The 57671-nt window shown below is 37.1% G+C and carries 50 protein-coding genes (1 of these 50 only partly in view); 28 read left to right on the top strand and 22 right to left on the bottom strand.

All coding sequences use genetic code 11. From position 1 onward, the window contains the following. Positions 1–2086, bottom strand: partial view of an outer membrane beta-barrel protein gene (locus DU508_RS21920; RefSeq protein WP_115404807.1) — the 5' portion only. 356 nt of this gene lie to the left of the window's left edge; only the first 2086 of its 2442 coding nucleotides appear in the window; it begins with the start codon at positions 2084–2086; the stop codon falls past the left edge of the window. Between the two features lie 401 nt (positions 2087–2487). Beyond that, positions 2488–4167 (bottom strand): dipeptidyl-peptidase 3 family protein, encoded by a 1680-nt coding sequence (locus tag DU508_RS21925; RefSeq protein ID WP_115404808.1) that lies wholly within the window; start codon positions 4165–4167, stop codon positions 2488–2490. Between the two features lie 114 nt (positions 4168–4281). Between DU508_RS21925 and DU508_RS21930 the strand changes: the two genes are divergently transcribed. Next, a complete protein-coding gene (locus DU508_RS21930; protein WP_115404809.1) occupies positions 4282–5118 on the top strand; it encodes an N-acetylmuramoyl-L-alanine amidase in 837 nt (278 codons plus the stop codon). 428 nt (positions 5119–5546) lie between these two features. Here the strand turns inward: DU508_RS21930 and DU508_RS21940 are convergent, their stop codons facing one another. Next, positions 5547–7202, bottom strand: a complete 1656-nt coding sequence (locus DU508_RS21940) for a glutamine--tRNA ligase/YqeY domain fusion protein (RefSeq protein WP_115404811.1) — start codon at positions 7200–7202, stop codon at positions 5547–5549. 115 nt (positions 7203–7317) lie between these two features. Between DU508_RS21940 and DU508_RS21945 the strand changes: the two genes are divergently transcribed. The 7 genes from DU508_RS21945 (at position 7318) to DU508_RS21975 (ending at position 12398) form a co-directional block, all read left to right on the top strand. Next, complete coding sequence (locus DU508_RS21945; protein WP_233509703.1) at positions 7318–7740, top strand: cobalamin B12-binding domain-containing protein; 423 nt, start codon at positions 7318–7320, stop codon at positions 7738–7740. Between the two features lie 3 nt (positions 7741–7743). Further along, on the top strand, positions 7744–8523 hold the full coding sequence (locus DU508_RS21950; protein ID WP_115404813.1) for an enoyl-CoA hydratase/isomerase family protein: 780 nt from the start codon (positions 7744–7746) through the stop codon (positions 8521–8523). A 158-nt stretch (positions 8524–8681) separates the two neighbouring features. Further along, entirely contained in the window at positions 8682–10094 is a 1413-nt protein-coding gene (locus tag DU508_RS21955; protein ID WP_115404814.1) for a sigma-54-dependent transcriptional regulator, read from the top strand. Between the two features lie 62 nt (positions 10095–10156). Beyond that, the gene (locus tag DU508_RS21960) at positions 10157–11206 is read left to right on the top strand and encodes an AI-2E family transporter (protein WP_115404815.1); all 1050 of its coding nucleotides are present in this window, start codon (positions 10157–10159) and stop codon (positions 11204–11206) included. 71 nt (positions 11207–11277) lie between these two features. Continuing rightward, the gene (locus DU508_RS21965) at positions 11278–11544 is read left to right on the top strand and encodes a YtxH domain-containing protein (protein WP_039474732.1); all 267 of its coding nucleotides are present in this window, start codon (positions 11278–11280) and stop codon (positions 11542–11544) included. Between the two features lie 52 nt (positions 11545–11596). Then, on the top strand, positions 11597–11977 hold the full coding sequence (locus DU508_RS21970) for a phage holin family protein (RefSeq protein WP_115404816.1): 381 nt from the start codon (positions 11597–11599) through the stop codon (positions 11975–11977). Then, positions 11964–12398 (top strand): hypothetical protein, encoded by a 435-nt coding sequence (locus tag DU508_RS21975; protein WP_115404817.1) that lies wholly within the window; start codon positions 11964–11966, stop codon positions 12396–12398. The genes DU508_RS21970 and DU508_RS21975 overlap by 14 nt, the downstream gene beginning before the upstream one ends. A gap of 276 nt (positions 12399–12674) precedes the next feature. Here the strand turns inward: DU508_RS21975 and DU508_RS21980 are convergent, their stop codons facing one another. Next, entirely contained in the window at positions 12675–13544 is an 870-nt protein-coding gene (locus DU508_RS21980; RefSeq protein ID WP_115404818.1) for a hypothetical protein, read from the bottom strand. 238 nt (positions 13545–13782) lie between these two features. Here DU508_RS21980 and DU508_RS21985 point away from each other — a divergent pair, with 238 nt between their 5' ends. The 3 genes from DU508_RS21985 (at position 13783) to DU508_RS21995 (ending at position 16068) form a co-directional block, all read left to right on the top strand. Further along, positions 13783–14217 carry a low molecular weight protein-tyrosine-phosphatase gene (locus tag DU508_RS21985; protein WP_115404819.1) on the top strand — a complete coding sequence of 145 codons (435 nt, stop codon included), beginning with the start codon at positions 13783–13785 and terminating at the stop codon, positions 14215–14217. Positions 14218–14261: 44 nt separating this feature from the next. Beyond that, positions 14262–15029, top strand: a complete 768-nt coding sequence (locus DU508_RS21990) for a ThuA domain-containing protein (protein WP_115404820.1) — start codon at positions 14262–14264, stop codon at positions 15027–15029. Positions 15030–15267: 238 nt separating this feature from the next. Next, a complete protein-coding gene (locus DU508_RS21995) occupies positions 15268–16068 on the top strand; it encodes a murein L,D-transpeptidase catalytic domain family protein (RefSeq protein ID WP_115404821.1) in 801 nt (266 codons plus the stop codon). Here DU508_RS21995 and DU508_RS22000 read toward each other — a convergent pair. Next, on the bottom strand, positions 16065–17600 hold the full coding sequence (locus tag DU508_RS22000) for a L,D-transpeptidase family protein (protein WP_115404822.1): 1536 nt from the start codon (positions 17598–17600) through the stop codon (positions 16065–16067). The two genes, DU508_RS21995 and DU508_RS22000, sit on opposite strands and share 4 nt — an antisense overlap. 76 nt (positions 17601–17676) lie before the next feature. Further along, positions 17677–18948 (bottom strand): ATP-binding protein, encoded by a 1272-nt coding sequence (locus DU508_RS22005; protein ID WP_115404823.1) that lies wholly within the window; start codon positions 18946–18948, stop codon positions 17677–17679. On the opposite strand from DU508_RS22005, the gene DU508_RS24395 reads away from it, so the two are divergent. After that, the gene (locus tag DU508_RS24395) at positions 18929–18982 is read left to right on the top strand and encodes a hypothetical protein (RefSeq protein WP_394341382.1); all 54 of its coding nucleotides are present in this window, start codon (positions 18929–18931) and stop codon (positions 18980–18982) included. The two genes, DU508_RS22005 and DU508_RS24395, sit on opposite strands and share 20 nt — an antisense overlap. A 77-nt stretch (positions 18983–19059) precedes the next feature. Here DU508_RS24395 and DU508_RS22015 read toward each other — a convergent pair whose 3' ends face one another. From DU508_RS22015 to DU508_RS22045, 7 genes are all read right to left on the bottom strand, one after another. Then, the gene (locus tag DU508_RS22015) at positions 19060–20181 is read right to left on the bottom strand and encodes a DUF2235 domain-containing protein (protein ID WP_115404824.1); all 1122 of its coding nucleotides are present in this window, start codon (positions 20179–20181) and stop codon (positions 19060–19062) included. Positions 20182–20226: 45 nt separating this feature from the next. Further along, positions 20227–21048 (bottom strand): N-acetylmuramoyl-L-alanine amidase, encoded by an 822-nt coding sequence (locus tag DU508_RS22020; protein WP_115404825.1) that lies wholly within the window; start codon positions 21046–21048, stop codon positions 20227–20229. Between the two features lie 354 nt (positions 21049–21402). After that, positions 21403–22431 carry an adenylate/guanylate cyclase domain-containing protein gene (locus tag DU508_RS22025; RefSeq protein ID WP_115404826.1) on the bottom strand — a complete coding sequence of 343 codons (1029 nt, stop codon included), beginning with the start codon at positions 22429–22431 and terminating at the stop codon, positions 21403–21405. A gap of 244 nt (positions 22432–22675) precedes the next feature. Next, positions 22676–23281 (bottom strand): hypothetical protein, encoded by a 606-nt coding sequence (locus DU508_RS22030; RefSeq protein ID WP_115404827.1) that lies wholly within the window; start codon positions 23279–23281, stop codon positions 22676–22678. A 38-nt stretch (positions 23282–23319) separates the two neighbouring features. Next, positions 23320–24405, bottom strand: coding sequence for an acyltransferase family protein (locus DU508_RS22035; RefSeq protein WP_115404828.1), 1086 nt, complete (start codon positions 24403–24405; stop codon positions 23320–23322). 158 nt (positions 24406–24563) lie between these two features. Continuing rightward, a complete protein-coding gene (locus DU508_RS22040) occupies positions 24564–24986 on the bottom strand; it encodes a VOC family protein (protein WP_115404829.1) in 423 nt (140 codons plus the stop codon). 243 nt (positions 24987–25229) lie between these two features. Next, positions 25230–25664, bottom strand: a complete 435-nt coding sequence (locus tag DU508_RS22045; protein WP_115404830.1) for an ester cyclase — start codon at positions 25662–25664, stop codon at positions 25230–25232. 204 nt (positions 25665–25868) lie between these two features. Here DU508_RS22045 and DU508_RS22050 point away from each other — a divergent pair, with 204 nt between their 5' ends. Then, positions 25869–26684, top strand: a complete 816-nt coding sequence (locus DU508_RS22050) for an endonuclease/exonuclease/phosphatase family protein (protein WP_115404831.1) — start codon at positions 25869–25871, stop codon at positions 26682–26684. A gap of 33 nt (positions 26685–26717) precedes the next feature. Next, a complete protein-coding gene (locus tag DU508_RS22055; protein WP_115404832.1) occupies positions 26718–28106 on the top strand; it encodes a Gfo/Idh/MocA family protein in 1389 nt (462 codons plus the stop codon). 720 nt (positions 28107–28826) lie between these two features. On the opposite strand, the gene DU508_RS22060 is transcribed toward DU508_RS22055, so the two are convergent. Both DU508_RS22060 and pepT read right to left on the bottom strand, forming a co-directional pair. Continuing rightward, a complete protein-coding gene (locus DU508_RS22060) occupies positions 28827–29693 on the bottom strand; it encodes an aldose 1-epimerase family protein (protein ID WP_115404833.1) in 867 nt (288 codons plus the stop codon). A 154-nt stretch (positions 29694–29847) separates the two neighbouring features. Beyond that, positions 29848–31101 (bottom strand): peptidase T, encoded by a 1254-nt coding sequence (pepT, locus tag DU508_RS22065; protein WP_115404834.1) that lies wholly within the window; start codon positions 31099–31101, stop codon positions 29848–29850. A 59-nt stretch (positions 31102–31160) separates the two neighbouring features. On the opposite strand from pepT, the gene DU508_RS22070 reads away from it, so the two are divergent. The 3 genes from DU508_RS22070 to DU508_RS22080 all read left to right on the top strand — a co-directional run bounded on the left by DU508_RS22070 (position 31161) and on the right by DU508_RS22080 (position 34286). Further along, positions 31161–31892, top strand: coding sequence for a hypothetical protein (locus tag DU508_RS22070; protein WP_115404835.1), 732 nt, complete (start codon positions 31161–31163; stop codon positions 31890–31892). Positions 31893–31975: 83 nt separating this feature from the next. Then, positions 31976–33667, top strand: a complete 1692-nt coding sequence (locus tag DU508_RS22075) for a M14 family metallopeptidase (RefSeq protein WP_115404836.1) — start codon at positions 31976–31978, stop codon at positions 33665–33667. Between the two features lie 4 nt (positions 33668–33671). After that, positions 33672–34286 (top strand): rhomboid family intramembrane serine protease, encoded by a 615-nt coding sequence (locus DU508_RS22080; RefSeq protein ID WP_115404837.1) that lies wholly within the window; start codon positions 33672–33674, stop codon positions 34284–34286. Here the strand turns inward: DU508_RS22080 and DU508_RS22085 are convergent. Both DU508_RS22085 and DU508_RS22090 read right to left on the bottom strand, forming a co-directional pair. Then, positions 34269–35234 carry a hypothetical protein gene (locus DU508_RS22085; RefSeq protein WP_199562766.1) on the bottom strand — a complete coding sequence of 322 codons (966 nt, stop codon included), beginning with the start codon at positions 35232–35234 and terminating at the stop codon, positions 34269–34271. The two genes, DU508_RS22080 and DU508_RS22085, sit on opposite strands and share 18 nt — an antisense overlap. A gap of 194 nt (positions 35235–35428) precedes the next feature. After that, a complete protein-coding gene (locus DU508_RS22090; RefSeq protein WP_115404876.1) occupies positions 35429–36565 on the bottom strand; it encodes a hypothetical protein in 1137 nt (378 codons plus the stop codon). Between the two features lie 156 nt (positions 36566–36721). Here DU508_RS22090 and DU508_RS22095 point away from each other — a divergent pair, with 156 nt between their 5' ends. Continuing rightward, positions 36722–37753, top strand: a complete 1032-nt coding sequence (locus DU508_RS22095) for a dipeptide epimerase (RefSeq protein WP_115404839.1) — start codon at positions 36722–36724, stop codon at positions 37751–37753. Here DU508_RS22095 and DU508_RS24170 read toward each other — a convergent pair. Both DU508_RS24170 and DU508_RS22105 read right to left on the bottom strand, forming a co-directional pair. Continuing rightward, complete coding sequence (locus DU508_RS24170) at positions 37731–37928, bottom strand: DUF6358 family protein (protein ID WP_115404840.1); 198 nt, start codon at positions 37926–37928, stop codon at positions 37731–37733. The two genes, DU508_RS22095 and DU508_RS24170, sit on opposite strands and share 23 nt — an antisense overlap. A gap of 132 nt (positions 37929–38060) precedes the next feature. Continuing rightward, positions 38061–38378, bottom strand: coding sequence for a rhodanese-like domain-containing protein (locus DU508_RS22105; protein WP_115404841.1), 318 nt, complete (start codon positions 38376–38378; stop codon positions 38061–38063). Between the two features lie 230 nt (positions 38379–38608). Here DU508_RS22105 and DU508_RS22110 point away from each other — a divergent pair, with 230 nt between their 5' ends. The 3 genes from DU508_RS22110 to DU508_RS22120 all read left to right on the top strand — a co-directional run bounded on the left by DU508_RS22110 (position 38609) and on the right by DU508_RS22120 (position 43105). After that, complete coding sequence (locus DU508_RS22110; protein ID WP_115404842.1) at positions 38609–39733, top strand: DUF4407 domain-containing protein; 1125 nt, start codon at positions 38609–38611, stop codon at positions 39731–39733. 130 nt (positions 39734–39863) lie between these two features. Beyond that, entirely contained in the window at positions 39864–41696 is a 1833-nt protein-coding gene (locus tag DU508_RS22115; RefSeq protein WP_115404843.1) for a M61 family metallopeptidase, read from the top strand. A 101-nt stretch (positions 41697–41797) separates the two neighbouring features. Continuing rightward, entirely contained in the window at positions 41798–43105 is a 1308-nt protein-coding gene (locus tag DU508_RS22120; protein ID WP_115404877.1) for a M20/M25/M40 family metallo-hydrolase, read from the top strand. A 907-nt stretch (positions 43106–44012) separates the two neighbouring features. On the opposite strand, the gene DU508_RS22125 is transcribed toward DU508_RS22120, so the two are convergent. After that, positions 44013–44714, bottom strand: coding sequence for a hypothetical protein (locus DU508_RS22125; protein WP_115404844.1), 702 nt, complete (start codon positions 44712–44714; stop codon positions 44013–44015). A 243-nt stretch (positions 44715–44957) separates the two neighbouring features. Between DU508_RS22125 and DU508_RS22130 the strand changes: the two genes are divergently transcribed. Continuing rightward, the gene (locus tag DU508_RS22130; RefSeq protein ID WP_115404845.1) at positions 44958–45413 is read left to right on the top strand and encodes a ferritin-like domain-containing protein; all 456 of its coding nucleotides are present in this window, start codon (positions 44958–44960) and stop codon (positions 45411–45413) included. A gap of 86 nt (positions 45414–45499) precedes the next feature. Here the strand turns inward: DU508_RS22130 and cphA are convergent, their stop codons facing one another. Further along, positions 45500–48115: a cyanophycin synthetase gene (gene cphA, locus DU508_RS22135; protein WP_115404846.1), complete on the bottom strand. Its 2616-nt coding sequence runs from the start codon at positions 48113–48115 to the stop codon at positions 45500–45502. A 297-nt stretch (positions 48116–48412) separates the two neighbouring features. On the opposite strand from cphA, the gene DU508_RS22140 reads away from it, so the two are divergent. The 4 genes from DU508_RS22140 (at position 48413) to DU508_RS22155 (ending at position 53354) form a co-directional block, all read left to right on the top strand. Next, entirely contained in the window at positions 48413–49288 is an 876-nt protein-coding gene (locus DU508_RS22140; protein WP_115404847.1) for a cyanophycinase, read from the top strand. Between the two features lie 62 nt (positions 49289–49350). Then, positions 49351–50193, top strand: coding sequence for an isoaspartyl peptidase/L-asparaginase (locus tag DU508_RS22145; protein WP_115404848.1), 843 nt, complete (start codon positions 49351–49353; stop codon positions 50191–50193). A 29-nt stretch (positions 50194–50222) separates the two neighbouring features. Beyond that, positions 50223–50906 carry a hypothetical protein gene (locus tag DU508_RS22150; RefSeq protein ID WP_115404849.1) on the top strand — a complete coding sequence of 228 codons (684 nt, stop codon included), beginning with the start codon at positions 50223–50225 and terminating at the stop codon, positions 50904–50906. Between the two features lie 279 nt (positions 50907–51185). Continuing rightward, positions 51186–53354, top strand: coding sequence for a carboxy terminal-processing peptidase (locus DU508_RS22155; RefSeq protein WP_233509704.1), 2169 nt, complete (start codon positions 51186–51188; stop codon positions 53352–53354). Positions 53355–53637: 283 nt separating this feature from the next. Here DU508_RS22155 and DU508_RS22160 read toward each other — a convergent pair whose 3' ends face one another. Next, complete coding sequence (locus DU508_RS22160; RefSeq protein ID WP_115404878.1) at positions 53638–54570, bottom strand: SPFH domain-containing protein; 933 nt, start codon at positions 54568–54570, stop codon at positions 53638–53640. A 299-nt stretch (positions 54571–54869) separates the two neighbouring features. On the opposite strand from DU508_RS22160, the gene DU508_RS22165 reads away from it, so the two are divergent. Next, the gene (locus tag DU508_RS22165) at positions 54870–56912 is read left to right on the top strand and encodes a M13 family metallopeptidase (RefSeq protein ID WP_233509705.1); all 2043 of its coding nucleotides are present in this window, start codon (positions 54870–54872) and stop codon (positions 56910–56912) included. A gap of 228 nt (positions 56913–57140) precedes the next feature. Further along, entirely contained in the window at positions 57141–57326 is a 186-nt protein-coding gene (locus DU508_RS22170; protein ID WP_115404851.1) for a hypothetical protein, read from the top strand. The last annotated feature ends 345 nt before the right edge of the window (positions 57327–57671 follow it).

Genomic DNA, 57671 nt, shown 5'->3' on the forward strand with positions numbered 1-57671 from the left:
ATTTAAACTGAAATGAAGTGCTCTTATTATCAAGTTTTTGACCCGCAATATCAGGCGCTTTAAAACCTATATAAAACACATTTACACTGTTGTTGCTATTCCACCATTTCGCAAAGCTTACTGGCGCATTTATTACCAGTGAATAGGCATTTTGAGTAGCGATATTTTGGTTAGTTTGGAATAAGGCCTGCTTCTCATTATCAGGCAATAATACTTCTGTAATCACATCAGTGGTTTTGCTGTAATTTAAGGTTAATGAATATTTCTTTTTGAGCAAATAAGTAAATTCGAAATTATTAGTGTATTGAGGGTTTAAAAACGGATTACCCTGATTGTAGGTATATTGATCCAGAAAATACACAAAGGGATTCAAAGCATCATAACTTGGCCTGTCAATCCGGCGACTGTAAGACAGGTTAATGTCATTGTTTTTATCAAGTTTTTGATTAATGAATACACTTGGGAAAAAATCAAGATATTCCCTGTCGATTACCTTATTGGTTGTTATGGAATTACCTTTAGAGTTTGTTTGTTCGGCTCGTAAACCTAATTGAATACCGGTGGTTTTAAACTGTTTATTGAAATTTACGTAAGCTGCATTTACATTTTCATCATATACAAACTGATTACTGAGCAACTGATTGTTTTGCCAATTGTTGCTAATAAATTGCTCTGCAATTAAATTATTATCAGTAGTAACCCAACTGCTTTTTAAACCGGCCTCTAATTTCATCTGCTTTTTTAAGGGAAGCGCATAATCAATTTTGAAAGCTTTTATATTAATCACTGATGGTGTGATATTCCTCGTAATAACGGTAGGCCTTATTAAACTCCCATTATTGAAAAAGTAATCACTAACGTAGTCTGCATTATCATTGCCTTTATATCTGCCATAATCCAAATCAATGGTAATTTCCTGTCCGGCGCTATCCAAAACCGATTTATAGTTTAAATTATATGATAAATTATTGTATTTGTTACGAATAATATTATTGGCTAAAACAGAAGAATCACCTTGTGAAAAAGATGGGCCTATTTGAGTTTTATTTACCGAGCCTTCATTACTGTTGCCCGTATAACCACTCAATAAAATTCCAATGGTATTATTTTTATTCAGAAAGAAATCGGCACCCGCTTTAAAGTTTTGTCCGTCATTTTTACGCCCGAAATTACTTGTCTGCGAAAAATATCTATTGCTGGGCGAAACATTTGCAATCCTGTCAAGTTCTAAAAAAGTTTCCCGCTTTCTTTGATAGTAATTGTAATTACCAAACAGGTTTAAAGATTTAGTGCGATGGTTTAAGCTTCCTCCTGCACTCGACCTAAAATTTGTACCACGCCCGAAAGCTGCTGTTAAACTTCCATTTGTACCGCCACCTTTATTCTTTTTTGTTTTGATGTTAATAATGCCCGAGTTGCCCGCAGCATCATATTTAGCTGATGGATTAGTAATTAATTCGATGGTTTCTATTTCCGAACTTTGCATGCCCCGAAGTAAGTTGGCCACATCTGCATTACTCATATAAGTTTGTTTCCCATCTATCTGTATCAATACGCCTTGTTTCCCCTGCATGGAAATATTATCATTTTGATCTACATTTACACCCGGTGCTTTTTGTAATAATTCCAATGCGGTTGATCCCGAAGCAATTGAGCTATTGGCAACATTCATTACAGTTCTGTCCATTTTACGCTCAACTAAAGGAACGTTTGCAGCAACTGTAACTTCTTTTAAATTTTGAGTTGTAGAAATCAGTTGAGCCGAACCAAAATCAATTTGTTGATCATCGCCCAGTGTTTCTGTTTTGCTTTTAAGAGTTTTGTAACCCATGCTACTGGCTTTATAAAAATAATCGCCTTTTGTAGCAATCGAAAACCCAAAAACACCTGATTGATCTGTAAACGCCGTTTTAACGATGCTGGAATCAGCGGCTTTATAAAGCACAACGGTTACATAGTCAGCAGGTTTTTTATTTTCATCAAGAATTTTTCCTGAAATATTTGGTTTAGATGTGGTTTGGCCAAAAACATGTAAAGAAGTAAATGCAGCGACTATAATGAATGATAATTTGTAAAATGTTTTCATGTTTCTTTCCGTGTATTGTTTAAAAATTCAGGCAAAACAATTCCATAGCGCCTGTTAAGCACTTATCTCAATTTTGCACCCTTATTTTAAAGTTTAGTTTCGGAAACGAACGGTTTCCATTGTTTAGTTAAAAGTAAGACGATGGTTTTTTGAAAAGGTTACAGGGAAAGATAAAAAAGTAAGATCAGGTTGTTTTGGAAAGGCAAATGATGCGCACAAATCTCTTAATAATGCTGTCATACTGAGTCACGAAGGATCTTTAAGCCATGAAACAGATTCTTCATTGCGTTTTGAATGACAAAGTAAATCATCGCCATTTCAGGAAAATCAGCACAAAAAAACCGCAGATGAGCAGGTGAAAAAATCTGTAAATCTGCGGCTATTCTTCTAAAAAAGAAAATCTATTTTACACCTAATACATCAACACCCTGTTCGAAAATAACATCAACAGGAATATTTTTTCTGGTTAATCTATCTAAATCCTGCTGTAGTTCGGCTGAGATTATGGCCTTTTCTTTTTGAGCTTTTTCCACTGCAACTTTATCTCCATTACCTTGTAGTGTAATAATGAAAGCACTTAAATCGTTCATGGCCGTAGCGAACTTGTCGAAATTCACTTTATATGTTCCTTTACTGGTGCGTTCAAATGCACCTTTCTCCTGAAAATAATTAAAACATTGCATGTTTGCTTTACCGTGAGCTTCAGAAACCCCAAAGCGTACCGATCTTAAAATGCCTGCCATAAAGGTGGTATAATAATCCTTAATGTCGCCTTGTAATTCACCCTTTTTAAGCAAGCCTGTTACCATGTACAAACCTAAAACATCAGCCTTCCCTTCTTCTAACCAACTGTATTGTTCCTTTAATGCTTCGCGAACAAAACCTTTTCTGGTGATTGTTTTCTTAATGCCCAAACCATGAGCAACTTCATGAAACATCACATTGGTAAAAAAAGCATCAAATTTGATATATTTTTGTTGATCGGCATCAATCAATTCTTTCGAAATCGGAACAAGGATTTTATCAAACTTCGCCTGCATGGCATTTTTTAACTGCGATCGACGGGTGCCTTTTTCCTGCTGGATTTTTTCGTCGTTTGGTAGGTTAACCGCAATGGTTTTAGAACCCGCATTACAATCTCCTGCATAATAAACCACATCGTAAGCATTCAATTCAGAATCTGTTCCAGGTGTTTCAGCTTTGTATTTTGCTGCAACAGGTAAATTTTTCTGCAATTCTGGAAGCATTTTCACATATTTCGCCAAACGTTTACTCCATTCTTTATCCTTAATTAAAACATAGGCTTCATAACTTGTACGGGCATTAAAAAGCTTATCTTCATAATTTTCAATCGGTCCGATAATGATATCCAAACCATTGGTTTTCATATCCATCCAGGCATAATCACTTGCTGTAAAATGATCAGTAACCAAAGCATCAGCTCTTAAATTAAGGTATTTTTTTAATCCTGCATCCTCTGCAATCAATGCGGCCTGCTTCAAAAGGGAACTTGCTCTTTGCAATTCTGCGGCAAATAATACGTGATATGGAACCGTACTTAATTTCCCTGTGCTATCTTTTTGAACCACTGAATAGGCGCCAAATTTATCAGCCAGATCAGATTTTTCAATCTCTTCTTTTGTAATTCCATAGGGATAAAAAGATGCACCTTCAGGCTTTGCTCCGACACCAGCAACAAATGGTTTCTCATTATTTAATCTATCCCATGGGCCATAATTAATGTTAATGAAATCGCGTGTTTTCTCGTCTTTTACTGTAGCTAATAAACTATCACGTTGAGGATAAGCTTGTTTCCAATATAATTCGTCCATTATTTCTGCGGCCTGAATCAACAGCGGTAAAATTTTACGATCATTAACACTTAGTTGATTAATATTGGTTGTTAGCTTTACTTTCTCATAAATGGGCAATCGTCGTGCAACATAATCAATCAGGCTATCTCTTTGAACACTGCTTGTGGTATCGCTGCCCGTATTGTTACTGTTGGTACAGGCCGAAAATATACTTGCAGAAATAGCCAATGCTGATAGGTATAAAGTGGATTTGTATAGTTTCTTCATTATTAAAATATATCGCCACTAAATTAGTAAAATTTGAAGGCTTTGTATAAAGTTTGATGCAATGAATGAAGTTTCGCATAACTTTGTAACTTCATCTATTATTAAAATAAAACCATGTTTTCAGTTAAATCTTTATGCTTTAAAGCTACACTTTTGTTAGGATCGGCAATTATAATTTCTTCTTGTAGCACAAACAAATATGCCGCTACAGAGAAAATCTATAAACAAAAAGCTAAAGAATTCTCCAAAGTAATTAGCAGCACCCCACCAGAGGGTCAGCTTTACGATAGTTTAAATGCAACAAATCAACAATGGATTGGTTCTGTAAATTTTGGGATACGGAAACCAAACTTCGTCATTATTCATCATACCGCTCAGGACAGCCTCGCCCAAACGGTTAAAACATTCCATTCAACAAGAGCAGGCACCAGTGCACACTATGTGGTAAGCAGAGATGGAAAAGTGGTGCAAATGGTAAACGATTATTTGAGAGCCAACCATGCCGGAGTGAGCAAATGGGGTAAAGATACTGATCTGAACTCTTCATCTATTGGAATTGAACTGGATAATAACGGCACTACAGATCTCTGGACTGATGCACAAATTAACAGTTTGATTAAATTACTTTCCACACTAAAAAAGAAATATAACATTCCAACAGGGAATTTTATCGGCCATTCGGATATTGCACCAAAGCGTAAACCTGATCCCAATAATTTCCCCTGGAAAAAGCTGGCCTTAAAAGGTTTTGGATTTTGGTACGATGATGTTTTAAAAAATCCTCCCGCAAATTTTGATACTACAAATGCACTTAGACTAATGGGATATGACACCAGTGATTTAGGCGCAACAATTACCGCTTTTAAACGTCATTTCATACAAACCGATATTACACCAAAATTAACGCCTGTTGATATTCTGGTGTTGTATAATGTTTATTCGAAGTACTAGGAAGGTAAAGCCAGAGCATCTAAAATGTTTTGCCACGGAAGTACCGAAAGCACAGATTACTCAGAATGTTTTCTGTGATTTCTGTGTTTCCGTGGCAATTTTTTATAATTTTTTTGAAGCTCCTTTCCGCGGGGAGAGAATGAGAGAGGCTTTTAAGGCTTCTTAAAGGTATCCTTTAAAGTAACCGTTCTTGTCAAGATAACAAGGATTTCAGTTTCCAATAATCATCGCTATGCTTCTCTCTATAACGGTTGTTCTAAAAAGCTTAACTAATATTATTGGGTTCGAAAGTAGAAGGTAAAACCCAAGCATCTAAAATGTTTTGCCACGGAAGCACAGATTACTCAGAATGTTTTCTGTGATTTCTGTGTTTCCGTGGCAATTTCTTATCTGAAGCTCCTTTCCGCGAGGAGAAAATGAGAGAGGCTCTAAGGCTTCTTAAAGGTATCCTTTAAAGTAACCGTTCTATTGAAAACCAATTTATCTTTTGTAGAATCTTTATCTAAACAGAAATAACCTTTACGGATAAACTGATAGCGGCTATCTAAATCTGCATCGGCCAAAGCAGGCTCAATATATGCGTTGGGCAGAATTGTTAGGCTTTCAGGATTTAAATAATCTTTGAAATCACCTTCTTCAGCATCTGGTGTTTCTGATGTAAATAAACGATCATACAAACGAATTTCGGCTGTTTTTGCATGTGGTGCACTAACCCAGTGAATAGTTCCCTTCACATGAATGCCGCTGGTGTCATTTCCACTTTTCGATTCTGGAATATAGGTACAGTGAATTTCAGTAACATTACCGTTTTCATCTTTCACAAAATCTTCGCATTTAACAATGTAAGCGAATTTTAATCGAACCATTGCTCCTGGCGCCAAACGGAACCATTTTTTAGCAGGAACTTCCATGAAATCTTCACGCTCAATCCAAAGCTCATTGCTGAATGGAATTACCCGTGTACCACCACCATCTTCAGCTTCAGGATTGTTTTCGCCAATTAAATCTTCTGTTTTGCCTTCCGGATAATTGGTAATGATTAGTTTGATCGGATCTAAAACCGCCATCACACGATTGGCTGTTTTATTCAAATCCTCACGGATACAGAATTCCAACAAGCTTAATTCAATTAAATTTTCACGTTTTGCAATACCAATACGCTCACAAAACTCACGAATACTTTTTGGCGTGAAACCTCTTCTGCGCAAGCCTGAAATTGTAGGCATACGTGGGTCATCCCAACCGCTTACTAAATTCTCATTTACCAGTTGAAGCAGTTTACGTTTACTCATAACCGTACTGGTTAGATTTAAACGGGCAAACTCATATTGTTTTGACGGAAAAATCTCTAATTTTTCAATGAACCAATCATATAATTCGCGGTGCGAAACATATTCCAAAGTACAAATAGAGTGGGTAATGTTTTCAATGCTATCGCTTTGCCCATGAGCAAAATCATACATTGGATAAATACACCATTTGTTGCCTGTACGATGATGTTCAGCATGTTTAATCCGATAAATAATCGGATCACGCATTAACATATTCGGACTAGCCATGTCAATTTTAGCCCTCAAAATATAAGCGCCGTCCGGGAATTCGCCATTTTTCATTTTAGTGAAAATGTTTAAATTCTCTTCAACACTACGATTACGATAAGGGCTGTCTTGTCCCGGTTCTGTTGGGGTACCTTTTAAAGCGGCAATTTCATCTGCTGAGCTTTCATCAACATATGCCAGGCCTTTTTCTATTAGTTTTATGGCAAAAGAATATAATTCATCAAAATAATCAGATGCATATAATTCATTTTTCCAGTTAAAACCTAACCATTTAATATCCTCTTGCTGACTATTTACATACTCTGTTTTTTCTGTTACCGGATTGGTATCATCAAAACGTAAGTTAGTATAACCACCATATTTTTGTGTTAGTCCGAAATTTAAGCATATCGCTTTAGCATGGCCAATGTGTAGGTAACCATTAGGTTCAGGCGGGAAACGCGTAACCAAAGTTTCATACTTACCACTATTTAAGTCGTTCTCAACAATTTCTTCAATAAAGTTCAATGACTTCTCTTCACTCATAAAAACCTGTAAATTAGGAATGCAAATGTAAAAAGATTAGTGCAATTCTTGTTGTTTTAGTTAATGATTAATTTGAGCATCAAAATCTATACATTTACATTAAACTAAAATATAAATGATGAGCAAAGTATTAAATAGACCGATACGTGTTTTAGTGGCAAAAGTTGGATTGGATGGACATGACCGGGGTGCCAAAGTAATCGCAACTTCGCTACGCGATGCGGGTATGGAGGTTATTTACACAGGTCTTCGTCAAACCCCGGAAATGGTGGTTAATACCGCATTACAAGAAGATGTTGACGCCATCGGAATATCTATTTTATCTGGCGCACACATGACGGTTTTTCCTAAAATCATTCACTTGATGAAAGAAAAACAACTGGATGATGTGTTATTAACCGGAGGAGGAATTATTCCGGAAACAGATCGGACTAAACTTGCAGAAATGGGCGTTGGGGAATTATTTCCTCCTGGAACAACTATGGCCAGCATAGTAAAATATATTCAAAATTGGGTTACAGAAAATAGAAACTTTTAAATTATGGCATATCAAAATTTAATATCAGAAATTAAAGAAAACATACTTTACATTACCATAAACCGTGAAAAAGCATTAAATGCTTTAAATAAAGATACGCTTATTGAGCTTGCTGATGTTGTTGTTTTTGCAGGTAAAACTGATGAGGTAAGGGGAGTTATTATTACCGGAGCCGGAGAAAAAGCATTTGTTGCCGGCGCAGATATTAAAGAGTTTTCTGATTACAATGGAAAACAAGGAGAAGAACTGGCTAAAAAAGGTCAGGATGCTGTTTTTAATGCGATAGAAAAATCTTCCAAACCATTTATTGCTGCCGTTAATGGTTTTGCTCTGGGAGGCGGATTGGAATTGGCAATGGCTTGCCACATGCGGGTTGCAGCCGATCATGCCAAACTTGGATTGCCAGAAGTTACATTAGGTTTAATTCCAGGATATGGCGGAACACAAAGATTAACACAATTGGTTGGGAAGGGAAAAGCAATTGAACTCATTACCACGGCAAGTATGATCACCGCAATTGATGCCAAAAAAATTGGTTTAGTTAACTATGCTGTTCCGCAGGCAGACCTCATCAGTAAGGCTAAAGAAATTTTAGACCTGGTTAAACAACGTGCTCCACTCGCTATAGCCGCCGCTATAAAATCAGTTAATGCATCAATTGACAATGGTAATGGATACGATACTGAAATTGAGGAATTTGGTAAATGCTTTGAAACCGCTGATTTTAAAGAAGGAGTTGCCGCATTTATAGACAAAAGAAAAGCAGTGTTTTTCGGAAAGTAGTATCAATGTATTATTAATTCGATCTTTCTGAAAAAATAGCGTAGAAAAAATTTCCCAATTCTAATTATTTTAACTAATTATGCCCTATCTATATTACCTCCCATAAACACATTTACTGTTGATTAAAGGGATTCTGGAGTTTAAAACAGCTAATTCTGATGAAAAAGAAGATTCTTATAGTTGACGATGAAGTAAATATTGGCTTATTACTTTCTAAATTTCTGATTAGAAACGGATTTGAAGTTGTAAATACGATAACAGGCACGTCTGCATTAGAGACCATGGCCAGCGAAACTTTCGATTTGGTTTTGTGCGATTACCGTCTTGATGATACTGATGGTCGCGAGATTTTAATCAAAGTAAAAGAGAATTATCCCACAACGGGTGTGATTATTATTACGGGTTATTCAGATATTAAGCTTGCTGTTGAATTGATTAAACTGGGTGCTTATGATTATATCACAAAACCATTGTACCCTGATGAGATCTTAAATACCATAAACAAGGCGCTTGAAACACAAAGAGCATTAAATGAAAACAAAAGTTCTTCAGGCAAGAAAAATGATGCACAATCTGATTATGTAAATTACACGGAGTATATTGAAGGAAAAAGTGAAGCTGCCTTTACTCTTTTAAAACAGATACAACTCATTGCACCAACATCATACAGTGTTATTCTGACTGGTAAAAGTGGTACGGGAAAAGAATGTGTGGCAAAAACAATCCATTTAAACAGCTTAAGGAAAGACAAGCCTTTTGTAGCAATGGATTGCGGTTCGCTTACTAAAGAACTTGCAGGAAGTGAGTTTTTTGGTCATGAAAAAGGTGCTTTTACAGGTGCGCTCTACACTAAAATCGGGCATTTTGAGCAGGCAAATGGAGGAACTTTATTTTTAGATGAGATTGGCAACCTATCATATGAAATACAAGCCACATTGCTTAGAACAGTTCAGGAGCGAAAAGTTAAACGCATTGGTAGTACAAAAGAAATCGATTTAGATGTTCGCATCATAGTGGCAACCAATGAAAATCTGTTAGATAATATTGCCAAAGGAACCTTTAGAGAAGATTTATATCACCGCTTTAATGAATTCTCCATCCACATTCCATCATTAAAAAAGCGTGATCATGATATTTTAATTTTTGCTGATAAATTTTTAGCTGTTACCAATCAGGAACTCAATAAAAAAATCAGGGGCTTTTCTGATGGGGTAAAAAACTGCTTTTTAAATTACGGTTGGCCAGGAAACGTTCGTGAATTAAAAAATGTGATCAGACGGGTTGCATTACTTACCGATGGCAATGAAATTCAGGTAGATGTTTTACCGTTGGAATTATCTAATTATGCCAAAGATTATGATCAGGAAAAGATTTTAAAACAAATAAAATCAAAAACCACCAATAAAACCAAAGACTTAAAAGATGCGGCGCAAGAAGCAGAATACGATACTATTCTCAGTGTTTTAAAAGAGGTTAATTTTAACAAAACCAGGGCTGCCCAAATTTTAAAGATTGACAGGAAAACACTTTATAATAAAATTAAAGCCATTAAAATATATCAGGGGGAATAAATTTTTAGCAATTAAAACAAAACCACTCTTTTTGTTATTAAAGAAATACCAAGCAGTAATTTATGTCGGTATTCTCCTATAAACAGCGTAACAATATTAACCTTATTATTATAATAGCACTTGGGCTATTAATAGCATATTCTTTACAAGGAATTTTCAGTGCTATTTTAAGCACACTTGTTTTATATACCATTATGCGTCCTGCATATATTCATCTGGCAGAAATAAAAGGCTGGAATAAACGATTTGTTGCCATTTTACTGATAACCATTAGCATTGTTTTGATTGTGTTGCCTTTCTATGCCTTGAGCAGCATGGTAATCAGCAAAATATCGGAATTGAAAAACAATGAAATCTTCTTTAAAAACCTGCTGGTGAAACTTCAACATTTAGTGCCATTTAAAATAAATCAAGATCTTATTCAGGAAGGCTTGAATAGACTGGGCAATTGGGCCACAGACCTGTTTCCATCTTTAATTTCAAGTGCTGTAAATATTATACTCAGCTTATTGGTTATGTACTTTTTACTCTACTTTATGTTAATAGAGCGAAAAAAATTTGAGTTTTCGTTAATAAAATATGTACCATTAAGAGAACAAAATGCACTTAGATTTGGTAATGAAATGCGAAACACAACTTACGCAAATGTTTTGGGTCAGGGGTTGATTTGCCTCGTTCAAGGTTCATTAGTTAGTTTGTCATTTTACACATTAGGTTACAAAGATCCTGTTTTTTGGGGCGTGATCACTACTTTCATATCATTTGTGCCTGTTTTGGGGCCTCCTGTAGTGTTTGTGCCAGCGGCCATTTTACAAATTGCAAATGGAAATAATTTTGCAGGCTGGGCCATGTTAATTTTTGGTTTTGTGGTAATTATTAATATTGATAATGTTCTTAGATTTATAATAGCTAAAAAAATAGGTAACATTCATCCGATAATTACAGTAATTGGCGTAATTATTGGTATTCCTCTATTTGGAATTTTAGGACTTGTTTTTGGTCCACTACTACTATCTTATTTTATTTTGCTTGTTAAAATTTATGAAACCAGTACGCTGGCATCAGAAAGATTTGAAAGAATTAAAACAAATAATGAGCTTAATGAGTTATAAATTATAGCTTAACAATAAAAATATATAGTAGTTCTTATATTGTAAATGTTAAACCCTTAAAATACATTATTATGAATGATAACTCAAAAGTTGTAGTTGCTCTATTAGCAGGATTAGCTGCCGGTGCCGCTTTAGGTATTTTATTTGCACCTGATAAAGGCGAAGAAACACGTGACAAATTAAGCCAATCTTTAAAGGATTTAGGAGATTCTATTAAAGATAAGGCAGCAGATGAAATTAACAACTTAGCAAGCCTGAAAGATAAAGTTGTAAGCTCAATCAAAACTAAATTGAGAAGCGTTGAAGAAGAATACAGTGACGATGTAGAGCATGCTTAATAAATAATAATTGGGCGTTTATTTACGCCCAATTAAACCCCCATCTAAACTTATGCAGGAAAATAAAGATAAAAGCATAGAAGATCTTATTAGTGATGCCAAAGGATTTTTGGAAGCAAGGATTGAATATACAAGATTGTATCTTGTAGAAAAGGTATCAAAAATATTCGCTGATCTGGTTACCAATACCGTTGTAATAGTATGCTTTATACTCGCTTTTTTATTCGGTAGTGTAACGCTGGCACTTTTCTTATCAGATGTTTTGGGAACTTATACGAGAGGCTTCGGGTGCGTAGCCGGAATATATGCACTATTAGCAATCATCGTTTATTTAACCAAAGATAAATACATCGAAAAAGCGATTATAAACGTTGCCATTAGAAAATATTTCGACAAACTTGCAGATAAGGAGGAAGAGGATGAAAAAGTATAACATCAGAAATCTCGAAGATTTGCAGGCTGCAAAGTTAGAGTTGAAAGTAGCGTATACGCTCAAGCAGAATTTGCTTAAAAATGATACCAAAGTATATTTAAAGCAATTTACCTTAGGCGCATTAATTAAAAAATATGCCACTCCAAGTAATTTATTCAAGGCAGATGAAAAGCTAAATCTCAGTGGTACAGCAATGTCATTACTTTTGCCCATGTTTATGAATAAAACCATTTTCAGAAGCGCAGGTTTCCTAACCAAAGCGGCTGTTGGTTTAGTATCGGGCAAAGTTGGAAAATCTTTAGATGCCGAGCATTTATCAGCTATATTTAATTCGGTAAAGGGCTGGTTCGGGAAGAAAAAAGAAAAAAAAGACAGAAAATTTGTTGATTATGGCATCCCGCCTGATAGCGAAACATATTAAAGAATCCAGAGCCTCTTATTTTATAATATGAGGCTTTTCTTTTTTAGAAATCATATATTTGGCTCCAATTAAACTTTACATCGAATAATTTAAAAACAGATATCACAATGGAATGATTTTATGACTTTGATATTCCCCCTTTTTTCTTTTGTTGTATTTGCCAGCAGAATTTCTGAATACTTTAAAAGGCTTGTCAAAATACCCCTGTTTATTTATTGTCATAAGCTGATCCCTATTCAAAATCGATAGATAATGTATAATTATAATGCGTAAGAGCTAATTGTCGATATATTTGATATTGATAACGGTGTTTTTTGTGCTTACCTTTTGATAACGATTCAATGTCTCATATTTCTTCGTTTCAATCAATATGGTAGAATCATCTATCCAATAAGCTTTTATTGGCAAATTTTCTCCTTTTACACAATATATCGATCCGCTTCCTCCGTCCACTCCAATAACAATGTAAGTTAATGCGCATTCGTTTTTGCCGTTACTCTGCAATTCAATCCAATTTTTACGGTTTGGAGAATTGACTTTATAAAGAAGGCCCTGATCTTTTCTTAATTTGTCATAAGCTTCTTCAGTCAATTGTTTATTATTTACCATAAAAATTTTCTTTTCAACTACATCATCCTCAGTTAATTCTTTTTGAAAATCAATCCTGAAATGTCCTGTCTGGCTAAATATGTCTTCCTTATATTTATCGATTAAATCGTTCAAATGGTTTGTGTCAAATGATTTATTGGCTTCTTTTTCACGTATTTGATTCATAAAATGAACATCACGGAATTCATCTGCATCAGAGATCTTTCCTTTTTGTATAATTTGATTAATTTTCAAATGAAGATCATCATATAAATCTATGCTATAGCCTGTTTGTTCTTTTATATGATTTTGATAGTTTATATCTCTTCTAAAATAAAGGTTTTGAGTAAGTTTAGCAAGTTTAGATTTTATACGGTCTAATCGGCGCTGTTCGTAATACTTTTCTACTTGATTTTTTTCCTGCAGATAATACTCTTTGCCCGCATCATAGTCATCGAAAACCAAAAAACCAGTATAGTTCTCAATCAGGTAATCTAAAGTCACAATAATTATATGTCTGTATTTATCAAGTTCTTCTGGCTTTTCTTTAAATGTCATTAACTGGAATTTTGAAGTTCATAACTTATAAATTAATAGCAACGGTATAGCTGCAAAATACGAATTTTTGTAACTAAGGAACCATCTTATTAAAGCCATTTTTTGATAATAAGTAACTTTTATTTGGGGTATTTCTAAAATCATTCCAATTCTATTTTATTTACTTGACCAGCATTTAATTACCTCTAATGAAACCGAATACAATATATTTGCTTTTTTAAAGCTGAATAATTTTATTATGAAGATTTTAATGGTTTGTTTAGGTAATATTTGCCGTTCACCGCTGGCAGAAGGCATTATGCGTCATCTTGCAGAAAAAGAAAATCTAAACTGGGAAATTGCATCTGCAGGAACGGGGAACTGGCATATTGGTCAATCGCCAGACCACCGGAGTATTGCTGCAGCCAGATCCTTAGGATATGATATTAGCCAACAAAGAGCCCAACAATTTAATCAGGCAATGTTTGCAAAATATGATTTGATTTTGGTTATGGATAGAAATAATTTGACAGATGTGCAAAGCCTGGCAAAAACAAATGAGGAGCGGCAAAAAGTTAAACTATTCCTTAATGAAGCTGAAGTTACTGACCCCTATTGGGATAATAATTTATTTACACCGGTTTGTAAACAAGTTGAGGAAAGATGTAAAGAAATTATCAAACAACTTTCTTAATTTAGCTTCAACTAAAAAATCAATCCTAACCAAATAACTAAACGATGAAGAAAGCTATTTCTTTCTGTATGTTAATCGCGGCGCTTATTTTATTCCAAAGCCATATCTCATACAGAAAAACCCCGCGAATATTAGTCTTTTCAAAAACCACGGGTTTTAGGCATAATTCTATTGAAACTGGAAAAACTGCAATTCTTAAATTGGGAAATGAGCATAACTTTTCAGTTGATACAACAGAGAATGCCGCAATATTTACCGAAGATAATCTTAAGAAATATGCCGCGGTAATTTTCTTAAACACAACGGGTGATGTGTTGGACAATAAGCAGCAGGTTGCTTTTGAACGCTACATCCAGGCTGGAGGAGGCTTTGTTGGCGTACATGCTGCAACAGATACCGAATACGAATGGCCCTGGTATGGAAAATTAGCAGGAGCTTATTTTACGAGTCATCCAGCTGTTCAGGAAGCTAAATTTATCATTAAAGATAAAAACCATCCATCAACCAAATTTCTTACTGATTCTGTTTGGTTACACAAAGACGAACTTTATAACTTCAAGGATATTAACCCTGATATTAAAGTGCTGATCACTATAGATGAAACTTCATATAAAGGTGGTAAGAACGGAAGCTTTCATCCATTTAGCTGGTATCACGATTTTGATGGGGGAAGAGCTTTTTATACTTCTATGGGGCATACCAAAGAAACCTGGACGGATGAGATGTTTCTAAAACACTTAAACGGCGGTATTGAATATGCCATCGGAAAACAAAAACTGGATTACAAAAAAGCACATTCCAAATTACCTTAATTACTTACCGGTGTATGCTAAAAATAGTTATCTATAACCGATTGAATACTGCAAATCTTTAATCTCGGCTGGTAAGACGCCAACCCAGGCTATCGGAAAACCGACAACCGAATAAGTCACATTAGAGACTTTAATTTGCTTTTTCCATTGATTTTTCGTATATTTACACTAAATCAAACAATAATAGCCTATCGAATAAAGACCGACTTAATTAAAATTAATCACATAACTATCCCTTATGAGAAAATACATTTTAGGAATTTCCGGTTTATTATTTGTGGCCTTTTGTTTAATCTTCACTTCCTGGAAGAAAAGCAATACTTTAGAAGAGAAAACAATTAATGCCACTACTATTCCCTTAAAACAAGCCTATTTAAATTATGCCAAACATATTTATGCTTCGGCACATTTAAAGGATTCTGGTTTGGCTTTCCCGGTGTTTGAAAAGGCATTAACGGGCTTTTATAATCTTAAAAAATCTGGCCGTGTTTCAGATAGCCCTTTGTTGACTATTGCTGATTTTGACCAGTCGAGCACTAAGAAAAGGTTGTACATCATTGATCTTGCCCAGGGAAATATCGTACTCAACACCTGGGTGGCACATGGACAGCGCAGTGGAGAAGATCAGGCGGTTACTTTTTCAAACCGAAATGATTCTTTTACCAGCAGCATTGGTTTTTATGTAACTGCAGAGGAATATCAGGGAAGTCATGGCCGTTCTTTACGCTTAGATGGAATGGACCCTGGTTTTAATGATAATGCCAGATTAAGATCTATCGTTATTCATGGAGCGCCTTATGTGAGCGAGGGAACTATTGCAGCATTGGGACGCTTAGGCAGGAGTCAGGGCTGTCCGGCTGTGGCGCCTGAATTTTCAGATCAGGTGATCAGCACTTTAGGTTCAGGAAGTGTATTGTTCATTAATAAAACTGCTCAGGATTATCATTCGCCTTATTTGGATGAAGGCAGCGCTGCGGTGTTAGCGCAGGTGCCTTCAGGTACAAATTCTGATTTAACGCTGGTAAAACACAGCGATTAAATCCGGTTAAGGTGTGTGTATAAAACAGCATCTAAACCGTAAACATCTTTAGTAAATTTGAGTTTCCCGCTATTGCTGTCTTTCCAGCATGTAAAATAACTCAGGTAAACAGGTATTTGTGTAGAAAGGGCAATATCTTCGGCTTTTGGATTTTCGCTGACCATACCTTTTTTAATCCGCTCGAACTTTTCTCCGGCACCAAATAATGCCTGAGCAAGTTCGAGTGGTTTTTCTACCCTCACACAACCATGACTAACCGCTCTTACCGATTGGTTAAAAGCTGCTTTTGCAGGGGTATCATGCAGGTATACACTGCTTTGGTTATTGAATAAAAATTTGATTTTACCTAAAGAATTTTCTTCTCCAGGTCTTTGTTTAAAGGTATATGTTTTCCCGGTGCCTGCCGCCGACCAATCAACCGTTTCAGGATCTTCAACTTTTTTACCCTGATAAAAAACATCAATATTGTTGTTAGCCAGGTAATAAGGATCTTTGGCGGCATATTTTGTAATTTCATTTGTGGCGATGCTCTCCGGGATATTCCAAACCGGATTAACCTGAACACTGTGAATCATGCTTTTTAGCTGTGGGGTTTCACGGTTAAAAGGACGATCTTTCTTCAGGTCATCCTCATCATATTCCACCAGTGAAGGCGCCTGATTGTTATTTCTGCCCTCACCCACACATACCTTCATTTGCAAGGCGGGTTTACCATTTTCCACTACCTGTAAACTAAAATCAGGAATATTTACCCATACATATTTATCTTCAACCGGTTGGTTTTGCCAGCGTAATCGTTCCATGTTAACCAAAAGAATACGATTGGTTTCTTCTGCCGATAAACCTGGTGCAACAGCCTTCTCGCGTAATGCCGTTTGCAGCATTTTGTATGCTTCGCTTTTCGGTTGAATACTGTCCATAAAAGCGACGATATCTCCGGTTTCGAAAGGCTTTCTAAAACTGATTGAATCTGGTCTTTTGGTTGCGGTATAATACTGTGCAAATATTCTGCGTGGACTAACGATACCAAACTGCATGGCATTGCTATAATCACTTAAGGCTGTGCCGGCGCTCAGTTCTAAAGCAATCAACGTTTCATAAGCCTCATCCAAAGTTTTAATCTCTGATTTGTTATAGATTTTTTCCACCAGCTTGTTGAGTTGCTCTGATCCGAAAACCGCAGGAGAAATGCCGTGTTCTTCTGCCCGCGAAATAATGGCTGCAGCCTTTTTTAATCCGCTGCCCGGGAGGTGTTTCATCACCACAATAGGTTCATAATCATATTGCTGATAAAATGAACTCAGAAATGCAGGGTTACGGAATGATTTCTTTTTGGCAGTGATGGCTGCTTTCATTTTTTCTTCAAATTCAGAAGCGGTAATTTCTTTGAAAATTTTATTACCTGTTTCCTTGCTGATTGTTGCGCCAATATCGGAACGGCTTTTCTTACAAGCTTGAAAAATGGTTACAGTTAACAATAACATTAAAAGCAGACCCGAAAGCATCGGTCTGGAAAGTTTTTTAAAATCCATATTCATATAATGAATTTTAAGCTTTTTTGTTTTTCGCTTTGTGCAGATGGCTGATTATTAGCGTGTTTAATTCTTTTTAGGTAATGCTGCAGAGCAAAATTTGGAGATTTTGTCTTTCTTCATCAGAAAGTTGCACTGTGTTTTCCACTAAGGCTAACATGTCTTCGCCTTTGCTCAGTTGTAAACCAATTAAACCTAAGGTTAAACGTTCCTGAGATTCATTGAGTCCTTTAAATAATCGGGGCTGAATGCAATACAACGTCTTGATCAGCTCGGTAAAAACAGTTTTTCGCTGGAGATCAGCTTGCGTTGTTCCAAATTTGGGCATGACATCTGTTTGTTCTAGTTTCCGAATGAGCTCAGTCGCGGCATTTTCTTTAACAAATTCCTTCTGCTTTTGATTAACGATTTTCTGAAGGTCTTTGATTAATTGTCTGAAAATAGGACTCTGCGGATTGGAACCAAACAGATTTGCTGTTTCTTCACTATCGTTGAAATTAAAGTGATTGAAATAATCAGATTCAATGTATACGCTATGATAGAAATTGATTGCATTATTGTTAAATGAGGTCAGCTGTTTAAATACCTCTTTCTTTTCGCTGTTTAAGAAATAATAATAAAACTTATCGCCAATTTTCTCATGCCAGCGAACAAAAGTGATTGTGAACTTAAATCTGGAAGTTGAAGCATCTGCAATTTCTCTTTCAACAACTTCATGATCAGCCAGAAAATCTTCGTATTTGATTCTTTCGCCATTGATGCTTAACTGGTAATCACGCTTGCTATTCAACAACAGGAACCAGCCAAACGCAGATTTAAGGTAATTAATGAAAGCATCACTTGTAAAAGAATAGGCTGTTACACCAAAAAGGTTTATCAATTTCAATCGTGTACCGGTTTCCTTTAATGTGGCCGTTTTTTTATTTTCATCCGAATAATAATCTTTATTGGCTGCATTAATGGTTACATCATAGCTGATGTACTCGCCTGATGGTTCATCAAAATAAGTGGTATTCCAGATGGCGGTTTGTGCAAAGGCAATAAAAGAAAATCTGCCCTTTCCCTTTTTTCCACGGGTATAAGAAGAGCGGTGGTCGGTTCCTCTTTTAAGAGAATCTAAAAAGGCGCCAAAAGTTTGATCCAGATTGTTGAGATTAATGCCGCTTCCATTGTCAATAATTTCTATTGAGGGAATGAAATCAATTTCATTGGGATCAAAAACGAGATCAATTTTGGTGGCACCTGCATCAAAGCCATTCCATATTAATTCGGAAATGGCTTCCATGTAATCTCTCGTAATTCCAGAAAACTCGACACTGTTATTGTTAATGCTGACCTTATTCTCCATGTTGTTATTAAAAAAACGCAAATTACTAAATTAGTTAGTATTTTGGCGGGGAATTATTAACATTTAATCTACAATCCCTGCCTGATTTCCGGCTTACTGCTGGTTCGACTATTACCAATCTGATTTTGGTGGAAAAGGGCCTTTATGATCTGGTTTTGGGTACCATGGACTTTTTACTCCTTCGCGTTCAATGCTTTCAATAATTTCGTTGAGCATTGGAGGCCGGTAACTTGCATCGTGGTAGTATCTTTCCAAAACTGATTGATCAATGGTTTGTTTGGTCTGGTCATCGAGCCTGATTTCGCGAATGGCTTTTGGCGCAATGTTGAATGGAAAGTTAAGGGAATTATAAAGTTTGCCTGTATAAGGATTGGGAGCAACATATCTGTTCAAAAAGTCTTCTTCAAAACCAAGTCCAACAGCCTTTGCTTTACTGACCATCCAACTGAAGGCTATATCGCTCAGCCCGGTTTCACGGTATCCGCCACCGATGTTGGAATGCACGCCACAAAACCACCGCTGTTCCAGTATCTGAGGGTTTTCGGTCCGCTCTGCCGCTTGTTTATCCTGAATCCATAGCGTAGGCGAAAAACTTCCTCGTTTTTCATCTATCGCTAAGGCGTGGTAAGCATTATCGATATAACTGCTGAGTTCGGTATCATGGAACTGGTATTTGGAGGTATTGTATGGCCGGAAAAGCGAAAGTGGAATGCCAAGCGCGCCAACAGTATCCCAAACACCAATAAATTTGATGTGGCTTTCAAAGCTGTTTCGTTCTCTAAATGCCTTCGCTTTTTCCCCACCCGGTGCCCAATCTGCTTCAGCTCTCCGGCGATAGTAATCATAAGCCTGATTGATCAGACTTAAATCATTGTTTTTGATGATGCCACAATTGCGGATCATGCCTGCCAGACTTCTGGCTGTGTACGCACCTCTGCTAAATCCAAAAAGGTAGATTTCATCTCCCTTTACAAAATTCCAAACCAGAAACTTATAAGCACTGATGATGTTATGATCCAAACCAAATCCCGTGGCGCCGTCAAAGTATCGCCGAAGTTTGCTGCCCGAGGTACCGACACCATCCGTATAATATTTGATTTGCTCAATCGTTTTGTCATCAGTATTACAGATGCTTTCGAACATCTTTTGTACATTGGTACGAACAGGCAATCCATCTTCACTATCGCCAGGACTATTCCAGGTTCCGTCGCAACAAATTATAATTCTTTTCATGTCAATATTGACTTAGTCAGGTTATGTGTTTTGACTGTCTGGTTGTTAAACCGGAGCCAGATATTTTGTTGAAACCCATCCTTCAAGATCCATAATGCCATGTACTGTATTCAACACTTCGACAAAGCTCCAGGTGCCTTCCGTTTTTAAAACCACCATTTTTGTGCCTTTAGGCAGTGCATCACATAATAAAGGAAATGTAGCACCTGGCCCTGACCGGATATTTAATGCCACGGTGTTTTTTAATTCTCCAACAGAATCGTCATTTCTTCCCATTGCTTTTGAACGGAAACTCAACATTGGAAAAGCGGGTCCGGGATCTGATTTACGTATTGGAGAAATGTCTTCATGTCCTACCACATCCTTCAATCCGTATGTTTTTACCAACAATGCGGCAATTTCAATTGATGCTTCCAGCTGGGCCTCTGAGTATTCCTGCCAGGGGGACTGAATCCCATCATTTTTATGAGCGGCTATTACCACCTGATCTGCCGGAATAACCCGTTGATCGACCGGACAGATATATTTATCGCCTGCTTTAGCCAAACGCCCCCCATTGACCAATTCTATACCGATGGAGTATTGATTTAGCCCTACCAACCCCATCCAGCTGCTTTTTCCGGCGTGCCAGGTAATGACATTAAATGGGGCAAACTGAGTAACTGCACCATTTCTATCAATTAATAAATGGGCTGATGCCTGTGCTTTCGACTGCGAAAACCAGCTGATGGCAGAAGCCGCTGTTGTTGCCGCCGTATAATGCATGACCAGATACTGCGGGGTAAACTTTCCTGATTTGTTGGGCGTTGGTTTGTAAGATACAGGTGTGCCGTCATCTTTAATAAGCAAGTGATTTTTAATTTGCATGGTTTGGTTATTTAGGTTACTCCAAAGACACTGTTTCAAAGGAAAAACAGCATACTATGGATGGAAATGATTATGCTAAATATTATGCATGTATTGCGATTAATTCTACGATGGAATTAATGTCTGTCTGAATAACGATCGGGACGGATATGTACGAAAGAGATAATACTATAATAATCAAAGTTAGTACATAAACTACTGATTGTCAATACTTAAAAATCAGTATTCTTAAAGAATGACCACAAATTCCCGGTGCTTTGAAAAAACGCTATTCCTGAACGTATTTAATGGTATGTGATGTATTGATCATTTTATCGAATTCGTTATGGAAGCCCGGGCTTAATCAGGTGTTATTTAATTAATGGCTTTAACGCCTACAAGCGATATTTCTTTTTCCTTGCCTCTTAGTTTGATCGCTCCCAGGCGTACGGTATTAAAGCTGGCAAGCTGGAGTTCTTCAAAAAGATCACTGGATACGATCACTTCATGATTGAATGTTTTACACATGCTTTGAATTCTGGAGGTGGTGTTCAGCACATCGCCCGAATAAGTGATGTCTCTTTTGATTATGCCAACTTCCCCTGCAATCACTTTGCCGCAATGAATGCCGGCTTTGAAAGTAGGTAAAAAGCCATATTTTTCATTGTATTTTTGGCTTAGCGCATGGAGCTGAGCTTTGATATCAAAAAAGCATTTAATGCAACTGCTGTTAGAAATTCCATCTTTATAATGCCAGGCAATTACCACCTCATCGCCCACATATTGATAGATTTCGCCCCTATTATCGATGATGGGATTGGTAATGTCGATAAATAAATCTTTAAGTAGTTCATGATATTTTTGATCACCCAAATCTTCGGCAATGGTTGTTGATGAATTCAAATCGAGAAACATAAAGATTTTCAATTCAACTTTCGGTGTATTGTACTTTCCGCTAATAATGTTCCAAAATATGCCCTGACCAAATTTGCTGTTAATTTGTAAGAGCAGTTGAGTGATGGAAACCACCACTGACCAAACGATACCATTTTTCTGAAATCTTTTTATATCGCCCATGGCAAAAAGACCAAGCAATTCGTTAATGAGGATGATAATTCCCAGGAATGATCCTGCTACAATCAGTATGGTGTATCCGTAAGGCTTATCCGTAAATTTGACGTTCACATAAAATACAAGAATACTTCCTCCGGTAAGTGCGGCGAAAAAACCTATTGACATATTCAGTATAACAGATCTCAGTAAAGAATAATGTGGTGCAAGGCCCAACCCACTATTCGTTTGTAATACGAAGTACTCGTAAATAGCTATAACCGCACCTGTCATTATCCAGCAAGCCATAATGACAAGCAGCTGCCTGAGCTTATATTGGGTTCTGCGGTTCATATTAACTAAGTTATTCAATTTTATGCAGTTATTCCCGATCAGTGTACCTGAATGTTTACAGCAAATGATGTTGGCCCCGAAAAGCAAAAGGGTTTAAAATGAGAAAGCCTCATATTTCTATGAGGCCATAATTGAATGTCTTATAAGTATCCACTTGATAAAACTAAACCAAACAAACTGTAACACTAACAATGTGTATGATTGATTTGTTTTAAATTTTCAAAAATATTTTCAGAAGTTTCATTTACTTAACCGGGTTGCTTATCTCACGAAGATAAAGCCTTATTCTATGGGTGGGTATGTAAGTAACCATTCCGTTTGATCTGTAATAATTTGTAATTGCGGTATACAATTGGATTTGAAATTGGTTGTTAACTGTCCAGTGGTCTGTTCTTTGAAGTCCCCCTTGCTGCTCAATCTTCGACAAATCAGTAAGATCTCCCTTAGTGGTTCCTGGGCCGTACAGGAGCGTTAATTGTTCTACTAAGGTATTGTATTTTGCAATTAGCGCCTGATCAAAAGCAAGCGGCTTTACCATATGGTCTGATTTTTCGAAATTCCTGACATCCCACTCATATTGTACGCGTCGAATGGTTGAATCTTTTTTATCAAATGTATATTCAATTATCAGGTTAGGAATGTCTTTTTCAGTTCGGATATACATTATAGGCATTGCCATCCCTCCGGGCACTATAATATCATGATCTGAGGTGTACACTTTACTTTTCATTAGCTCCTCCATTTTAATTATGGCACTCATTTTTTTACCGATCAGGTCGGTTTTGATTTCTTGAGCGCATAAAAGAGTTACCATAGAAATAAGCATCCAGGTGGAGAGTGTTTTTTTCATTTGAGCTCAGGATTTATTTTGATGATTTAATAATATGTTCATTTCAATGCTTTAATCCGTTTTCTGTTCAGGTATTTACGAACCGGAATGTCAAAAAGAATCATGGTTAAATAGGCAAGCGAAACGAGGGCAAGCATTCCGCCGGCAACAATTAAAGCCAACTCCGTTCCTTTGGGTTTATAAGTATTATAGTAGTTGCTAAACATCCAGATGGCGACGTAATGCGTCATGTAAAGCGGGTAAGAGATTTTCCCTGAGAACACACATATTTTGTTTAAGGCTTTTGCTGACACTGTTCCAGCACCCAGCGCAACCAATAAAGGAAAATAAAACACCACTACAAATGTTTCAGTTAGCCAGCTGTATTTGGAGAAAGGCATTAAGAAGGCCAGCATCAGCAGGATTGATAAACCAGCAAAACCCAGTTTGTTTTTTATGATCCAGTTGGAGCGATAGATTAATAAACCTGCCAAAAATGAATAAAATATTCGTGCCCCACCGTCCCAGAAATTATCTCCTCCCCAACCACCCATGAGTGATCCTGATCGATAAGCGACAGTGAAAAGAACTGCCGCAGCAATAAATGTTAAGGCGATATGGTATTTGCGTGCGATTTTATATAATACAAATGCATAAACAATATTAGCCACATATTCCCAAAATAAAGACCATGCTGGTGCATTCAAACCAAAAAGGTTAAAAGCCCGATCTTCCATTGCCGGAAATGGAATAAGTAATGCAGAACTCAGAAAAAGGAGGGTAATATTACCAATGCTGTATTGTGCAATGCTTCCACTAAAGGGATCGAACAGAAAACTCAATAAACCTAATATCGAACCAAATATAACCAGGGGATGCAGTCTGATGATTCGGGATTTGAAAAATTCCATGATACCCATTTTCTCTATACGGTCATCATAAGCATAGGCAATCACAAAACCTGACAAGCAGAAAAAAAAATCGACCGCCAAAAAACCGTGGCCAATAAAGTTTTTGCTGTAATCTGTATAAACCATCTCAAGGAAATGAAAAGCGACTACGGCCATGGCAGCTACGCCCCTTAGTCCGTCAAGAATGGTAAAATGCTGTTTGGTTTTTAGTATACCTGGATTTACATTGTTCATGTTCTGCTTAGCGTCAACCTTAAATATGAAAAGTGCAAGCAACAAGAATACAGAAATAGAGAGAGTCTACCAAATAAAAACGGGGTATAATTGGGGTTGAAAATGTAACAATAAAAGGACTTTTGAAAAAACCAAAAGCCCTTTCTAAGGCATAAAGTTTAATAACTGCCGAAATTGATCATCCACTGAATCCCGAATTTATCTTTAAAACTGCCGAAATAATCGCCCCAAAACATATCTTCCATTGGCATTTCTATTGTTCCGCCTGCTGATAAGCCATTAAAAAGTTTATCTGCATCTTCTCTGCTTTCTGCGGCGATATGAACATACATATTATTTCCTTCTCTAAGTACATGTCCGGCTGATGGCAAACAATCAGATGCCATCAAAATGGTGTGCTCATTAATCGGTAACGCCACATGCATTACACGGTTTTTTTCATTTTCCGGCAATTTATCTGATTCTGGTGCATCGCTCATTTTTTGGAAAAAGCTGAATTCTCCACCTAAAACAGATTTGTAAAAGTTAAACGCTTCTTCAGCCTGGCCGTCGAAGTTTAAATAAGGGTGCATGGTTCTCATTATTATCTCTTTTTTGTTTTACACTAAATTAAAAAAGCAGGAATTGCTTTAATGGGTGCAGTTGAGACAAAAAAGCGGGCGATTTTTGACCCAAGCAATTAAGTTTAGCAAGATGTTGCCGCGTGGTTCAGCGATTGGTGTATTGTTTGCTAAAAATGGGAAAGTTAATGGAAGTACAGCGAAGGGCAGTTGGCCAGCATTTAGCAGCATAAGCTCATGAGTAAGCTTACGCTGCCCTGATCACTAAACCAAAGGGTTAACCACATTTCCCGTTATTTTCTGCATTAAACTGTAAGTGTCGGCAACCACCCAATGCTCGGTAATTTTCTCGTCTTTTAACCTTACGATATTCACTTCCTCGTATTCAATTTTTTTTCCTGTTGCCGGAATATTCATAAACATCTCTTTATGCGTTCCTGTTACTGTGAATTTACACATCACTTTATCATCCTCTCCTAAAATATCACTGAATTTAATTTTTAAATCAGGAAAACCAATTTTAAATATTTCGACAGTATCATAGAAAGCCTTGGCACCTTTTCGTTGCCAGGGAAATGTATGGTGTACAGTAACACCGCTATCAACAAACTTATCTATTGCCTCCAGGTTTGCATTATTGAAAAGTTCATCGAAAAACACTTTGCAAATCGCTTTGTTTTTCTCTACTTGATTATCCATATCTTATGTTTTTTGTTGAAGAATTAATAATTAAACAAGGCAGATTTAATGTTGTTTCCGCAATTTTCAAACTTAATACAGCAGAAACGCCTATTATTTGTTGCGTTTTGTTTCTTTTTTATAAAAATAACATTACATATTATTTCAAATGGTTTTATTTTGTAATTTAGTTAAACCGAAAATTAACTTTTAATCCCTTTAAAGATGAGTGGAAAGTCAATGTATTATCTTTTGTTATTGGCGCTGTCAATTGTTGCCTGTTCCCCAAAAATAATGGCGGTAAAAAGAGATGATAATACCATTCGTGTACTTAGCTATAATATTCATCACGCCAATCCACCCTCAAAAGCAAAAGAAGGGTTGATTGATATTGATGCCATTGTGAAGGTAATAGAGCGGCAATCTCCTGAACTGGTTGCTTTGCAGGAAGTTGATGTCAACACCAAACGTTCAGGAAATATAAATGAAGCGGTGGTTTTGGCCAGCAGGCTTAAAATGAATTTTTATTTTTTCAAGGCAATTGATCATGATGGAGGAGATTATGGGGTGGCCATACTTTCCAGGTACCCTTTAAGCGATCCTCAAACATATAAATTGCCAAGTAACAAAGACCCCAAAGCAGAGCCAAGAGTAATTGGCGTTGCCGCTGCAACCCTTGCCGATGGAAGAAAAATCAGGTTTGCCTCTACTCATCTTGATGCTCAGCGGGAGGAAGAGAACAGAATAATGCAGATTCAAGAGATTAATCGATTAACAAAAGATGAAACCTTGCCATTTATTATTGCAGGCGATTTAAATGCTGGTGCTGGTAGTGAAACATTAAAAATATTTGATCAACAATTCAGCAGAACCTGCTCCGATTGTGGTTTTACCATTCCTGTTATTAATCCAAAACACACTATTGATTACATCGCCTTTAAAAAAGACAACAATTTTAGTGTCATTGAGCATCAGGTGATCAACGAAACTTATGCATCAGATCATTTACCTGTATTAGCTGTTTTGCAACTGAACCACTAAAAATAAAATCAACATCTAAACACGAACTAAAACATGAATCGCAGAAATTTACTTAAAACCCTTAGCCTGAGTTTGGGGGCAACAGTTGTGAGCACTGATGTATTGGCCCGTTTGGCTGAAAATACCTACAGTTACCGCATTCCTGAAAACCCATTACATAAGCCTTTAGATAAACCGATAACGGCCATTACCTGTGGTGCTGGAAACAGAGGGACGGTTTATGGTAATTTTGCCGCTAATTTTCCAGATCAGATTAAAATTATCGGGGTGGCAGAGCCAGTTCCTTTTAGAAATGAAAGATATGCGAAGAAGCATAATATTGCTGATGCAAACCGCTTCAACACCTGGGAAGATGTTTTTAAAAAGCCAAAAATGGCCGATGCGGTGATCATTTCAATGCCCGATAATTTGCATTATGAACCTTGTATGCAGGCTTTAAAAATGGGTTATGATGTTTTACTGGAAAAACCAATCGCTCCAACCGAAAAAGAGTGCAGGGATATTTTAGCCTTAGCCAAAAAAACTGGAAGGATTGTGGCTGTTTGCCATGTATTAAGATACGCACCCTATTTTGTGAAAATGAAAGAGCTTATTGCCAAAGGTGCAATTGGAGAGGTAATCAGTATTCAGCACTTTGAACCCATTGAGCATACACACATGGCGCACTCCTATGTGCGTGGAAACTGGCACAACTCAAAAGAAACAACCCCTATTATTCTGGCTAAATCATGTCATGATTTAGATATTATGAAATGGGTAATTAACAAGAAGGCCAAACGAATTGTTGCCATGGGAGATTTAAAATGGTTTAAAAAAGAAAATGCGCCAGAAGGCAGTACCGCAAGATGTACTGATGGTTGTGCAGTGGAACGTGCCTGCCCTTATTCAGCTATAAAGGAATATGTAGATCGAAATTCCAGAACTTCGGTGTTGGATATTCCTGAAAATACCACTGACAGGAAAGCGGCCATCAGAGAGAAATTAAAAACAAGTGATTATGGTCGCTGCGTTTACAGAATGGATAACGACCAACCCGATCATTACATCACGAGTATTCAGTTTAGCGATAGTGTTACCGCCAATTTTTCAATGGAAGCTTTTACATCCTATCATGATCGAAGGACGAGAATTATGGGCTCTATGGGCGATATGGTTGGAGATATGACTGAACTGGTGGTACATGATTTTAAGACCAGGCAGGAAACTAAATTTATACCTAAGGCCGAAGATGTTGATGGCTATAAAAACAGTGGTCATGGCGGCGGTGACTGGCTGTTGGTAAGAGATTTTGTACAAGCTGTGGCTCAACAAAATCCGGCTCTGCTTACTTCAACAATTGATGAATCAATAGAAAGCCATATCATGGGGTTTATGGCAGAAAGTAGCCGAAAGAATGGAAAAGTAATGGATGTTAAGATTTAATACGTTAAACATTTTTTGTTTTTTACCACCTGAGACACCTTAGAAGACCTGAAGCAGATGTGGAAAAACTTAGGTGTTTTTTACCTCTCCCTATCAATGGCAGTAGTGGAACTCATTTTGGTACTGTCCCTCTCCTTGAAGAGAGGGAGTTGCCAGGTTGTGGTTTTAACCCTTTGTGAAAGTCATCCCTTAAAGTTTAAAGTGTTGGCTTTCAGGTAAGCTTTGTTCCCTCTCTTCAAGGAGAGGGATTTCATTGTCCTAACAGAAACCATTGCCGTTCACAGGGAGAGGTTTTGGAACTTGCCGTCGTTCTTACATGGTTAACAGTTTTTTGTTTTTTACCACCTGAGACACCTTAGAAAACCTGAGGCAGATGTGGAAAAACTTAGGTGCTTTTTACCTCTCCCTATCAATGGCAGTAGTGGAACTCATTTTGGTACTGTCCCTCTCCTTGAAGAGAGGGAGTTGCCAGGTTGTGGTTTTAACCCTTTGTGAAAGTCATCCCTTAAAGTTTAAAGTGTTGGCTTTCAGGTAAGCTTTGTTCCCTCTCTTCAAGGAGAGGGATTTCATTGTCCTAACAGAAACCATTGCCGTTCACAGGGAGAGGTTTTGGAACTTGCTGTCGTTTTTGCATGGTTAACAGTTTTTTGTTTTTTACCACCTGAGACACCTTAGAAAACCTGAGGCAGATGTGGAAAAACTTAGGTGTTTTCAGGTGTCTTAAAAACATTCCACTTCCCAAAAACGTTCCCAATTATTGCCTGGATTCAGTGTGATGATTCCTTCCTTATGTGCTAAGTTCTGGTCGTGGTTTACACCATCCGCAACACCGCACCAGGGTTCGAGGCAAACAAACGGAGCATCTACAGCGGCCCAAATCCCGAAAAATGGAAAATCTTCAAAATGAAAGTGCAAACCATAATCATTTTTATCATTCAACAAGCTGATGCAATTGCTTTGTAAGGTTTTGAAAACCAAAGCATCATTATAGAACAAATCGTGGTTGAGGTTGAGTTTGTGTCCGTCAAGCTCGATTATCTTGGTTTCGTTTGCCACTAAGCCGTCATCCAATGTCCAATAAGTTAGCTTGTCATCCGTATTGAAGGCAAGATAATAATCTTCGTAAGCAGTATTAGGCGTATTGGGAACAGCGAATGCAGGGTGAGCGCCTATAGAAAATAACATTTCATCATTACCCGTATTAATTACTTCGTATGTTAAATTTAACTTACGATCTATGAGCTTATACTTCAGTTTTAATTCAAAATAAAACGGATAAACTTTTAAGGTTTCATCACTTTGTGTTAAAGTAAAAACAACTTCTGTTTCATTAACTTTTTCAAAACTGAAAACATGATCACGGGCAAATCCGTGCCGTGGTAATTTATAGTTTTCTCCCTGATAATTAAAGCTTTCATTTTTTAAAGAACCAACAATTGGAAAGAGTACCGGACTATGTTTTGCCCAATATTCAGGATCACCATTCCATAAATATTCTATTTGCGTTTCTTTACTGTATAAGCTTTGAAGTTCTGCTCCTTTGGCAGTCAGGCTGGCTTTTAAATAATCGTTTTCGAGGGTTATCATTACACATTAAAAGTAATAAATTAACGGGGCTTTAGAAACAATTTTCATTAAATTTGATTGGTTGCCTCTGCAAGGATTTTCAGTTAATCTTTTTGTTTCAGGTACGGGTTGACTCTTTTCAGAAATCAAGAGTCAGTTAAGACTCCTGACTGCGCTATCCTTTCTCTTCCCAGATGCAGGCGATGTTAATAATGGTTTGAACCGCTTTCTCCATATCCTGCACGCTTACCCACTCTTGTTTACTGTGAAAAGCATGTTCACCCGCAAAAATATTAGGACATGGTAATCCCATGTATGATAGTCTTGAACCATCTGTTCCTCCACGAATACTTTGTTGTTTGGCCACTACTCCGGCTCTTTCAATGGCTTCAATGCCATACTGAACAATTTTTGGATGCCGATCCAATACTTGTTTCATGTTTCGGTATTGTGCATTGATTTTTAACGAATAGCTAGAACCCGGATATTTTTTCATGATGCTTTTAACGGTTTCTTCCAAAAATTTACCATGATCAGCTAATTTTTCATCTGTAAAATCTCTGATGATAAATTGTGCTTCAGCTTGTTCCACTTGGCCTGTAATACTTACGGGATGAATAAAACCTTCTTTTTGGTCAGTCATTTCCGGTGTTAATTTATCCTTTGGCAAAGCGCTGATCACATCAGAAAGTATTTTAATTGCACTTTCCATTTTACCTTTGGCAAACCCCGGATGTGTACTCACTCCATTGATGATTAAAGTTGCTCCATCTGCAGAAAAGGTTTCATCTTCAATGGAACCTAATGTTTCGCCATCTACGGTATAGCCAAAATCAGCACCTAACTTTTTAAGATCAACCCGATCCACGCCTCGTCCAATTTCCTCATCAGGGGTAAAAAGAATTTTTATGGTACCGTGCTTTACCTCAGGGTTTTTCATCAGAAAATCAGCAGCTTCCATAATTTCTGCAAGTCCGGCTTTGTTGTCTGCACCCAATAAAGTGGTTCCGCTTGCCGTGATAATATCGTTACCAATTTGGTGTTTTAAGTCTGCGTGATCAGACATTTTCAGCACAATATTGTGATCATCCGGCAAAATTAAATCCTGTCCTTGATAATTGTCATGAATAATCGGTTTCACATTTTCGCCACTGCAATCCGGAGAGGTGTCCATGTGCGAGCAGAAAAAGATTACGGGTATATTTTTATCCGTTGTTGAAGGAATTGTTCCATAAACATAACCGTTTATGTCCATTTCTGCATCAGAAATGCCCATTTCCAGCAATTCCCGAACCAATTCTTTTCCTAAATTCTTTTGCTTCTCAGTTGATGGACAGCTATTGGAATTCGGATCAGATTGTGTATCTATTTTAGCATATTTTATAAATCTGTGCGCTAAAGACTTGTTAAAGTTGGTATACTTACTCATAATTCAAAGGTAAAAATTATAGATTTTCAATAAACATATTATTTTTGTAAAAAAACGATATGACTTTTAGCCTTCTTAAAACTGCATCCCTAACTGTTTTATTCTCGTTTCTGGTTACATTTTCATTTGCACAATCAAATTATTTTGAATGGTCTTGGGCGCTGGGTGGCGGAGCTAATTTTTCTAAAACGGATGTTGTGGAAGGGAATTGGGGTTATACCACTTATGGTGAAATTAATTTTCATTTTACGCCTTTTATAACAGGAGGAATTGAGGCACAATACGGAATGGTTCAGGGCGGAGATATTGTTACTGACCCTCATAACAGACAATTTGTAAATAAATATACCAGCGCTACTGCCAACCTTAAACTTTACCTGGGTGAATTTGTTCAATATGAGAGAAAGCCTGTATTAGATGCATTAAAAGGGCTTTATGCAGGTGTTGGCATAGGTGTGATCAATAATAATATAACCGATATTGTTCGCTATAAGCCGAGTTGGGCTACTATTGATCCTGGTTATGGGCCTTTTCCGGGGAAAGATAAAAGCTTAAACTTACTGGTGCCGATTAATTTGGGTTTTAATTATTATATTAATGATGGCTACGGATATGTTCGTTATGTAATCAACTTCAATGCGCAAAGTAACTTTACCTTTGGCGAGGGTTTAGATGGCTATAATGACCCATCTACAAAATTTAAAAACTACAATCCTGATACTTTTAATGTTTACAGCATTGGTGTGAAATACTTTTTCGGAGGAATAAGAGCATACCGTAAGTTTTTTTAAATCATAAATCGTCTTCTTATTTAAACTTGGTGTACATGAGAAATTTCTATGTTTTTTGTTTTCTATTCTTAACCTTTCAGACAATGGCACAAAAAACACCCTTCGAGAGTAGTGGTAAAAATAAAACAACCACTTATAATGAGGCAATTTCTTACTACGAAAACATAGCAAAAACCTACCCTCAGGCCAAGTTATTTACTTATGGCAGTACCGATTTTGGAAAGCCACTTCATCTTTTGGTTTTATCAAGGGACAGGGTTTTTGATCCGATTGCGATCAGAAAAAATAATAAAAGAATTTTACTCATCAACAACGGTATTCATCCGGGAGAACCCGAAGGAATTGATGCTTCAATGATGCTTGCGCGGGATTTACTGAAAACCGATCAACTTCCGAAAGATGTGGTCATTTGCATCATTCCGGTATATAATATCGATGGTAGCTTCAACCGGACTTCAACATCAAGGGCAAATCAAAACGGACCAATTGCTTATGGTTTTCGTGGTAACAGCAAAAATCTGGATTTGAACCGTGACTTCATTAAAACCGATTCAAAAAATTCAGCTGCGTTTCAATTGATTTTTAACAGCTGGCAACCAGAGGTTTTTGTAGACACACACACCAGCAACGGTGCCGATTATCAGTACGTGATGACACTTATCCCAACGCAAAAAGATAAGTTAAACAGTATTTTGTCAGCCTATTTAACTAAAACCCTGGTGCCAGATTTATATACAGAAATGGAGAAAAAAGGATATCCTATGATTCCTTATGTCAATTCATTTGGCGAAATACCGGAAACAGGGATAGCTGGTTTTATTGAATCTCCACGTTACTCAACAGGTTATGTTGCGCTGCACAACACCATTGGCTTTATGCCCGAAACGCACATGTTAAAATCATACGATTTAAGGGTAGATGCAACTTATAAATTATTGCAAACCTACATAAATGTGGTACAACGGGATGCTAAAATCATTGGCGAAAATAAGCGCAAAGCCGATGAGTTTGTAGCTGCTCAAAAAGAATTTCTGTTAGAGTGGAAACTAAATAAAACGTTGGCGAATGATTTATCTTTTAAAGGATACGAATCTGGTCATAAAGCGAGCGAGGTTAGCGGTGCTGACCGGTTGTTTTATGACAGGAGCAAGCCTTTTACCAAAACCATTAAAGAGTGGAATAACTATGAACCTGCCACATCGGTTCAAAAACCCGTTGCTTATATTATTCCAAAAGCATGGGATAGGATAATTGACTTACTTAAGCTTAACAACGTTCGGGTTGATGAATTGAAATCCGATGTGAAGGTTCCTGTGGAAAGCTATTATATAACTGATTTTAAAACTTCCGCAAAACCATACGAAGGGCATTACCTGCATTCGGCGGTTAAGATAAGCCCGGTTCATCATACTTTGCAGTATTATGCCGGGGATGCTGTGGTTTACGTGAATCAAAAAACAAATCGATTCATTGTAGAGACTTTAGAGCCACAAGCTACTGATTCTTATTTCAACTGGAATTTTTTCGATTCTATTTTAGATATGAAAGAACATTATTCTGCTTATATTTTTGAAGATACCGCTGCAGAGTTGTTAAAGAATAATCCAGAATTAAAAAATAAATTGGCGGCTAAAAAGGCTGCAGATGCAGACTTTGCAAAGAATGGTGCCGCTCAACTTGATTTTGTCTATAAAAATTCTGATTATTACGAGAAAACCCATAACCGATATCCGGTGGCCCGTTTGGTAACAGATGTAAAGCTCGATCTAAAATAACAAAATGGAATACTTAAATACCGCTCCTGTAGCATCTATCATCTTCGTTTTCACAGTAGTAACCAGTCTTTATGCCTTTTACGATCATAGCATTTACGGCAAGTTCATGTTGCATCCATTTAGTGTAGCAAAAGGTCAGAATGTGTATACCTTGATTACAAGTGGCTTAATCCATGCCGATTGGATGCACCTGTTCTTTAACATGTTTACCTTTTATGCTTTTGCCTTTACTTTAGAGCAATTAATGGGAAGCTGGCAGTTTGGGCTGTTGTATTTTTTAGCCCTGATATTAAGCGATCTGCCCACGTTGTTCAGGCATAAGAACGATTTCCACTATAATAGTTTGGGTGCTTCTGGAGCGATTAGTGCGGTGCTTTTTAGTTATATTCTTTTTAAGCCGATGTCAAAACTTTACATCATGTTTATTCCTATTGGCATCCCTGCAGTTGCATTTGGTGGTTTATATCTGATCTATTGTGCGTATGCTTCTAAAAATTCAAGAGACAATATCAATCATGATGCCCACTTTTTTGGTGCGCTAACAGGATTGATTTTTACTGTAATTTTCGTTCCTGGAATTATTCCGCATTTTATTTCGATTTTAACCGGCGGCAGGTAAACATGGTTTTTCAAAGAAACTCATCGGGCGGTCCGGATCTTTGATAATCTCAAACTTGACATAACCCCAGGGTTTCCAGAAATTTTCTAACACCTGAGCATAAATTTTGTGCTGCCAAACATCAAACAATGGCTTGCTCATGTTCCCGCGAAGCGGCATGGCTTCTATGTAGGTTGTGCCTTCTACCGGCATAAAGGTATATTCCGGTAAGCGGTTAAAAAGATAAGCAGAATAGTAGAAACGAGCTGTTAATTCTTCAAACTGCTCAGCGGTTAAAGCTTTGTCTTTTATCTCGTTCAGGATTTCCTGATGATAACGTTTATTGGTTCCATTATCCTGTAAACAGGCAATAAAGCCAAAATCTTTCATTTTTAAAGAGAACGTAAGCGTATTAATCTCATCCCGAAAACTGAATGGTGTTTCTTTGTTTTCGAGTTTTACAACAGTGATGGACCATGGCGTAAAATCTTCAAATTCAATGCTGGTATATAAATTCTGCATCATGAAATTCAGGTTCGCAAATTTCATCATTAATGATTGCGACATGTTCAGGCCATCAGCAGTCATCTCTTTTCGTAATGCAGCATTCATTTCAATATATACGAAACCATACAGGAATTTTCCAATCCAATTGAATAGTTCCAGTTCAGGTAATGCGGCAACGGCATCATGACCCTTTGCAAAAGCGGTTTCAATTTTTTCTTCTAACGGATTTAAAAATTGTTCATTGATTTCACTATTTACAGGGATAACCAGGGTGTTGTAAGAGCGAATGCTTTCATCTAAAAACTGGATCTGCTCTTCTCCGGTTAAGCCAGCCTGCTCCAGTAGCCATTTGGGAATTAACGGAACCTGTACTACAGGAGAGTTAAATGTATTGCCGCTTAGAAAGCATTTTTTATATAAAAAATCGAAGTTTTTGAAAGGATTGTATAAGCCAGTGTTCATTGCTGCAATATTAGGTATTATATTTTTACAGCTTGTTAACGATGTTTTATTTTAACGTTGGGATTACAACAGCATGTGTTTATTAAAATGATCGTCATTGAGAGGCACGAAGCAATCTTTTATGCAAAACAGATTGCTTCGTGCCTCGCAATGACGTTAAAGACAGTTCTTGCTTTAATCTGCGAGAGATGCTCTTAATAATTATTATAAAAATAACTGATGTTATCTACCAGCTGGGTATAAATAGGTTTGGTAAATTCTAAAAATAAAGCATCCGGAGGTGGAGGCAACACCTCTTTTCTTCTTGTCATGGCCAACTGATTTTTATCCAGTGCCCTTTCATCGCCGTTAAAGCTAGCCCAGCTATCTCTCCAAACATAGGTGCCGGGAAATTTTTGCTGGCGAACGATCTTTTTGCTTTGCCAATCCATAATGCTCATGTCCAATAAACCAGATGATGAGATGTTTTTCTCAAAAATGCTTAAAGTAGCCTTAACAGTTCCGTAAACAGGTTTACGATCGCGGGTTTCGCCAACGATAACGCTATCACGTTTCAGCTTTTCAACCCGCTCTTTCACGTAAGTTTGTCCAACCACAAAATCATCAAAATTTAAGCTTAAAACCTGATCAGGAACAATTTTCTGCTTAGTTGCCTGCTCCTCGCCATAAAAAATCACAAACTTGTTTCTGGCATAACTGCTGATGAACTGATCGATTTGTTGCTGAAAATAATCAGCGCTCAATTTATAAGGACTTCTGTTTAACATGATCGGTTGAACCACCACTTTGGTTACTGCTGCCCAATAAGCATCTTCCATTTTCGCTTTTACATCCTTATAGTTAGGCTGTAAATTCTGCACTTTTTCGAATTCATAATAAGCTTTTTTAGCGGATAGGCGATTGTTTGAATTCAGATAGCCCATTCCTGATTCATACCTGGCTGCAGCGGCATTCAGCTTGCTCTCTGCAACTTCTTTTATATATTTTGATGGATTGGGAACCAAAGCCAAACAAGCCGGACAACTGTTAATATCATCAGCCAATTGATTGATTTTCTGGTAATCATACATAATCGATTCCCATCTGAATAAATTGTTCGACATTTTAGCCTCATTGATTTTCCTTAAATGATCTTGTAATGCCAAATCATAAGCTGTTTTTAAAACCTGCATGGCTTCGCTGTTTTTGGGCGAGTTCTGTAATCTGCTTACTGCTTTTGCAACTGAAGCATCATAATCGCCTTTTTGCAAGGCATTTTTCCCTGTGGTACATCCTCCAATAATTATTAAGGATAAATAAATAAAATACCGTAATCTTGAAATGTTTTTCATAACAAAGCGCATTTAGTAGTCACCGGATGAATATAGCCAAATGTTTTTATTCATTCGATGACTAGATTTGTAAAGCGAGAATTAAAAGTGACCGAATGAATATAGCCATCACGGTTCATTCATCAGATGACTGATTTAGAAGTAAGACGATTAACAATGAAAATAAGTTGCAAGCAATTTGAATTAGAATTAAAACACCCTTTTTCAATATCGAAGTTTACCCGCACCAGCACGCCACTGATGCTTTTAAAAATCCAATATGAAGATTTTATTGGATATGGAGAGGCATCGATGGTTCCGTATATGGGTGAAAGTTACGAAAGCGCCAATGCTTTTTTAAGTCTGGTAGATTGGAGCAAGATTCAATATCCGTTCAACTTTCAGGAAATCATTGCTTATTTAGATCGCCTTGCTCCAGGGCAGCCTGCCATAAAAGCCGCCATTGATATTGCTTTAAATGATATTCAGGGAAAGATGCTAAACAAACCGTGTTATGAAATTTATGGTGCTGATCCAGCGCTGATGCCGGTAACTTCTTACACCATCGGCATTGATACCCCTGAAGTGATCCGTGAAAAACTGAAAGATGCTGAAAAATTTAAGGTGATCAAAGTGAAGCTGGGAAGAGATAACGATCAGGAAATCATTGAAACCATTCGTAGTATGACCGATGTTCCGTTATATGTAGATGCAAATCAAGGCTGGAGCGATAGAATCAAAGCGATTGATTTAATTTATTGGCTGCATAATCAAGGTGTGGTTTTGATTGAGCAACCAATGGATAAAATGGATTTGGATGGCAATGCGTGGCTAACAGAACGGAGTCCGGTTCCTCTGCTGGCTGATGAGGCTGTACAGCGTTTGGCAGATATGGACAAGCTGAAAGGTGCATATCACGGCATTAATGTAAAACTGATGAAAAGCTGCGGAATGTATGAAGGCCATCAAATGATTTTGAAAGCCCGTTCTTTCGGGATGAAAGTATTAATTGGCTGCATGAGTGAAACCAGTTGTGCAACCTTAGCTGCGGCTGCTTTGGCACCGCTTTGCAACTGGGCAGATTTAGATGGACCGTGGTTAACCAAGAATAATCCTTTTGCCGATCCGGTTTTTGAAGATGGAAAATATATTTTGAAAAAACGATCAGGTTTAGGTTTGGAAGGCGTTACTTCTGATCTTTTTCTTTAAAGGTTTTCCGGATATCTTTCATGAGCTGATATTTGAAATAAACCAGGCAAGCAGCAACACCTACCAGAAATCCGCCAGGAAGAGGCTTATGGTTGTTATAACACCAAACTATTCCACAAATAGACAAAATAATGGCAAGATTGTAAAAGATATTTAAAGCGAATTTTTTACCCACGGTGTAATAATTGAATGAGTGAATGATAGAATAACGTGAGCGTAAAAATAATTATTGCATGAGTGAATGAATTTTAAATGAATATTACGCCTTAACATTCACTCATTTAAAACTCATTCATTCTCTCATTTATTAGTAAACCGGCATATTTGGATCATAAGCTTCTTGCCAGGCTAAAATCCCACCTTTTAAGTTATAAAGATTATCGAAGCCATACTGAGCCTCTAATTGCATTACAGCAGCAGCACTTCTTTTTCCGCTACGGCATTGAATAATTACAGGTTTATCTTTAGCAACTTTATCAGCCTCAATTAAAATTCCACCCAATGGAATGTTTTCTCCTTCAAGGTTTGAAACCTCGTATTCGAATGTTTCGCGAACATCAATCAATTGAAAATCTTCATTATTATCAATTTTCTCTTTTAGTTCCTGTACTGATATTTCTTTCATGTTGTTATCTGTGTTTATGCAAACTTAGATAAATTGCCTTTTATATGCAATATAAATGATTGGTATATAAAAGCAATTTACCGGTCTCTCCTCCATCATTGAGAATTTATTTTTTATAACGGAAATATAGGAAAATCGGTTTTGCCTGCACCAGCAAAAAAGAAGCATATATTTTCTCAAAAATCTGTAACATATCAAACCCTTAAGCGTTTAAATATAAAGTTTTATAAATGGACAAACTAAACCGTTTCTTTTGGTTTTGCTCTGGTGCTCACATCCCAACACTGGAAAAGTATCCAACAGAACAAAATAAATATACAGGCATTGGTGCCACAATTTTCTTTACAGGCCTCTTTGCCGCCCTATCTGGTGGTTATGCAATGTATTTTGTTTTTAAAGGCGATGATTTAGCTGTGATTTTCGCCATTGTTTTTGGCTTTTTATGGGGTGCTGCCATTTTTAACATGGATAGATATATTGTGGCCAGTATCAATAAAAGCGCAAGCACCAATAAACAACTCCTGCAAGCCACGCCCCGTATTCTCCTTGCCATCATGATCGGCATGGTTATCTCCAGACCTATTGAACTGAAGATTTTTGATAAAGAAATCAAAGAACGCCTGAAAGTAAGCTATCTGAATGGTCAACGGTCAAAAATTGACACCTTAAACAAAGCCTTCGAGAATAAGTATCAGGTAGAATTTGGGCGTTTAAATCAGCAAAAAGCCACACGGGATTCGTTGGAAAAAGGAATCAAGGCAGACAGGCAAAAGCTGAATTTCGAAATCTTTGGAAATAAAACTGCTGAAACATCAGGCGTAATGGGCTATGGTCCGTACGCCAAACGAAAAGAGGCTGAAATAAAGCAGCGAGAGGCTGAACTTGACACTTTAAAAGCGAATATCAATAAATCAGAATCTTTTATAGATAAGCGGAAAGATTTCGATGGTTTGTTTACAGAGAAACTTTACACCAAAAAACAACTGGATAGTTTATCGGATATTGCAGGATTTGCAGACCGAAACTGGGCTTTAGGCCAGCTGAAGTTCAATGTTGATGGCTCTCGTGATAACAATACCGCTATTGCTGTTACTTTTATTGGCCTGCTGTTCATTTTCTTCGAGTGTTTGCCTGTTTTTGTAAAACTGATGAGCGCCCGCGGACCTTATGACTATGCCACCGCTGATGTTGATGAAGTTTCCATTTATCAATCTAAAAAAGATAAAGATTTTCATTTTGAAGTAGCCGATAATATTCATGAAACCAGGGTAGATGCTGAATCATCCAAGCGAAAGGAAATTATAAAAGGCCAGGCTTACCGCGATCTGGAAAAATACGATTGGGATAAAGATTAGCTGTAATATGGGAAATGTAGGTGGATAATTTAGCCTTGCGTTGGTGCCATTTCCATCTCTCATTTTCCCTCTTACATTTTACATTTCTTTGTTCTCTTTTTCACTAAATTGAGCCCATCAAATCTTTTTTATGAAGAAAATTCTAAGTGTTGCTTTAATCAGCATGTTGTCGCTATCTGCTTTTGCACAAAATGAAATTCGTTATGTGGTTTCATTTCCAAATGCCATCCATCATGAGGCTGAAATTGCAATGGAAATTCCAAATGTACCTGCTGGCAATTTAAAAGTGAGGATGAGCAGATCATCGCCTGGGCGTTATGCTACACATGAATTTGGCAAAAATGTGTATAATTTAAAGGCTTTTGATGCCAGCGGAAAATCATTGGTCATTAAACCGTCTGCAGGCGATGTTTATGAAATATCATCGCATGGGAATGTGGTCAAAGTAACCTATACCTTATTCGGGAATTGGATTGATGGAACTTATGCGGGTTTTGATGAAACTCATGCACACATGAATATTCCGGCTACATTTGCTTTTCCGGTAGGGATGGATGCCCGGCCGCGTTTAGTTCAGTTCAGGTATGCTGATCAGCAGAACTGGAAGGTGGCTACACAGCTAAAACCAATGGGAAATAACACTTATTATGCCTCGAACCTGCAATATTTTATGGATAGTCCTATTGAAATTGCAGATTATAAGACTTCAAGTTGGGAGGTTAAAAATAGTGATGGAAAAGCACAAACCATTCATTTAATTGCACATTCAAATGATACCCAAAAAGCTATTGATCACTATGCAGAAATGCTAAAGAAAATGGTTGACGAACATTTTGCGGTGTGGGGAGAATTTCCGGCTTATGATTACGGAAATTATTACTTTCTGGAAGATGTTTACCCCTCCAATGCAGGCGATGGAATGGAACATAGAAACTCTACATCAATTGTTCAGCGTACACCAAAAATAGAAGGTTATGAATCCAACTTGCTGGGCACCTTTTCTCATGAATATTTTCACAGCTGGAATGTAGAACGTTTGAGACCAAAAACTTTAGAGCCTTTCAATTTCGAACACTCCAATATCAGTGATGAATTATGGCTGGCAGAAGGATTTACCCAATATTATGGAGGCCTGTTGTTAACCAGAGCAGGTTTAAAAACGGTTGATAACTCGCTTCAGGCATTTAACGGAATGGTAAACGCGGTATTAAACTCACCCGGAGCAAAGAATTTTTCGCCAATTGAAGCAAGTCGGTATGCTGTTTTTGCAGATGCCGGTGTAGCGATTGATCAAACCAATAAAGGCAATATCTTTCTTTCCTATTATACTTATGGTGCAGCTACAGCTTTAGCCCTTGATCTTCGTTTGCGTTCGGAATTTAAGCTTACGCTTGATGATTATATGCGGGCGCTTTGGAAAACTTATGGTAAGCCTGAAATTCCTTATGTCGTTTCAGATTTGGAAAAAACTTTGGGTGAACTGACTAAAAATCCATCTTTCGCTAAAGATTTTTTTAAAAAGTATATTTACGGAACAGAAAAAAACGATTATGCCAAACTCCTGTTAAATGCAGGTTTGGTTTTGCGCAAAGCGAATCCTGGCCAGGCTTATACAGGCTTTGGGAACATGAGTGTTTCAGATGGAAAAGTAACCTTACCGCAAACGTTGCAGGGAACGCCAGCTTATCAAGCCGGTTTAGATGTTGGAGATGTGTTGCTTACCATTGATTGGCAGGAAGTGAACGATTTAGCGGGTGTTGAGAAGGTTATAAATGCACATAAACCTGGCGATGTGATTGCCATTACCTATCTTTATCGTGGCCTGCAAAAATCAACCAAATTAACTTTGGCAGAAAACCCGGTTTTGGAAATCATATCCATAGAAAAAACAGGCGGTACTTTAACCCAGGCCATGCAAACTTTTAGAGATAATTGGTTAAACTCACAGATAAAAACTAAATAAGAACTAATAATTAGAACATGAAACCATCATGATTTTTCAAACTACACAGTGGTATGAATAAATCTGATAGCTTCATCACAATTAAAAACAAATTTATACGGATGAAAAAAATATTGCTCGCAGCGCTTGTTGGGATAACTGGTTTACAGGTCAACGCCCAAAATATTGATAAAATTATCACAAGAGAATACACCGATCATTTAATTAAAACTTTAAGTGCCGATGAAATGCAGGGACGCGCCACATTTTCGCCTGGCATTGATAAGGCTGCTACTTTTATTGAATCAGAATTTAAGAAAATCGGATTGCAACCACTAACCGGAGAGAAAGGGTTTCGCCAAACGTTTTATAAATATCAGGTGGCCAATTTGAGTAAATCCATTAAAATTGATGGAAAAGAAATTTCTGCAGATAACCTGATTTTATCAGGCGTAAATGCTGAAAATATCAGTTTAAATAAATCAAATACCAGCGTTGTAAAACTCGATCCCGATCAACCTTTCGTCAATCAGTTTAGAACAATGTTGTCGGCGGGTAAAAATCAGCTGGTATTGGTTGATGCGAAGTTTACAGAGAATTTTAAGCGTTATAAAACTTACTTTGATAAACCAGCAACTCTGGATGAAAAAAGCATGGATGCCGGTGCATCAGCAGTTCAGTTTTTTGTACTGGGCACTGATGTTGCAGAAGATTTCAATGTTGATTTAAAGAGTAAGGTTTCAAAAATGCCATTGTTCAACGTGGCGGGGATAATTCCGGGAAAATCAAAAGCGAAAGAACTGGTTGTTTTTTCGGGTCATTATGATCATTTAGGTGTGGTTAAAGCTGTTGATGGTGACAGCATTGCCAACGGAGCCGATGATGATGCATCGGGAACTACAGCAATGATTGCGTTGGCTAAATACTATAAGGCGCAGAAAAACAATGAACGCACCTTAATTTTTGTGGCTTTTACCGCTGAAGAAATCGGTGGTTTCGGCGCTAAGTATTTTTCTGAAAAATTAAACCCTGATGATGTTGTGGCCATGTTTAATATCGAAATGATCGGTAAGGATTCTAAATTCGGAAAGAATAGTGCTTTTATTACAGGTTTTGATAAATCAGATTTTGGAAAAATTCTACAAAAAAATTTAGCAGGAACAGAATTTACTTTCCATCCTGATCCCTATATCAAAGAGAACCTGTTCTACAGAAGCGATAACGCAACTTTGGCGGCGTTGGGCGTACCTGCCCATACTATTAGTACAGATCAAATTGATGTAGATAAATTTTATCACACCGTAAAAGATGAATACAGCACCCTGGATGTGGAGAATATATTGTCGACAATTAAAGCAATTGCGAAAAGTGCAACTTCAATTGTTAATGGAACCGATACACCAACAAGGATTCCGAAATTGAAACAATAGGATTACGGTGATTAGTGGGCGTTATTTGACACCTATAGGGTCACATTTCTGTCAGAGACGATGAAATATATAAGCCACAGATTCGCAGATTTTTCATCTTGAGCATAGTCGAAGAAATCTGCGAATCTGTGGCGCTCTTTTTTATCGGTTGACCAACCGGGTAATTGGAGCATAAAGATATTATCCTTAGTCATTAATGCACCGAGCCAATCGGAACATTTCAATCGAATAAATCACATTGGGCATGGATCGTTAATTTCGGTTGGTGTGACACAACCGGTAGGGTCACATTTCTGTCAGAGACGATGAAATAAATAAGCCACGGATTCGCAGATTTTTCATCTTGAGCATAGTCGAAGAAATCTGCGAATCTGTGGCTCTCTTTTTTATCGGTTGACCAACCGATGGGGGTAATTGGAGTATAAAGACATTCCTTAGTCGTTAATGCACCAAGCCAATCGGAACATTTACAATCGAATAAATCACATGGGCATGGATCGTTAATTTCGGTTGGTGTGACACAACCGGTAGGGTCACATTTCTGTCAGAGACGATGAAATATATAAGCCACAGATTCGCAGATTTTTCATCTTGAGCATAGTCGAAGAAACCTGCGAATCTGTGGCGCTCTTTTTATCGGTTGACCAACTGGGGTAATTGGAGCATAAAGATATTATCCTTAGTCATTAATGCACCGAGCCGATCGGAACATCTCAATCGAATAAATCACATTGGGCATGGATCGTTAATTTCGGTTGGTGTGACACAACCGATAGGGGCACATTTCTGTCAGAGACGATGAAATATATAAGCCACAGATTCGCAGATTTTCATCTTGAGCATAGTCAAAGAAAATCTGCGAATCTGTGGCGCTCTTATATTTTTACCATAATCATTTTTTAATTCATCAAGTTGTTTTGGGTGCGCCACCGAACAAGGAGATAGGTCTTTTAGAATGATCCAGGTAAATATAATTAAGCATACAGAATGCAGCTACTGCTCCAAAAGTATGCCATAAGAAATGTGTACCAACTTGTAATATCTCCCACTTATCGGCTATGCGAAATGTTAAAGCAAAAATAAAAGCCATAAGCGCAAAACCAACCCACTTTCCATTTTTCCAGTTGGTTTTGAGCAAATAACCAAACAAAGGGAACAGTACCAGGGCAGCCATAAAAGCATAATTAATGTTGATGAAAATCTGGAAATCGCCGTTAGAAAAAAGTTGCCTGATGTAAAACTGAAAGAAAGCATAAATCACCACTATAAAAACAGCAAAATACCATTTTGTTAATTTCGCCAGAAAATAAACACCGGCAGAGAGACAAAGTAACATAATTGGCATCCAATCCATCATGATAAAGATAGGCCAGCGCCTAAAAGTATGATAAGTTGTTCCTCCAATGCCCCCAATATAAAGTAACACCAAGGCAATACTCAAAAATGTATGTTGTTTAAATTTGCCCCATACCTTAAAAGTCCAGTAAATAGCAATAACTAAAAATACGCCACTTGTAATGGCGTTTAAAGGCTCAGGAAATAGATTGTTTAAATTGGTTTCAGTATAAACAGTGCCACCATCTGGTGGAGTCTGAAAAAAAACGCTCATATTTTTAACAATATTTGATGAAATTGAAAGTTTGCAATCTGCATTTATAAAATCAAAAATTCAGATAAATCGTTCTATTTCTGCGTAAAAAAAATGCGACTAACTAAACAACGTTTTATTGTGTCGGGCTACAAAAGGATAACTTCATTTACCATTACCCGAAGGAATTCCTTTTTTAAAAAAATGACAAACCTTTTGTTGTTGCTTATGTTGAACTACTAAACATCAAAATCTATAAAAAACATGAAAACTACAACAGAAACAGCAGAGGTATTGAATGACCTCGTTCAAATTAACAACGACCGTATTGAAGGTTATGAAAAGGCCCGCAAAGAATTAAAAGACGGTGATGCTGATCTAAGATCTTTATTCTTAAATATGATTGAGGAAAGTCAGAAATATAAAATGGCTTTGGCTACAGAAGTTTCTGCACTGGGAGAAGACATTGAAACTGGAACCACAAATTCGGGCAAAATTTACAGAGCCTGGATGGATGTTAAAGCTTTGTTTACAGGTAACGATCGTCAAACAGTATTAAATAATTGTGAGTTTGGAGAAGATGCAGCACAAAATGCATATAAAATGGCGCTTGAAGAAGAAAGCCTTCCATCACATATAAGAGAGCTCATTTCTGATCAGAAAGCATCATTAAGAATATCTCATGACGAAATTAAAAGATTACGCGACGCTCAAGCGTAAGTTAGCTTTAGTCGAAAGAGAAGCGGTTAACCTTTTGGTCAACCGCTTTTTATTTACAAACAGTTCTTATCTATGGGTGAACTGAATTACGATTCTAACTCTTTATCCAGGTGTTCTGTAACACGTTGAATCGTATTATCAATCGTATTGCTCAAAATAGTAAGGTAAGAGCCTTTTTTAGCATGATTTATTGCATCCTGTAAACATTCACTGCTGTTATTATTGATGATGATTTCTTTGTCAGGATCTATTTCTTTAATTCCCTTTACCAGTAGATCGACCAGTTCTTGTTGCTCTCTGCCACGCAAATATTTCTCCTGACAGATATAAATTTTATTGAACATTTGCGCTGCGATTCTCGCTGTTTCAATGATATCTTCATCTCTTCTATCCCCTGTTCCGGAAATTATTCCAACATGTTCAGTTGATTCCACACTTTGCAAATAAGCTTTTACACCGTTAAATCCATCCGGATTATGCGCAAAATCTACCAACACTTTAAAGTCTTTAAATCTGAAAACATTCATTCTTCCAGGCGTGTGTGCTGCCGAAGGGATAAAAGTTTCTAAAGATAAACGGATGTCCTCTGGCTTATAACCCCATAAATAAGCTGCTAATGTTGCTGCTAAAACATTTTGGATCATGAAATTTACAGCGCCTCCAAAGGTTAACGGAATGTGGGTGGCTTTATCAACTCTCAATTTCCAATCGCCTGTTTTAATCGTGATAAATCCATTTTCGTAAATAGCAGCGATGCCACCTTTACGGCAATGCTCTTTAATTACCGGATTATTTTCATCCATACTAAAGTAAGCCACATTACAGCGTGCATCCCGGGCAATTTTTACACAATAACCATTATCGGCATTCAGAACTGCCCAGCCTTTTCTGCGAACTGCGCCGATAACCACGGCTTTAACTCTGGTTAAATCATCAAGGTTATGTATATCAGAAATGCCTAAATGATCTTCCTGGATATTGGTTACCACACCGATATCGCATGCACCAAAGCCAAGCCCTGCTCTAAGAATTCCACCACGGGCTGTTTCTAAAACAGCAAACTCTACAGTAGGGTCTTTCAAAATAAACTCAGCACTTACCGGCCCGGTGGTATCACCTTTCATCAACATGGTGTTATGAACATACACCCCATCGCTGGTTGTATATCCCACACGTTTACCATTACTTCTAATAATATGTGCGATTAAACGCGTTGTTGTTGTTTTTCCATTTGTTCCGGTTACCGCAATAATTGGAATTTGAGATAATTTTCCCTGCGGATAAAGCATGTCAATAACAGATGCAGCTACGTTTCGCGGCAAACCTTCACTCGGAGCCAAATGCATTCTAAAACCCGGAGCAGCATTTACTTCTAAAACAACACCTCCGTTTTCTGTAAGTGGTTGTGTGAGGTTTTGTGCCATAATATCAATCCCACAAATATCAAGTCCAATTACCCGTGAAATTCTTTCACAAATAAAAATATTTTGTGGGTGTACAATATCGGTAACATCAATTGATGTTCCTCCGGTGCTTAAATTGGCGGTCGATTTTAAATAAATAATTTCGCCTTTTTCAGGTACGGTGTCCAGAGTGTATTCTTTCTTCGCAAGCAAATCCAGCGTATCACGATCAACAGCAATTTCTGTTAACACATTTTCATGCCCATAGCCACGGCGGGGATCTTCATTCTCTTTATCAATTAACTCCTGGATAGTATGTATGCCATTTCCCTTAACGTGCGCCGGATCACGTTGTGCAGCAGCCACCACTTTATGATCAATTACCAGAACGCGAAAATCATATCCGGTAATAAATTTTTCGATAATCACTCTGCGGGAGTATGTTTTAGCATATTCGAAAGCCGCTTTTGCAGCCTCCATTGTTTTAACATTTATGGTTGCCCCTTTACCATGATTGCCATCTAAAGGCTTAAAAACCAATGGAAAGCCCACTTTTTTAACTGATGCTTCTAGATCATCAGGATTGGAAATGGTTACACCAGATGCCACAGGTATTGCAGCTTCAGTTAATAATCGTTTTGTTTCTTCTTTATTGCTGGCAATATCAACCGCTATGCTGCTGGTTTTTTCTGTCATCGTTGCCCTAAAACGAACCTGATTTTTACCATATCCCAACTGAACCAAAGAACTTTTATTCAACCTGATCCAGGGAATGTTTCTACTAACGGCTTCCTGAACGATAGAGCCTGTACTTGGCCCGAGGGCTTCGAGTTCACGAATTTCTTTCATTCTGCGGATATCGTGCTCCAAATCGTATTCTTCATTATCAATTAGCGCCTGCGCAATTCTTACCGCAGCCTCAGCGGCATAAACGCCAACTTTCTCTTCCAGGTAACTGAATACTACATTATAAATACCTTCGGTTTTGGTTTGCCTTGTTCTGCCAAAACCTGTTTCCATGCCGGCAATAGTTTGGATTTCAAGGGCAATATGCTCAATTACATGTCCCATCCACGTACCTTCTTTTACCCGTGTAAAAAAGCCACCTTCTACACCTTTTGAGCAACGATGGGTAAACATGCTTGGCAGTAATTTTTCAATACGTTCACTAAATCCTTCAATTGTATTGGTTGGCCTTTGTTCTAATTCTTCCAAATCCAAACGCATTTGAATGAGTTTCTTGCGACTTATCGACCAAATATTTGGCCCTCTTAATACTTGTATGTTTGATATCTTCATGTAATGTTCTGTCGTTTTTTTAAATTAACCAAGGCTGGGATGGTCTTTTTTAAATCAATTTTTAAAGGATGAAATTGATGATTGTAAAATATACATTTATTTTGAAAATCAGTGTCACAAATAGCTAAATCAATTTAAAGAAACATTTGTTTTGTTTTTTTAGATAAGAACAATAGAATTTATTAATAATTATTTCAACGATTGTTAATAATTACGTAATTATTGACAAAAAAAGTCGTGTTTTTTATCTTAAGCTGATATATTTGGGTTTTTTGATAAAGTAATAACACATAAAGAATGGTTCCGAAAGGCAAACTCATCATCATAGGTGGAGCAATAAACACTGGCAGCTTTGCTGAAACGCAATTTGGGCTGCCAGAAAACATGAATTTTTTTGAACGTGGAATTTTAAAAAGAATTACAACGGAATCTATAAAAGATACAGAATCCCGTTTCGAAATTATCACAACAGCTTCCTTAATGCCAGAAAAAGTTGGTGAAGAGTATATTAAAGCCTATGCACAGTTAGATGTTCATAATGTTGGCGTTTTAAACGTTACCAACCGCGAAGAGGCTAATTCAGAAGAGAACTGCGAGCGGATTAAAGCTGCGGAAGTCATTATATTTACTGGCGGAGATCAACTGCGTCTTTCTTCAATTTTTGGCGGAACCAAGATTCATCAAATTCTTCTAGAGAAATACAAAAATGAAGCTGTAGTGATTGCCGGTACATCTGCCGGTGCTGCTGCAAGTTCAAAAAACATGATATACCAGGGCAGCAGTAAAGATGCTTTGCTTAAAGGTGAAGTTAAAATAACAGGTGGATTAGGTTTTATTGATGATGTTATTGTTGACACACACTTTGTTCAACGTGGTAGAATCGGTCGATTACTTTACGCGGCCGCAAGTAATCCGGGTATTTTAGGCATTGGTTTAGGTGAAGATACCGGTCTTTTTATTTCAGACGGACACACAATGGAAGCAATAGGGTCTGGTATGGTTATTTTAGTGGATGGAAGACAAATGGCAGACACCAATTTAACCGATGTGGAAATGGGCCAACCTGTTTCGATCAAAAATATGGTTGTACATGTCATGTGCGATGGTGATGTTTATGATTTAGCCAACCATAGCCTGGTTATTCATCATCCAAAAGTTGTTCCAATAGGATAAAATCAGTTTTCAGTTCTAATGCTGTTCTTGATACTTGATGCTCAATACTTGATACTAACAAAATGAAACTAATTATACATGGTGGCTTTTTTAGTGAGTCATCAACCAATCAGGAGACAAAAAAAGCCAAGCAGGAGGCACTTTCTGAAATTGCTTCACTTGGACATGAATACCTTAAAACGCATACCGCGTTGGAAACAGTTGTTTACACGGTTTCATTGCTTGAGAATAATGAACTATTTAATGCCGGCATCGGATCTCAAATTCAAAGCGATGGAAAAGTAAGACTTAGTGCTTCATTAATGGACGGAAAAACCGAAAAATTTAGCGGTGTAATTAATGTTGAGGATGTTCAAAATCCAATCGGAATTGCGAAAGATCTGATAACCTATGATGATCGTGTTTTAAGTGGCGAAGGTGCTCAAAACTTCGCCCGTAAAAATGGGCACAAATACTTCAACCCCATTACTAAACAACGACAGCAGGAATATGAAGCTAAATTAAATCAAAATAATAATCAGGGAACCGTGGGCTGTGTAGCGCTTGATGTTGATGGAAATCTGGCAGTAGCTACCTCTACAGGCGGTAAAGGCTTTGAAATCCCCTGCCGGGTAAGCGATTCTGCAACTGTAGCCGGAAACTATGCAAACCAATATGCGGCTATCTCCTGTACAGGTGTGGGAGAAGATATTGTGAGCGGTGCCATAGCAGCCAAAATTGTGACCCGTGTTACCGATGGATTTTCGTTAAAAGACGCTTGTGATAAATCTTTTTCAGAGCTAAAAGTTTTGGATGGTTTCGCCGGAGTGATTGGCATTTCCGCTTCAGGGGAAATTTATCACTGCGATTCACACCCATACATGGTTTGGGCAGCTTTTGATGTTAATTTACAGGTATTTAGCTAAAGTTAAAGATAAAGTATTATTTTTGTTGCATGTTCAAATTTGTATTGGCTTTTGTAAGCCTTTTTGCCGCATTACAACTACAAGCTCAAAATATAGATAAAGCTGATTTTCAAGAACCAAACGGTGGTAGTGCAATCACTATTTCCGTTTCTAAATTCGATTTGGAAGATGGAAACTCTTTTTTTGAAGATGCTGAAGATTCTGAACGAAAGGGTGATTTCAATGATGCCTTAACTTTATTTGGTAAAGCAGCGTTTGAATATAATGCAGCTAAAAACTTTAATAAATATGGGCAGGCCATTATTAAAATGAGCAGTATGCATTACCAGCTGGGCCGCTTTAGTGATGCTGAACAAATTCTTTTGAACGTAGCATTGAAGAATTATTCAAAAATGGGCAGCAAAAGCGGCTTAATGAACACTTATAATTTATTGGGTAAAGTTTATCTGGCCAATAGCAAATACACGCAATCCATGTGGTTTTATACCCAGCAAGGCATTTTGGCTAAACAATTAAAAAGTGATAATTCTTATATCGAATCTGTACTAGGAATTGTACAGGTGAAAATCAAAAAGAAAGATTTTACTTTAGCCTTAAGAGATTTAAAAACCGCTGAGTGGCTTGCAAATTCAATCAAAACCTCTCAATACAGAGGTCAGATCAATGATGCCAGAGAAATGATAGCAAGCAAAACTTTACCAAAAAAATCTTAACGAGGCAATTTTAATATTGTATAATTATTCCGAAAACGCCATGTCTTTAAAATAATATCATTGTAATATTCTATTTTAAAGTAACTTACCGCTGTTCATCCAAAACAAAAAACACATAATTACGTTAAAACAGAATATTGTTAAATAAATTGCTTTTAGCTAGATTTGATAAATTTTAACAAGAGACAGTAATAATGCTGTCTCTTTTTTGTTTTTTCGTTAAAATGGTACCATATTGGCTATATAGAATTGAAAATGGATTTTAAATCGTTTAAAGAGATGTTGAAGAGAATATTTTTTGTAATTTTTACAGCTGCAGTACTTGCCTGTCATGCCGCACCAAAACCTCAGCCAATTGTAGAGGGTATTACCAATGTTATGCCCGATGAGCAACAAAGGCTTGTTATTAAAGAAGTAGTAAATCTTATCGAGAGCTATAATTATAAAAAGATTCAGATCAACGATTCTATTTCTTCACTGATTTTGGACAAGTATATCAAATCACTGGATCAGGGCAAAAATTATTTCCTTGCTTCTGATATTAAGGAATTTGAAAAATACAGGTATACGCTTGATGATGATTTTAAAAATGGAGATTTAAGCGCTCCTTTCTATATCTATAATGTTTATGCCAAAAGACTAAACGAATATTTTAAATATTCTCTGGCGCAAATTAAAAGTAAGTATGATTTCAATCAGAACGATACTTATGTATATGACCGTACAAAAATGCCATGGGCGGTTTCTACTACTGCTTTAAACGAAACCTGGAAAAAAAGAGTAAAGTATGAGCTCATTAATTTGAGTTTGGCGGGCAGCACAGAAGAAAAAAATATAGAAACCTTAACTAAACGTTATCAAAATTTACAGTCACAAACATCAAAAACCAATAATCAGGATGTATTTCAGATTTTGATGGATGCATTTACAGAATCTATTGATCCGCATACAAATTATTTTGTACCTACAAGAGCAACAGAATTTAATGAAGAAATGTCTCGTTCGTTTGAAGGAATAGGAGCAAGATTACAATTGGAAAACGAGGTTGTTAAAATTTCAGAAATTATTCCGGGCGGTCCAGCATTTAAAGGCAAACAATTAAGTGCCGGTGATAGAATTATAGCGGTTGCACAAGGAGATGGCGAATTTGTTGATATTGTAGGCTGGAGATTAGATGTTACGGTTACCAAAATTAAAGGGCCAAAAGGCACAAAAGTTCGTTTAAAGGTAATTCCTGTTGGGCAGGAAATGTCATCTAAACCAGTTATTATCGAACTGGTAAGAGAGAAAATCATTCTTGAAGATCAATCGGCCAAGAAAAAGGTAAAAACCATTACCACTAATGGCAAAGATTACAAAATTGGCATCATATCATTGCCTGCTTTCTACGCTGATTTTAAAGCAGCAAATGCTGGCGATAAAAATTATAAAAGCACTACCCGCGATGTTAAGAAACTTGTAGATTCATTAAAAAACATTGATAAGGTTGATGCCATTGTGATGGATTTACGTGGAAACGGTGGTGGTTCACTGGTAGAAGCAATTTCATTAACAGGCTTATTTATTGATAAAGGACCAGTTGTTCAGGTAAAGGATTTAAGAGGAAAAATTGAGGTTGATGAAGATGAAAACGCAGGAGTTGCCTGGGATGGCCCTTTTGGAGTAATGATCGATCGTTTAAGTGCATCAGCATCTGAAATTTTTGCAGGCGCTATTCAGGATTATGGAAGAGGAATTATTATGGGCAGCCAGAGTTATGGAAAGGGTACCGTTCAATCTTCAATTGATTTAAATAAATTGGTTAACCCGAGCATGCTGCAAAAAGTTGCTGGCCTGATTACCAGAGATAGAACAGTAGGAACTTCTCCAAATGCGGCAAATCCTGCCGATGTAAATTTAGGGCAAATTAATTTAACAATGGCCAAGTTCTATCGTGTTGCAGGGAGCAGTACCCAGCATAAAGGTGTTACACCTGATGTGGTTTTCCCTTCATTGTATCCAATGGATAAAATTGGAGAAGATACTGAGCCATCAGCTTTGCCATGGGATGTTATTCCTGGCTCTAATTTCAAAGCAGTGGCTAACTTAGCAGCTGTTAAAGCAGGGTTAATTAAAAACAGCGAGCAGCGCATCGCAAACTCTTTGGATTTTAAATATCTAAAACAAGATATTGCAGAATTAAAGAAACGTGATGCTGAGGTTTCGGTTACTTTAAATGAAAACAAGCTTAAAGCCGAACGTGAAGCTCAGGAAGCAAAATCGCTTGCCAGACAAAATGAGTTAAGAGCCCTGAGAGGTTTGCCGGCAATTAAGAAAGGCGATAAAATTACCAAGCAGGATGCTTTTGATTTCATCGAAGATGAATCGCTTAAAGTAATGGGAGATTTCATGCAGCAATCAGGTAATTACGTAATGAATTTAGGCAATAGTACCTCGCAGAAATTCTAAATAGAATAAAAGGATGTTTTCAAAATAATTAATAAAACATCCTTTTATATTTTATAAATTAAATTATTCCGCTGAATGGCAATGATCCTTAACTTAATAACATTGCATTCTCACGCAGGCAGGAAACTACGTGTGGGTTATCATTGAAGATAAACTTAAAGCTCTCGCTATTAAACACATTAACATGTTCAAACGATATGTTCGGGTGTGAGTCGTAATGGGAGAGAAAAGTTAAAGCGAAACTGTAGTATTCACAGTTTCGCTTTAATGTTTATAAATGATTTTAAGCTGGTTTAACCGGGTTTTGACTCAATTGCATAGCCATCATCTCTTTCATTGTTTTATTCATTCCTTCAGTACTGCCATCCAGGAAAATGATGTTTCCTTCGCCATATTCAGCAAATTGTTTAATGGCTTCTGTCCACATGGTAAATAAAATAACAGAAGTGTCTAAATTTGCCTGTTGCATTTCATGAGCAGCATTGGTCATCCCTTTGGCTACTTCTTCCCTAAATAAAGCAATACCTTGTCCGCGAAGCTGAGCAGCCTCACGTTCTGCAGTTGCTGCAATTTTAATCGCGTTACCATCTGCTTCAGCACCTTTTGTTTTCGTGATCAATAAAGCCTGGCCTTCGTTTTCTGCTGCAGCTTTCAGGTTGTTTGATGCCACAACACGACTCATGGAACGCATAATTTCATCATCAAAGGTAATGTCATTCAATTGAAGATCCTGAAGGTGATAACCCCAGCCATCTAAAACCTGATCAATCTGTTCTTTAACATGCAATACAATTTCATTCCGTTGCGCCAATACATTGGCCTGCTTTTGTGTAGCAACGTACGCACGAATTGATCCTTCAATGGTCCTGATCAAAGCCTGCATCAGATTTGTTGAATCAACGAATTTAAAAGCCACATTTTTAATGGTTTCCTCATCCTGGTTTAATACAGAATATAATAACATTGCTTTAAAATAAACATTGGCCTGATCTTGCGTAACCGCCTGAAAAGATAATTCTACTGAACGGTTTTGGATGGAAATTCTGGAATAAATCTGCTCGATTAAAGGAATTTTAAAATTTAAACCTGGCCGTAACTGACGCTTATATTTTCCAAAAACAGTAATTACGGCAATTGTACCCTGTTTAACGGTAACAAATGAGCTTAAAAGAATAATAATGCCTAAGAAAACGAGAATGTAAATAGTATATTGCATAATAAGTTTTTTTATGAAGTTATAAAAAAAATTCATAGAAAATACATCAAGCTATCCGTAGCTTTATTATAACTAACTTTAAATTCATGAAACATCGTCAAATCACACAACTGCATGAACCAGGCTTGTGGACTCTCGGGTAAAAAAAAAGATAAACACTTGTGAAAAATAAATTATGATCGCTTCATAAATCTTTAAAAACTAAAAATATACAGATGAAACCATCATGATTTTTCAAACCACACAGTGGTATGAATAAATCTGATAGCTTTATCACAATTAAAAACAAATTTATACGGATGAAAAATAAACTTATACTGCCGGCAGCCGTACTACTTTTATTAGCAGCTTGCCAGAACAAAAACCACAAAACTGATCGGGCTGATTTGAAACGTACACTTTTCTTTGATACGGCTGGAATGGACCTTACAGTAAAACCTGGTGATAACTTCTTTTTATACGCGAATGGAAAGTGGATAAAAAACACAGAGATTCCTAAAACGGAAACAGGTTGGGGATCGTTTTACACTTTATACAATGATAATATTAAAAATCTGAAAGGTATTTTAGAAGATGCGGCTAAAAGTAAAGCTGCCGCCGGAAGCGTTGAACAAAAAGTCGGTGACTTTTATGCCAGTGGGATGGATAGTTTAACCATCGAAAAACTTGGATTGGAACCTATAAAGCCATTGTTGACTAAAATTGATTCATTAAAAAATGATAAGGAGCTTTTAGATTTTGTTGTAGAGGAGTTTAAAAATGGAAATGGTTATTTATTGAGTTTTGATGTTGAACCTGATGATAAAATAAGTTCAAAAAATGCACTGATTTTTTCACAGGCTGGAATTAATCTTCCAGATCGCAGTTATTATTTAGATCAGGATGATAAAGCAAAAAAAATCAGGGCAAGTTACCATGCTTATATCTCTAAAATATTTGCTTTAGCAGGAGATTCAATAAATGGCTCAAAAAATGCAGATCAGATCTTAAAACTAGAAACTGCTATTGCACAATCTCACTCTACACCAGTAGAGCTTCGGGATCCGCAAAAAAATTATAATAAATATGCTGTTGCCGGTTTTCAGAAAGAAGTTCCAAACATTGATATAAAAACAGCTTTGAATAAATTGGGCGCAAATACCGATACCATCATCGTGAGGCAACCAAGGTACTACCAAGCTTTGTCTTCGCTTGTAAAAAGCCAACCAATTGATGTTTGGAAAATAAAATTAAAGTTCGATGCTTTAAATAATTCAGCAAATGCCCTTACCATGGCCTTTAGAAAAGCCAGATTCGACTTCTATGGTAAAACATTGTACGGACAGCCGGTTCAAACTGAGCGCTGGAAAGCTATGGTAAGTAATACCGATAGTAATTTAGGCGATCTTTTAGGCCAGCTATATACGGAACAATACTTTAAACCAGCAGCTAAAAAGCGCATGCTGGAATTGGTAAACAACCTGCAAAAGGTTTATGAAACAAGAATTAAGAATGTGGACTGGATGACTGCTGAAACCAAGCAAAAGGCATTGGAAAAACTAAATGCTTTTATCAAGAAAATCGGATATACCGATAAATGGAAAAAATATGATGATGTAGAGGTTTCTAAAAATACCTATTTCGCTAATCTTAAATCTGCCAGAAAACATGAGTTTAAAGAAATGATGAGTAAGCTGGGCAAACCTGTAGATAAAACTGAATGGTTAATGACTGCGCCCACTGTAAATGCTTATTATAATCCGGCTTTTAACGAAATTGTGTTTCCTGCAGGTATTTTACAATTCCCGTTTTTTGATTTTGCCGCTGATGATGCCATCAATTACGGCGCAATTGGCGCTGTTATTGGTCACGAAATGACCCATGGTTTTGATGATCAGGGGCGTCAATATGATGCGTATGGCAACCTGAAAGAATGGTGGACAAAAGTTGATGCAAACAACTTTAAAACCAAGGCAGATAAGGTGGTTTCATTCTACAACAATTTTTCTTTGCTGGATAATCAACATGTGAATGGCTCGCTGACCTTAGGAGAGAACCTTGCCGATTTAGGCGGATTAAATATTGCTTACGATGCATTTAAGCTAACCGAGCAAGGTAAAGGTGACAAAAAGATTGATGGGTTTACTCCAGATCAACGCTTCTTTTTAAGCTTTGCACAGGTTTGGAGAATCAAAGATCGCGATGAGCGGATGCGGGTACGTTTAAAAACAGACCCTCATAGCCCGGAAATGTTTCGGGTAAATGGACCTGTTTATAACATGGAAGCTTTTTACAAAGCCTTTAACATACCAACTACAGCCAAAATGTATATTGCTCCGGCTAATAGATTAGGCGTTTGGTAAAAGGGCTTGTTAAAAGTCGCATTCAGTTGTTATCCTCACTTGACTGGAGAGTCTTTTGAAATGCATTAGAGCATCCAATTAAGTTCGATATGACGCTAAATTCCAGGAATCTATCTATACGATAAGTTTTACGAAATGAAGTGGCTGACCTTTTGGACAGCCACTTTTTTTATGAGTTAAAACAAAACACTGAATTTGTTGTCTTTATTCTAAATCAATTAAAATCTTATGAATGTAAAACGCACTTTCGGAACAGTATTAACCATTTTAGGGATAATAGGATTAATTTATGCAGGTTGGGGATTTGTAAATCATAGCCAAAACTCAAGAGGATTGATCGTTTATGGTGTAATTGGTATAATCTTTTTCGTTTCTGGTATTGGCTTGGTTAGGAATACAAAGGATGAGAGTTAGGCAATAAAGGAATAAATAGGTTGCGCAAGGCATGCTACCCACTCTTAAGAAAATCTCTAAACATGAGGTATGTTATCACAAAAAATGCAACACTAATAATCGTATAACATAGCGTTTTGTATAGAGTAATCTTTTGAAAGTTAGAATTTAATATATAGGCGATCGTTGCTGCATTTAAAAGAAAGATGTTCAAAATTGCCGTAAAATTAAAATGACCAAAATATTCTGATACTGTATAAATATACAAGGTAGTTGCAAAATATTTAAAATAAACACTTCCAGCAAAGGTGTCATAAAAAAAGATTAATATGCTTAAAAGCTCGATAATCCCAAAACAAACAATCA

It is taken from the genome of Pedobacter chinensis (assembly GCF_003339865.1).
In the GTDB taxonomy this organism is placed as follows: Bacteria; Bacteroidota; Bacteroidia; order Sphingobacteriales; family Sphingobacteriaceae; genus Pedobacter; species Pedobacter chinensis.

Coding starts and splice junctions, on each gene's coding strand:
- DU508_RS22055 (WP_115404832.1), top strand. CDS start 26,718: ATGAATCGCAGAAATTTACTTAAAACCCTTAGCCTGAGTTTGGGGGCA.
- DU508_RS22020 (WP_115404825.1), bottom strand. CDS start 21,048: ATGCAAATTAAAAATCACTTGCTTATTAAAGATGACGGCACACCTGTA.
- DU508_RS21960 (WP_115404815.1), top strand. CDS start 10,157: ATGTCGGTATTCTCCTATAAACAGCGTAACAATATTAACCTTATTATT.
- DU508_RS21985 (WP_115404819.1), top strand. CDS start 13,783: ATGAAGATTTTAATGGTTTGTTTAGGTAATATTTGCCGTTCACCGCTG.
- DU508_RS21955 (WP_115404814.1), top strand. CDS start 8,682: ATGAAAAAGAAGATTCTTATAGTTGACGATGAAGTAAATATTGGCTTA.
- DU508_RS22075 (WP_115404836.1), top strand. CDS start 31,976: ATGGCACAAAAAACACCCTTCGAGAGTAGTGGTAAAAATAAAACAACC.
- DU508_RS22150 (WP_115404849.1), top strand. CDS start 50,223: ATGTTCAAATTTGTATTGGCTTTTGTAAGCCTTTTTGCCGCATTACAA.
- cphA (WP_115404846.1), bottom strand. CDS start 48,115: ATGAAGATATCAAACATACAAGTATTAAGAGGGCCAAATATTTGGTCG.
- DU508_RS21990 (WP_115404820.1), top strand. CDS start 14,262: ATGAAGAAAGCTATTTCTTTCTGTATGTTAATCGCGGCGCTTATTTTA.
- DU508_RS21925 (WP_115404808.1), bottom strand. CDS start 4,167: ATGAAGAAACTATACAAATCCACTTTATACCTATCAGCATTGGCTATT.
- DU508_RS22145 (WP_115404848.1), top strand. CDS start 49,351: ATGAAACTAATTATACATGGTGGCTTTTTTAGTGAGTCATCAACCAAT.
- DU508_RS22085 (WP_199562766.1), bottom strand. CDS start 35,234: ATGAACACTGGCTTATACAATCCTTTCAAAAACTTCGATTTTTTATAT.
- DU508_RS22165 (WP_233509705.1), top strand. CDS start 54,870: ATGAAAAATAAACTTATACTGCCGGCAGCCGTACTACTTTTATTAGCA.
- DU508_RS22130 (WP_115404845.1), top strand. CDS start 44,958: ATGAAAACTACAACAGAAACAGCAGAGGTATTGAATGACCTCGTTCAA.
- DU508_RS21970 (WP_115404816.1), top strand. CDS start 11,597: ATGCAGGAAAATAAAGATAAAAGCATAGAAGATCTTATTAGTGATGCC.
- DU508_RS22060 (WP_115404833.1), bottom strand. CDS start 29,693: ATGATAACCCTCGAAAACGATTATTTAAAAGCCAGCCTGACTGCCAAA.
- DU508_RS21975 (WP_115404817.1), top strand. CDS start 11,964: ATGAAAAAGTATAACATCAGAAATCTCGAAGATTTGCAGGCTGCAAAG.
- DU508_RS22095 (WP_115404839.1), top strand. CDS start 36,722: ATGAAAATAAGTTGCAAGCAATTTGAATTAGAATTAAAACACCCTTTT.
- DU508_RS21950 (WP_115404813.1), top strand. CDS start 7,744: ATGGCATATCAAAATTTAATATCAGAAATTAAAGAAAACATACTTTAC.
- DU508_RS22045 (WP_115404830.1), bottom strand. CDS start 25,664: ATGGATAATCAAGTAGAGAAAAACAAAGCGATTTGCAAAGTGTTTTTC.
- DU508_RS22070 (WP_115404835.1), top strand. CDS start 31,161: ATGACTTTTAGCCTTCTTAAAACTGCATCCCTAACTGTTTTATTCTCG.
- DU508_RS22015 (WP_115404824.1), bottom strand. CDS start 20,181: ATGAAAAGAATTATAATTTGTTGCGACGGAACCTGGAATAGTCCTGGC.
- DU508_RS22025 (WP_115404826.1), bottom strand. CDS start 22,431: ATGAACCGCAGAACCCAATATAAGCTCAGGCAGCTGCTTGTCATTATG.
- DU508_RS22040 (WP_115404829.1), bottom strand. CDS start 24,986: ATGAGAACCATGCACCCTTATTTAAACTTCGACGGCCAGGCTGAAGAA.
- pepT (WP_115404834.1), bottom strand. CDS start 31,101: ATGAGTAAGTATACCAACTTTAACAAGTCTTTAGCGCACAGATTTATA.
- DU508_RS22035 (WP_115404828.1), bottom strand. CDS start 24,405: ATGAACAATGTAAATCCAGGTATACTAAAAACCAAACAGCATTTTACC.
- DU508_RS22080 (WP_115404837.1), top strand. CDS start 33,672: ATGGAATACTTAAATACCGCTCCTGTAGCATCTATCATCTTCGTTTTC.
- DU508_RS22140 (WP_115404847.1), top strand. CDS start 48,413: ATGGTTCCGAAAGGCAAACTCATCATCATAGGTGGAGCAATAAACACT.
- DU508_RS22110 (WP_115404842.1), top strand. CDS start 38,609: ATGGACAAACTAAACCGTTTCTTTTGGTTTTGCTCTGGTGCTCACATC.
- DU508_RS21940 (WP_115404811.1), bottom strand. CDS start 7,202: ATGAGTGAAGAGAAGTCATTGAACTTTATTGAAGAAATTGTTGAGAAC.
- DU508_RS22090 (WP_115404876.1), bottom strand. CDS start 36,565: ATGAAAAACATTTCAAGATTACGGTATTTTATTTATTTATCCTTAATA.
- DU508_RS22170 (WP_115404851.1), top strand. CDS start 57,141: ATGAATGTAAAACGCACTTTCGGAACAGTATTAACCATTTTAGGGATA.
- DU508_RS22115 (WP_115404843.1), top strand. CDS start 39,864: ATGAAGAAAATTCTAAGTGTTGCTTTAATCAGCATGTTGTCGCTATCT.
- DU508_RS21995 (WP_115404821.1), top strand. CDS start 15,268: ATGAGAAAATACATTTTAGGAATTTCCGGTTTATTATTTGTGGCCTTT.
- DU508_RS21945 (WP_233509703.1), top strand. CDS start 7,318: ATGATGAGCAAAGTATTAAATAGACCGATACGTGTTTTAGTGGCAAAA.
- DU508_RS22050 (WP_115404831.1), top strand. CDS start 25,869: ATGAGTGGAAAGTCAATGTATTATCTTTTGTTATTGGCGCTGTCAATT.
- DU508_RS22105 (WP_115404841.1), bottom strand. CDS start 38,378: ATGAAAGAAATATCAGTACAGGAACTAAAAGAGAAAATTGATAATAAT.
- DU508_RS22030 (WP_115404827.1), bottom strand. CDS start 23,281: ATGAAAAAAACACTCTCCACCTGGATGCTTATTTCTATGGTAACTCTT.
- DU508_RS22155 (WP_233509704.1), top strand. CDS start 51,186: ATGTTGAAGAGAATATTTTTTGTAATTTTTACAGCTGCAGTACTTGCC.
- DU508_RS22000 (WP_115404822.1), bottom strand. CDS start 17,600: ATGGATTTTAAAAAACTTTCCAGACCGATGCTTTCGGGTCTGCTTTTA.
- DU508_RS22120 (WP_115404877.1), top strand. CDS start 41,798: ATGAAAAAAATATTGCTCGCAGCGCTTGTTGGGATAACTGGTTTACAG.
- DU508_RS22125 (WP_115404844.1), bottom strand. CDS start 44,714: ATGAGCGTTTTTTTTCAGACTCCACCAGATGGTGGCACTGTTTATACT.
- DU508_RS21930 (WP_115404809.1), top strand. CDS start 4,282: ATGTTTTCAGTTAAATCTTTATGCTTTAAAGCTACACTTTTGTTAGGA.
- DU508_RS21980 (WP_115404818.1), bottom strand. CDS start 13,544: ATGACATTTAAAGAAAAGCCAGAAGAACTTGATAAATACAGACATATA.
- DU508_RS22005 (WP_115404823.1), bottom strand. CDS start 18,948: ATGGAGAATAAGGTCAGCATTAACAATAACAGTGTCGAGTTTTCTGGA.
- DU508_RS22160 (WP_115404878.1), bottom strand. CDS start 54,570: ATGCAATATACTATTTACATTCTCGTTTTCTTAGGCATTATTATTCTT.
- DU508_RS21965 (WP_039474732.1), top strand. CDS start 11,278: ATGAATGATAACTCAAAAGTTGTAGTTGCTCTATTAGCAGGATTAGCT.